Annotated in this window: 54 protein-coding genes, 1 tRNA gene and 1 pseudogene; 22 read left to right on the forward strand and 34 right to left on the reverse strand. The window is 65.2% G+C overall.

The genetic code is table 11. The annotated features are described in order from the left end of the window. Both V9K97_RS23930 and xseA read right to left on the reverse strand, forming a co-directional pair. A pseudogene (locus V9K97_RS23930) lies at window positions 1–182 on the reverse strand (superoxide dismutase [Fe]); the annotation flags it as partial. Window positions 183–232: 50 nt separating this feature from the next. Beyond that, on the reverse strand, window positions 233–1543 hold the full coding sequence (gene xseA, locus V9K97_RS23935) for an exodeoxyribonuclease VII large subunit (RefSeq protein WP_337321143.1): 1311 nt from the start codon (window positions 1541–1543) through the stop codon (window positions 233–235). 313 nt (window positions 1544–1856) lie between these two features. Between xseA and V9K97_RS23940 the strand changes: the two genes are divergently transcribed. From V9K97_RS23940 to adk, 6 genes are all read left to right on the forward strand, one after another. After that, window positions 1857–2489 carry a MotA/TolQ/ExbB proton channel family protein gene (locus V9K97_RS23940; RefSeq protein WP_126749848.1) on the forward strand — a complete coding sequence of 211 codons (633 nt, stop codon included), beginning with the start codon at window positions 1857–1859 and terminating at the stop codon, window positions 2487–2489. Window positions 2490–2541: 52 nt separating this feature from the next. Next, window positions 2542–2967 (forward strand): ExbD/TolR family protein, encoded by a 426-nt coding sequence (locus V9K97_RS23945; RefSeq protein WP_258508452.1) that lies wholly within the window; start codon window positions 2542–2544, stop codon window positions 2965–2967. Beyond that, complete coding sequence (gene lpxK, locus V9K97_RS23950; protein ID WP_337321145.1) at window positions 2968–3993, forward strand: tetraacyldisaccharide 4'-kinase; 1026 nt, start codon at window positions 2968–2970, stop codon at window positions 3991–3993. Continuing rightward, complete coding sequence (locus tag V9K97_RS23955; RefSeq protein WP_013541700.1) at window positions 3974–4156, forward strand: Trm112 family protein; 183 nt, start codon at window positions 3974–3976, stop codon at window positions 4154–4156. Before lpxK ends, V9K97_RS23955 begins: the two co-directional genes overlap by 20 nt. Further along, a complete protein-coding gene (kdsB, locus tag V9K97_RS23960; RefSeq protein WP_337321147.1) occupies window positions 4153–4923 on the forward strand; it encodes a 3-deoxy-manno-octulosonate cytidylyltransferase in 771 nt (256 codons plus the stop codon). Before V9K97_RS23955 ends, kdsB begins: the two co-directional genes overlap by 4 nt. 134 nt (window positions 4924–5057) lie before the next feature. Further along, on the forward strand, window positions 5058–5714 hold the full coding sequence (adk, locus tag V9K97_RS23965) for an adenylate kinase (RefSeq protein WP_126749844.1): 657 nt from the start codon (window positions 5058–5060) through the stop codon (window positions 5712–5714). Between the two features lie 63 nt (window positions 5715–5777). On the opposite strand, the gene V9K97_RS23970 is transcribed toward adk, so the two are convergent. Beyond that, complete coding sequence (locus tag V9K97_RS23970) at window positions 5778–6764, reverse strand: asparaginase (RefSeq protein WP_337321149.1); 987 nt, start codon at window positions 6762–6764, stop codon at window positions 5778–5780. Between the two features lie 73 nt (window positions 6765–6837). On the opposite strand from V9K97_RS23970, the gene lexA reads away from it, so the two are divergent. From lexA to V9K97_RS24015, 9 genes are all read left to right on the forward strand, one after another. Beyond that, window positions 6838–7512, forward strand: coding sequence for a transcriptional repressor LexA (gene lexA, locus V9K97_RS23975; protein ID WP_093023612.1), 675 nt, complete (start codon window positions 6838–6840; stop codon window positions 7510–7512). 137 nt (window positions 7513–7649) lie between these two features. Beyond that, window positions 7650–8024, forward strand: coding sequence for a hypothetical protein (locus V9K97_RS23980; protein ID WP_258506640.1), 375 nt, complete (start codon window positions 7650–7652; stop codon window positions 8022–8024). Between the two features lie 93 nt (window positions 8025–8117). Further along, a complete protein-coding gene (locus V9K97_RS23985) occupies window positions 8118–9125 on the forward strand; it encodes a D-2-hydroxyacid dehydrogenase family protein (RefSeq protein ID WP_126749840.1) in 1008 nt (335 codons plus the stop codon). A 60-nt stretch (window positions 9126–9185) separates the two neighbouring features. Then, window positions 9186–10343: an MFS transporter gene (locus tag V9K97_RS23990; RefSeq protein WP_337321151.1), complete on the forward strand. Its 1158-nt coding sequence runs from the start codon at window positions 9186–9188 to the stop codon at window positions 10341–10343. Between the two features lie 130 nt (window positions 10344–10473). Next, complete coding sequence (locus tag V9K97_RS23995) at window positions 10474–11994, forward strand: 3-hydroxyacyl-CoA dehydrogenase (RefSeq protein ID WP_337321153.1); 1521 nt, start codon at window positions 10474–10476, stop codon at window positions 11992–11994. A 31-nt stretch (window positions 11995–12025) separates the two neighbouring features. Further along, on the forward strand, window positions 12026–12805 hold the full coding sequence (locus V9K97_RS24000; RefSeq protein ID WP_126749837.1) for an oxepin-CoA hydrolase, alternative type: 780 nt from the start codon (window positions 12026–12028) through the stop codon (window positions 12803–12805). Between the two features lie 59 nt (window positions 12806–12864). After that, the gene (locus tag V9K97_RS24005; protein ID WP_126749836.1) at window positions 12865–13584 is read left to right on the forward strand and encodes a Crp/Fnr family transcriptional regulator; all 720 of its coding nucleotides are present in this window, start codon (window positions 12865–12867) and stop codon (window positions 13582–13584) included. Window positions 13585–13606: 22 nt separating this feature from the next. Continuing rightward, window positions 13607–14713 carry a phosphotransferase gene (locus tag V9K97_RS24010; protein WP_337297624.1) on the forward strand — a complete coding sequence of 369 codons (1107 nt, stop codon included), beginning with the start codon at window positions 13607–13609 and terminating at the stop codon, window positions 14711–14713. A 29-nt stretch (window positions 14714–14742) separates the two neighbouring features. Then, entirely contained in the window at window positions 14743–16014 is a 1272-nt protein-coding gene (locus V9K97_RS24015; protein ID WP_258506648.1) for an acyl-CoA dehydrogenase family protein, read from the forward strand. Between the two features lie 79 nt (window positions 16015–16093). On the opposite strand, the gene V9K97_RS24020 is transcribed toward V9K97_RS24015, so the two are convergent. From V9K97_RS24020 to V9K97_RS24040, 5 genes are all read right to left on the reverse strand, one after another. Continuing rightward, window positions 16094–16573, reverse strand: coding sequence for a GNAT family N-acetyltransferase (locus V9K97_RS24020; RefSeq protein ID WP_337321207.1), 480 nt, complete (start codon window positions 16571–16573; stop codon window positions 16094–16096). Window positions 16574–16578: 5 nt separating this feature from the next. Further along, window positions 16579–17916: a phosphoglucosamine mutase gene (gene glmM, locus V9K97_RS24025; RefSeq protein ID WP_337321156.1), complete on the reverse strand. Its 1338-nt coding sequence runs from the start codon at window positions 17914–17916 to the stop codon at window positions 16579–16581. Beyond that, window positions 17913–18812 carry a dihydropteroate synthase gene (gene folP / locus V9K97_RS24030; RefSeq protein ID WP_337321158.1) on the reverse strand — a complete coding sequence of 300 codons (900 nt, stop codon included), beginning with the start codon at window positions 18810–18812 and terminating at the stop codon, window positions 17913–17915. The genes glmM and folP overlap by 4 nt, the downstream gene beginning before the upstream one ends. Window positions 18813–18875: 63 nt before the next feature. After that, window positions 18876–20792, reverse strand: coding sequence for an ATP-dependent zinc metalloprotease FtsH (ftsH, locus tag V9K97_RS24035; protein WP_126749832.1), 1917 nt, complete (start codon window positions 20790–20792; stop codon window positions 18876–18878). Window positions 20793–20983: 191 nt separating this feature from the next. Then, window positions 20984–21652 (reverse strand): RlmE family RNA methyltransferase, encoded by a 669-nt coding sequence (locus V9K97_RS24040; RefSeq protein ID WP_157614149.1) that lies wholly within the window; start codon window positions 21650–21652, stop codon window positions 20984–20986. A gap of 90 nt (window positions 21653–21742) precedes the next feature. Between V9K97_RS24040 and V9K97_RS24045 the strand changes: the two genes are divergently transcribed. Together V9K97_RS24045 and V9K97_RS24050 are read left to right on the forward strand one after the other, a co-directional pair. Then, complete coding sequence (locus V9K97_RS24045; protein WP_258506656.1) at window positions 21743–22222, forward strand: YhbY family RNA-binding protein; 480 nt, start codon at window positions 21743–21745, stop codon at window positions 22220–22222. Between the two features lie 41 nt (window positions 22223–22263). Beyond that, window positions 22264–22983, forward strand: coding sequence for a glycosyltransferase (locus V9K97_RS24050; RefSeq protein ID WP_337321160.1), 720 nt, complete (start codon window positions 22264–22266; stop codon window positions 22981–22983). Window positions 22984–23020: 37 nt separating this feature from the next. Here V9K97_RS24050 and V9K97_RS24055 read toward each other — a convergent pair whose 3' ends face one another. The 22 genes from V9K97_RS24055 to rpsB all read right to left on the reverse strand — a co-directional run bounded on the left by V9K97_RS24055 (window position 23021) and on the right by rpsB (window position 45394). Further along, window positions 23021–23446 (reverse strand): DUF4149 domain-containing protein, encoded by a 426-nt coding sequence (locus V9K97_RS24055; RefSeq protein WP_337321162.1) that lies wholly within the window; start codon window positions 23444–23446, stop codon window positions 23021–23023. Window positions 23447–23456: 10 nt separating this feature from the next. Then, on the reverse strand, window positions 23457–23933 hold the full coding sequence (gene greA, locus V9K97_RS24060) for a transcription elongation factor GreA (protein WP_126749827.1): 477 nt from the start codon (window positions 23931–23933) through the stop codon (window positions 23457–23459). A 64-nt stretch (window positions 23934–23997) separates the two neighbouring features. Beyond that, window positions 23998–24867: a Kdo hydroxylase family protein gene (locus tag V9K97_RS24065; protein ID WP_337321164.1), complete on the reverse strand. Its 870-nt coding sequence runs from the start codon at window positions 24865–24867 to the stop codon at window positions 23998–24000. An 8-nt stretch (window positions 24868–24875) separates the two neighbouring features. Then, window positions 24876–28124 carry a carbamoyl-phosphate synthase large subunit gene (gene carB / locus V9K97_RS24070; RefSeq protein WP_337321166.1) on the reverse strand — a complete coding sequence of 1083 codons (3249 nt, stop codon included), beginning with the start codon at window positions 28122–28124 and terminating at the stop codon, window positions 24876–24878. Window position 28125: 1 nt separating this feature from the next. After that, window positions 28126–28683, reverse strand: coding sequence for an ORF6N domain-containing protein (locus V9K97_RS24075; protein WP_337321168.1), 558 nt, complete (start codon window positions 28681–28683; stop codon window positions 28126–28128). After that, window positions 28676–29875 carry a glutamine-hydrolyzing carbamoyl-phosphate synthase small subunit gene (gene carA / locus V9K97_RS24080; RefSeq protein WP_337321170.1) on the reverse strand — a complete coding sequence of 400 codons (1200 nt, stop codon included), beginning with the start codon at window positions 29873–29875 and terminating at the stop codon, window positions 28676–28678. The genes V9K97_RS24075 and carA overlap by 8 nt, the downstream gene beginning before the upstream one ends. Before the next feature lie 198 nt (window positions 29876–30073). Next, complete coding sequence (locus V9K97_RS24085; protein WP_337321172.1) at window positions 30074–30868, reverse strand: TrmH family RNA methyltransferase; 795 nt, start codon at window positions 30866–30868, stop codon at window positions 30074–30076. A gap of 12 nt (window positions 30869–30880) precedes the next feature. Then, the gene (rnhB, locus tag V9K97_RS24090; protein WP_337321174.1) at window positions 30881–31600 is read right to left on the reverse strand and encodes a ribonuclease HII; all 720 of its coding nucleotides are present in this window, start codon (window positions 31598–31600) and stop codon (window positions 30881–30883) included. Then, a complete protein-coding gene (lpxB, locus tag V9K97_RS24095; RefSeq protein WP_337321175.1) occupies window positions 31572–32720 on the reverse strand; it encodes a lipid-A-disaccharide synthase in 1149 nt (382 codons plus the stop codon). The genes rnhB and lpxB overlap by 29 nt, the downstream gene beginning before the upstream one ends. 12 nt (window positions 32721–32732) lie before the next feature. Further along, window positions 32733–33521, reverse strand: a complete 789-nt coding sequence (lpxA, locus tag V9K97_RS24100) for an acyl-ACP--UDP-N-acetylglucosamine O-acyltransferase (RefSeq protein ID WP_337321177.1) — start codon at window positions 33519–33521, stop codon at window positions 32733–32735. Between the two features lie 23 nt (window positions 33522–33544). Then, window positions 33545–33994, reverse strand: coding sequence for a 3-hydroxyacyl-ACP dehydratase FabZ (gene fabZ, locus V9K97_RS24105; protein WP_157614172.1), 450 nt, complete (start codon window positions 33992–33994; stop codon window positions 33545–33547). A 23-nt stretch (window positions 33995–34017) separates the two neighbouring features. Further along, window positions 34018–34995 carry a UDP-3-O-(3-hydroxymyristoyl)glucosamine N-acyltransferase gene (lpxD, locus tag V9K97_RS24110; RefSeq protein ID WP_337321179.1) on the reverse strand — a complete coding sequence of 326 codons (978 nt, stop codon included), beginning with the start codon at window positions 34993–34995 and terminating at the stop codon, window positions 34018–34020. 15 nt (window positions 34996–35010) lie between these two features. After that, entirely contained in the window at window positions 35011–35559 is a 549-nt protein-coding gene (locus tag V9K97_RS24115; RefSeq protein ID WP_126749816.1) for an OmpH family outer membrane protein, read from the reverse strand. After that, window positions 35560–37986 (reverse strand): outer membrane protein assembly factor BamA, encoded by a 2427-nt coding sequence (gene bamA, locus V9K97_RS24120; RefSeq protein ID WP_337321181.1) that lies wholly within the window; start codon window positions 37984–37986, stop codon window positions 35560–35562. Window positions 37987–38024: 38 nt separating this feature from the next. Next, window positions 38025–39395 carry an RIP metalloprotease RseP gene (rseP, locus tag V9K97_RS24125; RefSeq protein ID WP_337297637.1) on the reverse strand — a complete coding sequence of 457 codons (1371 nt, stop codon included), beginning with the start codon at window positions 39393–39395 and terminating at the stop codon, window positions 38025–38027. A gap of 24 nt (window positions 39396–39419) precedes the next feature. Beyond that, window positions 39420–40607, reverse strand: coding sequence for a 1-deoxy-D-xylulose-5-phosphate reductoisomerase (ispC, locus tag V9K97_RS24130; protein WP_337297638.1), 1188 nt, complete (start codon window positions 40605–40607; stop codon window positions 39420–39422). Continuing rightward, entirely contained in the window at window positions 40604–41449 is an 846-nt protein-coding gene (locus tag V9K97_RS24135; RefSeq protein ID WP_258506680.1) for a phosphatidate cytidylyltransferase, read from the reverse strand. Before V9K97_RS24135 ends, ispC begins: the two co-directional genes overlap by 4 nt. A gap of 29 nt (window positions 41450–41478) precedes the next feature. Then, the gene (uppS, locus tag V9K97_RS24140; protein ID WP_337297639.1) at window positions 41479–42222 is read right to left on the reverse strand and encodes a polyprenyl diphosphate synthase; all 744 of its coding nucleotides are present in this window, start codon (window positions 42220–42222) and stop codon (window positions 41479–41481) included. An 8-nt stretch (window positions 42223–42230) separates the two neighbouring features. After that, window positions 42231–42800: a ribosome recycling factor gene (gene frr, locus V9K97_RS24145; RefSeq protein WP_126749810.1), complete on the reverse strand. Its 570-nt coding sequence runs from the start codon at window positions 42798–42800 to the stop codon at window positions 42231–42233. An 11-nt stretch (window positions 42801–42811) separates the two neighbouring features. After that, entirely contained in the window at window positions 42812–43534 is a 723-nt protein-coding gene (gene pyrH, locus V9K97_RS24150; protein WP_012747709.1) for a UMP kinase, read from the reverse strand. Between the two features lie 102 nt (window positions 43535–43636). Next, a complete protein-coding gene (gene tsf / locus V9K97_RS24155; protein WP_337321183.1) occupies window positions 43637–44560 on the reverse strand; it encodes a translation elongation factor Ts in 924 nt (307 codons plus the stop codon). Between the two features lie 81 nt (window positions 44561–44641). Then, a complete protein-coding gene (gene rpsB, locus V9K97_RS24160) occupies window positions 44642–45394 on the reverse strand; it encodes a 30S ribosomal protein S2 (RefSeq protein WP_126749808.1) in 753 nt (250 codons plus the stop codon). Between the two features lie 221 nt (window positions 45395–45615). Between rpsB and V9K97_RS24165 the strand changes: the two genes are divergently transcribed. The 3 genes from V9K97_RS24165 to V9K97_RS24175 are packed head-to-tail and all read left to right on the forward strand — an operon-like array spanning window position 45616 to window position 49760. Further along, the gene (locus V9K97_RS24165; protein ID WP_337321185.1) at window positions 45616–46941 is read left to right on the forward strand and encodes an amidase; all 1326 of its coding nucleotides are present in this window, start codon (window positions 45616–45618) and stop codon (window positions 46939–46941) included. Between the two features lie 50 nt (window positions 46942–46991). Continuing rightward, on the forward strand, window positions 46992–48248 hold the full coding sequence (locus tag V9K97_RS24170) for a D-amino acid dehydrogenase (protein ID WP_337297642.1): 1257 nt from the start codon (window positions 46992–46994) through the stop codon (window positions 48246–48248). Window positions 48249–48296: 48 nt separating this feature from the next. Beyond that, a complete protein-coding gene (locus V9K97_RS24175) occupies window positions 48297–49760 on the forward strand; it encodes an NAD(P)H-hydrate dehydratase (RefSeq protein WP_337321187.1) in 1464 nt (487 codons plus the stop codon). 7 nt (window positions 49761–49767) lie between these two features. Here V9K97_RS24175 and V9K97_RS24180 read toward each other — a convergent pair whose 3' ends face one another. Further along, entirely contained in the window at window positions 49768–50532 is a 765-nt protein-coding gene (locus V9K97_RS24180; RefSeq protein ID WP_258506694.1) for an SDR family oxidoreductase, read from the reverse strand. Between the two features lie 61 nt (window positions 50533–50593). Further along, complete coding sequence (gene rnr, locus V9K97_RS24185) at window positions 50594–52861, reverse strand: ribonuclease R (protein WP_337321208.1); 2268 nt, start codon at window positions 52859–52861, stop codon at window positions 50594–50596. 80 nt (window positions 52862–52941) lie between these two features. On the opposite strand from rnr, the gene V9K97_RS24190 reads away from it, so the two are divergent. Continuing rightward, a tRNA-Leu gene (locus V9K97_RS24190) sits at window positions 52942–53026 on the forward strand. Window positions 53027–53575: 549 nt separating this feature from the next. After that, window positions 53576–53968, forward strand: coding sequence for a YkvA family protein (locus V9K97_RS24195; protein ID WP_337321188.1), 393 nt, complete (start codon window positions 53576–53578; stop codon window positions 53966–53968). 338 nt (window positions 53969–54306) lie between these two features. On the opposite strand, the gene rimO is transcribed toward V9K97_RS24195, so the two are convergent. Both rimO and phaR read right to left on the reverse strand, forming a co-directional pair. After that, entirely contained in the window at window positions 54307–55713 is a 1407-nt protein-coding gene (gene rimO, locus V9K97_RS24200) for a 30S ribosomal protein S12 methylthiotransferase RimO (RefSeq protein ID WP_157614200.1), read from the reverse strand. 41 nt (window positions 55714–55754) lie between these two features. Further along, entirely contained in the window at window positions 55755–56315 is a 561-nt protein-coding gene (gene phaR / locus V9K97_RS24205; protein ID WP_007837005.1) for a polyhydroxyalkanoate synthesis repressor PhaR, read from the reverse strand. Window positions 56316–56347 lie beyond the last annotated feature (32 nt).

Genomic DNA, 56347 nt, shown 5'->3' on the forward strand with positions numbered 1-56347 from the left:
CTGGACTTCTTGACGATCTCCTCGAGCGTCATCGACTCGAACTCGGTGCCCTTTTGCAGGTTGTTCAGGTTCACCACGTAGGCGTTGTGGTGCTTGCCGTAGTGGTACTCGAGGGTTTCCTTCGAGTACTCGGGTGCCAGCGCGTCAAGCGCATATGGCAGAGGTGGGAGCACATGTTCCATGGTTTTTTCTCGTGGGTTGGTTGCGGGGAATAAAGGATTCTAGAAAGGAATTACGTACCCGGCGTCGGACGTGGTCCCGTCTCGTCGGGCGTGACGGTCAGGTCGACCGACCCATCGGCAAGCCGCGCAACCACGGCGTCGCCCGCCTTCAGTTTCTTTGCGCTGACGATGGCGCGGCCGTCGGGGCTGGTGAGCCAGGCATAGCCGCGCTGCAGCACCAGGGCCGGGTCGAGCAGCCGAAGGCGCAAGGCCACGCGCTCGAGGCGCTCGCGCCGCTGCGCCAGCGCGCGCTCGAGCTTCAACGGGAAATCGGCCGAAATGGAACGTGGCGCATGGGCAAGACGCTCGGTTCTCGATCGCAATGCGTAGTGCAGCCGCTGGGAATGGTGCGCCAACCGAAGCTGCTGGCGGGCCACGAGTGACGAGGGCCGGCCGAGCCGCGCCGCCGCCTGGTCGAGCCGCTGGCCCAGCACGTCGAGTCGCGCACCCACCGCATCGCCGAGCCGCTCTTCCAGCAGGTCGATTGCACCGAGCCACGTCGCCTGCGGAGCACTGACGAGTTCCGCCGCCGCGGTGGGCGTGGGCGCGCGCAGATCGGCGCAAAAGTCGGCAATGGTGAAGTCGGTTTCATGCCCCACACCGCAGACCAGGGGCACGGGGCTCTGGACGATGGTGCGGGCCAGGGTTTCGTCATTGAAAGCCCAGAGATCCTCGATGGAGCCGCCGCCCCGCACCAGCAGGATCACGTCGACGGCCGGCTCCAAGGCGTAGAGCGATTGCAGCGCACGAACGAGCTCGGCCGGCGCGCCGGCTCCCTGCACCGCCGCGGGTGCCAAAACCACCGGAATATGCGGAACGCGGCGCCGCAGCGCCGTGACAACGTCGTGCAAGGCCGCCGCGCCGAGCGAGGTGACCAGGCCCACCGAGCGCGGCATGGTGGGCAGCGCCCGCTTCCGCGCGGCATCGAAAAGCCCTTCGGCTTCGAGCCGCGCCTTGCGCTGCAGGAACTGCTCGAACAGCGCGCCCTGCCCCGCGCGCTGCAGGCTTTCGACCACCAGCTGCAGATCGCCACGCGGTTCGTACACCGCCAGGCGCCCGCGCACCTCAACCTGGTCACCGTCCCGCGGCGAAAAATCGAGCAGGCCGGCCGCGCGCCGGAACATCGCGCAGCGCAGCTGGCCGGACGCGTCCTTGAGCGCGAAGTAACAATGTCCACTTGAGGCGCGCGAAAAACCCGAGATTTCGCCGCGCACCGCGACCGGGTTGAACCGCGCGTCGAGTGCATCGGCAACCGCGCGGCACAACGCCCCGACAGCCCAGATCCGCGGACCCGGTGTGGTATTCGGTTCACGCAAGTTCACAAATCGCACAAGTGGCCGGCAGCCACTCTTCCACAGTGAGCAGCCACCCACCGGCCGTGAGCCCCCGATACGAAACAGGCGCACGGTTTGTCGTGCAAGCCGTTGATTTCATTAAAAAAAGTGCTGCTCAAAATTCAATCGATCTAATGGGAGGCCCGTCCCATGCGGGTCCGGAGCTGTTGCGCATCGGGTTAGTCACAAAGTTATCCACAGAATCTGTGCGTCTTTGCTTACATGCAAACAAGCCGCGTGGCGATGGTGGGCTCGGTGGATAATCGCCGCGCATTTGCAGTCTACGGGCCGGAGGATTTTCTTGTTTTCCATCATAGTTGCCGCGGGCTGGCCGATTTGGCCATTGCTCGCTTGTTCGGTCATCGCGCTCGCGCTGGTTATAGAACGTTTCACAAGCCTGAAGACCGTGAAGGTGCTTCCGCCCAAACTGCTCGACGAGGCCATGACCGTCTCCCACGGCGCGGTTCCGGGCCCGGACGTGGTGACCAAGCTCGAACGCAATTCGATGCTCGGCCAAGTGCTGGCCGCCGGGCTACGGGCGCTCAACGCCAACCCGCGCTGCACCGAAGACGACCTGCGCGCAGCCATGGAAGCCTCGGGCCGTACCGTGGCGCACAAGCTGGAGCGCTACCTGCCCGCCCTGGCAACCATCGCGTCGGCGGCGCCGCTGCTCGGGCTCCTGGGCACGGTGATCGGCATGATCGAGATCTTCGGCTCGCAGTCGCCCGGAAGCGGCGCGGTGGGTTCCGGCAACCCGGCGCAGCTGGCGCACGGTATTTCGATTGCGCTCTACAACACGGCCTTCGGCCTGATCGTGGCCATTCCGACGCTGATCTTCTGGCGCTATTTCCGTAGCCGGGTCGACGAATACCTGTTGAACCTGGAACTCTCCGGCGAGCGCTTTGCGCGCCACCTGAACGCGCTGCGGAAATGATGGCTCCCCTGCCTGTCACTGCCATCGGAGACCTGGCATGAGCCGAGGCCGCATGCATTTCCGCCATGGGGCGCGCGACGAGCCCGAGATCAACCTGATCCCGTTCATCGACGTGCTGCTGGTGGTGCTCATCTTCCTGATGCTGTCGACCACCTACAGCAAGTTCACGGAGATGCAACTGCGCCTGCCGACGGCGGATGTCGATTCGCAGCGCGACTACCCCAAGGAAGTGATCGTCGCGGTGTCCGCGGACGGCCGCTACTCGATCAACAAGACGCCCGTTGCCGACCGCAACGTGGCAACTGTGGCCGCAGCCCTCGGTGCGGCAGCCACGGGCGGCAAGGACAGCGTGGTCATCATCAGCGCCGACGCCAGCAGCCCGCACCAGGCCGTGATCACGGTGATGGAAGCGGCGCGCCGCGCGGGCCTGGTGCAGATCACCTTCGCAGCCCAGTCGACGGCGCAAGCAGGACGCTGAGTGCCGCCCCACGGCCGCAGCAGCAGTACCGGCGCACCGGCCTCCCGGCTGCAGCGCGCCTGGCTGCAGCGCGGTGTGCTGGCCTGCCTGCTGTGGCCTCTGTCGCTTCTTTATGCGACGCTTTTTGCGGTGCGGGGCTGGTTCTACCGGCTCGGGTGGCTGAAGACCGAGCGCGTACCGGTGCCCGTGATCGTGGTCGGCAACGTCATCGCGGGCGGCGCCGGCAAGACGCCGGTCGTGATGGCCGTGGTTCGGCATCTGCAGGCTCGCGGTTTGCAGGTTGGTGTGATCTCGCGCGGCTACGGCCGCCGCACCGGCGACTGCCGTGAGGTGCTGCACGAAAGCGATCCGCAAGACGTCGGCGACGAGCCGGCGCTGATCCGCCATGCCACCGGCGCGCCCGTTTTCGTGGCGCGGCGCCGCGCCGAAGCCGCGCAGGCCCTGCTGGCCCGGCACCCGACGACGCAAGTCATCGTGAGCGACGACGGGCTGCAGCACCTGGCGCTTGGGCGCGACATCGAGATTTGCGTGTTCGACGACCGCGGAATCGGCAATGGCTGGCGGCTGCCCGCCGGCCCCTTGCGCGAGCCTTGGCCGCGCCGGTGCGACCTGGTGCTTCACAGCGGCGAGCGGCCGGCATTCGGCGGCGGCTACACCGCCACTCGCGCACTGGCGCAGGACGCCGTGGCGAGCGACGGCAAACGCGTGCCGCTGAGCACCCTCACCGGCAAGGCGGTGATCGCGCTCGCGGCCATTGCACGGCCCGAGGCGTTTTTCGAAATGCTGCGGGCGCGCGGCCTGACGCTGGCCGAGACGATTGCGCTGCCCGACCACTTCGATTTCGATGGCTGGCAAGCCCCTTCCGGCGCCGGACATCTGCTGCTCTGCACCGAAAAAGACGCGGTCAAGCTGTGGCGCAAAGCTCCCGGCGCGCTTGCCGTGCCGCTGCAGTTTGCACCCGCGCCGGAATTCTTCGCCGCGCTCGACGCAAAGCTATCATCGCTCGATGGATACCAAGCTGCTTGAACTGCTCGTCTGCCCCGTCACCAAGGGCCCGCTGACCTGGAACGCCGAAAAGCAGGAGCTCTGCTCGCGCAGCGCCCGCCTCGCCTATCCGGTGCGCGACGGAATTCCGGTGTTGCTCGAGAACGAGGCGCGCACGCTGTCCGACGAAGAGCTGGGGCTGTGAGCTTTACCGTTCTGGTGCCGGCGCGCCTGGCTTCGACCAGGCTACCCAACAAACCGCTGGCGGACATCGCCGGCCTGCCCATGGTGGTGCGCGTGGCACAGCGCGCGAGCCAATCGACCGCGCTGCGGGTGGTGGTTGCAGCGGACGACCTTTCCATCGTCTCGGCCTGCAAGCAACACGGCGTGGAGGCCATCCTCACGCGCCAAGACCATCCGAGCGGCACCGACCGCCTTGCCGAGGCCTGCGAACAACTCGTGCTCGACGGCGACGACATCGTCGTCAATGTGCAAGGCGACGAGCCGCTGATCGACCCTGCCCTGATCGACGCTGTTGCGTCCGCGCTCGCCCTTCGTCCGGAAGCCGCCATGAGTACCGCGGCCCATGAGATCGATTCGCTCGACGACTTCCTGAACCCGAACGTGGTGAAGGCGGTGCTCGATGCCCAAGGCAACGCGCTGTACTTCAGCCGCGCACCCGTTCCGTGGTGGCGCGACGGCGCCGTCAACCGCGTGCCGACGGCGCTGCCCAGTCCGGCTCCGCTGCGTCACATCGGCATCTACGGGTACCGCGCGGGTTTCGTGCGCCAATTCCCTTCTTTGCCGCCGGCTCCGGTCGAGGCGACCGAAGCGCTGGAGCAACTGCGTGCGCTCTGGCACGGGCATCGCATCGCGGTGCATGTCACGCATGCGGCTCCCGGGCCGGGCATCGACACCCCTGAAGACCTGGCCCGTGTGCGCGCACTGTTCGCAGCCAAGCCGACACCCTGAAGCGTGCGCCGCAGGGTGGCTGTAACGGAAATTCTTCACGCTCACGCATGCTATCCTCGACGCAATTCCGCCTTGCACGGCTCCCGGGCCGGCGCTTGGCGCGACACAAGATCTAAGAACCGTCCGAGGACACCATGAGACTAATTTTGCTGGGCGCGCCCGGGGCGGGCAAAGGCACGCAAGCGGCCTTCATTTGCCAGAAGTACGGCATTCCTCAAATTTCGACCGGCGACATGCTGCGCGCAGCCGTCAAGGCCGGTACACCGCTCGGCCAGCAAGCCAAGGCGGTCATGGAATCGGGTGGCCTGGTGAGCGACGACCTCATCATCAATCTCGTGAAGGAACGCATCGCGCAACCCGATTGCGCCGACGGCTTCCTGTTCGACGGCTTCCCGCGCACCATTCCGCAGGCGGACGCGATGAAGGCAGCGGGCGTCAAGCTCGACTACGTGCTCGAAATCGACGTGCCCTTCAGCGACATCATCGAACGCATGAGCGGCCGCCGCTCGCACCCCGCATCGGGCCGCATCTATCACGTGAAGTTCAATCCGCCGAAGGTCGAGGGCAAGGACGACATCACGGGCGAAGAACTGATCCAGCGCAAGGACGACGAGGAAGAAACCGTGCGCAAGCGGCTCGAGGTGTACAGCCAGCAGACGCGTCCGCTGGTCGACTACTACTCGGCCTGGGCCAAGGCCGATCCGGCCTCGGCGCCTAAATACCGCGCCATCAAGGGCGTCGGCACGGTCGAAGAGATCACCCAGCGCGCACTGGCTGCACTGAGCAACTGAAGTTCGGCGGCAGGCGGGCTGCCTTGGCAGCTTGCGCGCCTGCCGGCTTGTGCCCGCGGCCCCTCAGGCGGCTGTTCCGATCAGTTCCAGCATCAACGCGATCCGTGCCTTGACCGGCGTCAGGGCGCCAGCATCACGCAGCTTGTCATCAGGCCTCGGAAGAATGCGCCCGCTCGCGCAACGTGTGGCGCGCAGCACGGGGACGCCCGCATCCTGCGCGCGAAGCGCGGCAGCCTCCAGCGCATGGTGCACCGTGCCGTTGCCAGTTGCGGCCAGCACCAGCCCGCGCACCGGCTCGGCGACGACGCCCATCGCCCGCTCCTGAAGCAGCAAGTCGACGATGGCGCCGGTCGCACCGGCGTGGCTGGTGAGGATTTCGACCCTCGGCCATTGCATCGCCGCGCCTTCGCCGGCTTCGATAAGCTTCGAGCGCGCCGGCGACTCAGGCCAGTCCCGCACCCGCCGTACCGCCCCCTCCTCCACATAGCCCACCGGACCGGCATCGCCCGAAGCAAACGCATCCTGCCGATAGGTGTGCACCTTCTGCACATCGAAGGCACTGTGGATTGCGCCTGCGCAGACCACCGTCACACCTCGGGCGGCCGGCGTTGCTGCCACCGCGATGGCGTCGCGCACGTTCTGCGGGCCATCGGGCGATAGCGAACTGGCCGGGCGCATGGCGCAGGTCAGCACCACGGGCTTGCCGGGCGCAAGCACGGCCTGAAGAAAGAAGGCGGTTTCCTCGAGCGTGTCGGTACCGTGCGTGATCACCACGCCGGCCACATCGGCCTCGGCCAGCCAGAAAGCGCAACGCCGGGCGAGCTGCAGCCAGACGTCGGGTTCCATGTCCTTGCTGTCGAGTTGCGCCACCTGCTCGGCCGCAAGCGCCAGGCCTTCGGGCGCCTCGATGCCGCCGAGCAGGTCTGCCACGCCCACTTGCCCGGCGGTGTAGCCGATGTTGTCGCCACCGCTGGCGGCACGGCCCGCAATGGTGCCGCCCGTTCCCAGAACCACAATGCGCCGCAGGCTCGGCGAGAGCGAATTAACCATGGCTTGCCAACTTTTAAAAACTGGTTAAAAATACAGGTACTGGATATCTAGCCAGTGCCGCAAGGAACAACATATGCAGTTCGCCGTGAAGCTTACCGCCCGCCAGCAGCAAATCCTGGACTTGATCCAGAGCGCCATCGCACGCACCGGCGCTCCGCCCACGCGGGCAGAAATCGCCAATGAGCTGGGCTTCAAGTCGGCCAACGCGGCCGAAGAGCACCTGCAGGCGCTGGCCCGCAAGGGCGTGATCGAACTCGTCAGCGGCACCTCCCGCGGCATCCGGCTCAAGGGCGATGCGCTGCGTTCGCTCAACGAGTCGCGCAACAACCAGTTCTCGCTTTCGCTGCCCGGCATGGCGCAGCTGGCACTGCCTCTCATCGGCCGTGTGGCGGCGGGTTCGCCCATCCTCGCGCAAGAACACGTCGACCAGACCTACTACGTCGAGAACACGTTGTTCCAGCGCCAGCCCGACTACCTGCTGAAGGTGCGCGGCATGTCCATGCGGGACGCCGGCATCATGGACGGCGACCTGCTGGCGGTGCAAGCCACCAAGGAAGCCCGCAACGGCCAGATCGTGGTGGCCCGTCTCGGCGACGAAGTCACGGTCAAGCGCCTCAAGCGCAACAAGCAGGTCATCGAGCTGCACGCCGAAAACCCCGACTACCCGACCATCGTGGTCCAGCCCGGCGAGCCGTTCGAAATCGAAGGCCTGGCGGTCGGCCTCATTCGCAACACCATGCTGATGTAGGCCCTGCGGCCTGCCGAAAGCAGCACCCATCCGGTCGCAACAGGTGGCGGGCGTATGGCGCTAAGTCGCCATCACCCTGTTGCGCCCGATCAAAGAAATCCTGCCTGTGTTCAACCTCAGACTTTTTTGGAGTTCACATGGGAATCGCCCTCCTCGCCATCGTTGATTTGTGGATGCCGCTGCAATCGCTCGCAAGCCGGCTGCTGCCGGCCCGTCGCCCGCGCCGCCACGACAGCAGCAGTGCTTCCGCAGGCTTGCGCTACGTCGCGGTCCGGCCGTCATGCACGGCCCGGACCCATGGTCCAGCCGCCTCGGCTGATGCGTCCCCCGCACCCGCACGGCCCCTGCGCGTCATTCGCGTGGTGGACGGCCTGCAAGGCGAAAAGCGCAGTACCAACCGCATGGTGATTTCCGGTCGCATGGCCGACGTTTGCGCCGAACTCGACCGCCTGGCGGCACTCGAGGCCATGGAAGCCGTGAGCACCGCGCCCGCCTCCACACGCCTGCATTGAGGCCATGCCCCCCCCCGGTGACCATTGCCCGGGGCGGGTATCCAAACGTTCACACGCGCGTCATGCCAATGCTGCGAGGCACAATGGCACGCCATGAACATTGTGATCCTCGACGATTACCAGGACGCCGTGCGCAAGCTGCGCTGCGCCACCAAGCTGGACGCGTACGCGGCCAAGGTCTACACCAACACGGTCAAGGGCATTGGTCAACTGTCAATCCGCCTGAAGGACGCCGACGTGATCGTGCTGATCCGCGAGCGCACCCATATCTCGCGCCAGCTGATCGAAAAGCTGCCCAAGCTCAAGCTCATTTCGCAGACGGGGCGCGTGGGCAACCATATCGACGTCACAGCGTGTACCGAACGGGGTGTGGCTGTGGCCGAGGGCACCGGCTCTCCCCAGGCGCCCGCCGAACTCACCTGGGCGCTGATCATGGCGGCCATGCGGCGCTTGCCGCAGTACATCAGCAACCTCAAGCACGGCGCGTGGCAGCAATCGGGGCTCAAGTCGGCCTCGATGCCACCCAATTTCGGCCTGGGCTCGGTGCTCAAGGGCAAAACGCTCTGCATCTGGGGCTACGGCCGCATCGGCCAGTTGGTGGCGCGCTACGGGCAGGCCTTCGGCATGCAGGTCGTCATCTGGGGCCGCGAGGCAAGCTGCGCCAAGGCCAGGTCCGACGGCTTCCAGGTGGCGCAGAACCGGCACGAGTTCTTTGCCGCGGCCGATGTGCTGTCGGTGCACCTGCGGCTGAACGAAGAAACCATGGGCCTGGTCACGCTCGAAGACCTTTCGCGCATGAAGCCGACGGCGCTCTTCGTCAACACATCGCGCGCGGAACTGGTCGAACCCGATGCCCTGCTGGCGGCGCTCAACCGCGGCCGTCCGGGGCTGGCGGCGGTCGACGTGTTCGAGAGCGAGCCGCCGCTGCAGGGGCACGCGCTCCTGCGCCTCGAGAATTGCATCTGCACACCGCATATCGGCTACGTAGAGCAAGACAGCTACGAGAGCTATTTCGGGCAGGCTTTCGACAACGTGGTGAGCTTCATCAAGGGCAACCCCACCAACATCGTGAATCCGGGCGCGCTGCAGGTTCGCCGGTGATTTCATGAGCCGCCGGGCCGCCCCAAGGCGAGTACCGCAGCCGAAGGCGAAGGTCCTTCAGTGAACCGGCCTGCGCCCCGGGGCGCGCTCTGGGCGCTGCTGGCCGGCAATTTCGTGATCGGCACGGGCGTGATGGTGGTGCCCGGCACACTCAATGAAATCAGCACGTCGCTGGCGGTTACCGTGGCTACCGCGGGCCAGCTGATCACGGTTGCCGCGGTGGTGATGTGCCTTGGCGCACCGTTGCTGGCGGCCGTGGTCGCGGGCTGGGACCGGCGCCAGCTGCTGGCCCTCACCCTTGTCTGGTATGCCGCCGGGCACATCGTTGCGGCGTTGATGCCGAGCTTTGGCGCCCTGCTGCCGGTGCGCATGCTCACCGTAGTAGCTCCGGCCATCTTCACGCCGCAGGCCGCGGCCTGCGCGGGCATGCTGGTGCCGCCGGAACAGCGCGGGCGGGCCGTGACCTTCGTCTTCCTCGGCTGGTCGATGGCCTCGGTGCTGGGCCTGCCGCTCGGCGCGCTGATTGGCGGCCACCTGGGCTGGCGCATGGCTTTCACGGCGGTCGCAGTGCTCAGCATCGTGAGCGCGGTGTCGATCTGGCTGACGCTTCCGCGCGGCATCCGCCCCGCGGCGCTCACGGCAGCCGCGTGGTCACGCGTGCTACGCAGCCCGGTGCTGATGGGCATCGTTTCGGTCACGGCGCTGCAGGGCGCCGGGCAGTTCGTCCTGTTCAGCTATTTCGGCCCCATCCTCAAGCAGGACTTCGGTGCCGACCCCACCACGCTGAGCCTGATGTGGGCCCTGTTCGGCGTTTTCGGGCTGCTGGGCAACATGCTGGTGAGCCGCTTCATCGACCGGGTGGGTGCGGGCCGCATGGTGCTGCTGACGAGTTCGCTCATCGCACTCAGTCTCTTTCTCTGGCCGTGGGCCGGCACGCTTCCCTGGCTGGCCGCCGTTCTCGTGCCGTGGGGCCTGGGGTGCTTTGCCACCAACTCGGCGCAGCAGGCGCGCCTGGTGGGCCTGGCGCCTGCTCTTGCCCCGGGCTCGGTGGCCCTCAACAGCTCGGGCATCTACATCGGCCAGGCCGTGGGCGCCGGGCTGGGCGGATGGCTGCTCGCCAATGATGCGGTGGCATGGATGAACTGGGTCGGCCTCGCGCTGCTGCTGCTGGCCATCGGCCTGAGCGTGGCCATCGATCGCAGCCGCCGCACAGCCTGACAGCGCAGCCCCGCGTAAAACCCGGGAAGCCGCCGCGCCCGGTGGCTGCAAAATCGAAAGCTGTGCAAGCTCCGCGCCCCCGCCTGCAATCAGGCCCGGATACACCTCAACCAGCGAAAATCTTCTTCCAATGACAGTGAACTACACCCGGATCGGCGTCGTCGGCGCCGGCGCCATGGGCCGAGGCATCGCCCAGATCGCCGCGCAAGCGGGCAGCGAAGTGCTGCTGCTCGACAGTTTTGCAGGCGCCGCGGAGCGCGGGCGCGAAGCCCTCGCCGCGCAATGGAACAAGCTGCACGAAAAGGGCAAGATCGATGCCACGGCGCGCGATGCGCAGATCGCCCGCGTCAAGGCGGTCGATTCCGTGGCAGCCCTGGCCGCATGCGACCTCGTGATCGAAGCGGTGGTCGAAGACATCGAGGTCAAGCGCTCGCTGTTCCGTGAGCTCGAATCGGTTGTTGCACCTACGGCCACGCTCGTGACCAACACCTCGTCGCTTTCGGTCACGGCCATTGCGGCCGGGCTCAAGCACCCGGAGCGCGTGGCGGGCTTTCACTTCTTCAACCCGGTGCCGCTGATGAAGGTGGTCGAGGTGGTGGCGGGCTTCAAGACCTCCGCCGAGGTCTGCAAGCAGCTGGCCGGCTATGCGGTGCAGATGGGCCACAGCGCTGTGCAGGCGCAAGACACCCCCGGTTTCATCGTCAATCACGCCGGCCGCGGCTACGGCACCGAGGCGCTGCGCATCGTGGGCGAAGGCGTGGCCGACTTCGCCACCATCGACCGCATCCTGAAGGACCAGGCCGGTTTCCGCCTCGGCCCGTTCGAGCTGATGGACCTGACGGCGCTCGACGTGTCGCATCCGGTGATGGAGTCGATCTATCGCCAGTACTACGAAGAGCCCCGCTTCCGCCCCAGCGTGATCACGGCCCAGCGCCTTGCGGCGGGCGTGCTCGGCCGCAAGACCAATGAAGGTTTCTACAACTACAACGACGGCGTGATGCAGCAGCCTGCCGAAGCCGCGCCTCCCACCGTGGCAGCGCTGCCTTCGGTGTGGGTTTCGCCGCGTGCCGCGCGCCGCGCCGAGCTGCTGCGGCTGGTGAATACGCTGGGCGCCCAGATCGACAGCGGTGCCACCGCCGCGCCCACTTCGCTCATCCTGGTGGCGCCGCTGGGCTTCGACGTGACCACAGTGGCCGCGGTCGAGCGCCTGGACGCGACGCGCACCGTCGGCATCGACATGCTGATCGACGATGCCGCCACCAAGCGCCGCGTGCTCGCCACCAACCCGGCCACGCGGCGCGACATCCGCGATGCGGCGCACGCCCTTTTTGCGCGCGACGGCAAGGCCGTGAGCGTGATCCGCGACAGCGGCGGCTTCGTCACGCAGCGCGTGATCGGCACCATCGTGAACATCGCCTCCGACATGTGCCAGCAGCGCGTGTGCTCGCCGGCCGATCTTGAAACGGCCGTACAGCTGGGCCTTGGCTATCCGCGTGGCCCGCTGGCCATGGGCAACCTGTACGGCCCGACCAACATGCTCGAGGTGCTGTTCAACCTGCAGACCGTCTACGGCGATCCGCGCTATCGCCCGAGCCCCTGGCTGCGCCGCCGCGGTGCGCTTGGCCTGAGCCTGCTGCACGAAGAAGAATAAACGGACGCCAAGTCAAGAAAGCACGACACCGATGACCGCCGAACTCAAGAGCACCAGCGAAGGACGCACCATGGTGCTGACCATCGCCAACCCGACCCAGCGCAACGCGCTGGGCCCAGAGATCTACGCCGCAGGCATCGAGGCACTCAACGGCGCCGAAAGCAGCGACGAGATCCGCAGCGTCGTCATCGTGGGCGAAGGCGCGTGGTTCTGCGCGGGCGGCTCGCTGCAGCGGCTGTCCGACAACCGCCAGCGCGACCCTTCGGTGCAAGCTGAAAGCATCGAGGGCCTGCACAACTGGATCGACTCCATCCGCACCTTTCCAAAGCCGATCATTGCGGCGGTCGAAGGTGCGGCGGCCGGCGCGGGCTTTTCGCTGGCGCTGGCCTGCGACTTCGTGGTGGCTGCACGTGATGCGATTTTTGCGGCGTCGTACAGCAACGTGGCACTGTCGCCCGACGGCGGCCTGAGCTGGCACCTGGGCCAGGCATTGCCGCGCCAGCTGGCCAGCGAATGGCTGATGGCCGGCGAGCGCATCGGCGCGCCGCGGCTGCATGCGCTGGGGCTGGTCAACGAACTGAGCGAAAACGGCCAGGCGCTCGCAAGCGCGCTGGCGCTTGCGGCCAAGCTCAATGCCCGCGCACCGAACTCGCTGGCCAGCATCAAGGAGCTGCTCAGCGAGGCGCGCGGCGCCACCTTTGCGTCGCAGCTCTCGCAGGAGCGCGACCACTTCGTTCGCAACCTTCACCATCCGAATGCCGGCATCGGCATTGCCGCTTTTCTCGAGAAGAAGCCGCCGCAGTACGAATAGCGGCACGACGTCACTCCCGTGACACCCTTCAGCCTTTCAGTCGCCGACAGGACAGACCAATGGACGACCCCATTCTTACCATCGAAGAACGTGAAGCGATCAATAGTGGTCGCTGGTTTTCTTCTCTCTCTCCATCGCTACGGCACGACATTCTTCGATGTGCTTTTGTCAAACGCTACAAGGACGGCGACCTGATCGCCGCCCGCGGCGATCCGCCCGATCACTGGATTGCCTGCGCCAAGGGCGCGGTGCGCGTGAGCTCGACGGCCGTGTCGGGCAAGCAGGTGACGCTGACCTACGTGGAGCCAGGCATCTGGTTCGGCGACGTGGCGATGTTCGACGGGGACCGGCGCACGCACGATGCCTATGCGCATGGCGACACCACGGTGCTCTGCGTAGCGCGGGCCGATTTCCAGAAGATCCTGGCCACGCACGTGGAGCTGTACGAAGCGCTGATGCGGCTGCAGGCGCGCCGCATCCGCACGCTGTTCGGGCTGGTGGAAGACCTCAACACCCTGCCTTTGCGCGCACGGCTGGCCAAGCAGCTTATTCACCTGGTGCGCAGCTACGGCGTGCCCAACCTGGAAGACGGCAGCCAGACGCGCATCGGCCTGCAGCTGGCGCAGGAAGAACTCGCGCAGCTGCTCGGCGCCTCGCGCCAGCGGGTCAACCAGGAGCTCAAGACCATGGAGCGCGAGGGCACCATCCGGATCGAGCCGGGCGGGCTGGTCGTGCTGGATCGCGCGGCCCTGATGCGTGTCTCCGAAGCTGAGACCTGAGAAAACCAAAAAAGACTGAGACATGAGCCAGGACTTCTCGAACTTCATCGGCACCCGCGCCGTTTCGCAGCAGCATGCATTCGACATCGAAGCGCTTGCAGCCTGGCTCACGAAGAACCTCGACGGCTTCAAGGGCCCGCTCACCGTCGAAATGTTCAAGGGCGGGCAATCGAACCCCACCTACAAGCTGGTGACGCCCACGCAGAGCTACGTGATGCGCGCCAAGCCCGGCCCCGTTGCCAAGCTGTTGCCCTCGGCCCATGCGGTCGAGCGCGAGTTCAAGGTCATGAGTGGTCTTGCCGGCACCGATGTGCCCGTGCCGCGCATGCACTGCCTGTGCGAGGACGAATCCATCATCGGCCGTGCCTTCTACGTGATGGAGTTCATGCAGGGCCGCGTGCTCTGGGACCAGTCGCTGCCCGGCTTCACCAACACCGAGCGCGCGGCCTACTACGACGAGATGAACCGCGTCATCGCGGCGCTGCACACCGTGAAGTTTGCCGAGCGCGGCCTCGCCGACTACGGCAAACCGGGCAACTATTTCGAGCGCCAGATCGGCCGCTGGAGCAAGCAATACAAGGCCTCGACCGATGGCGCCGGCGAACTGTCGCAGCCGATCGACGCCATGGAACGCCTGATCGACTGGCTACCCGCCCACATGCCGGCCAGCGCACGCGACGAGAGCAAGGTCTCGATCGTGCATGGCGACTACCGTCTCGACAACGTGATGTTCCACGCCACGGAGCCGCGAATCATCGCGGTGCTCGACTGGGAGCTCTCCACGCTGGGCCACCCGCTGGCGGACTTCAGCTACCACTGCATGTCCTGGCACATGCCTCCCACCACCGGCCGCGGCATCGGCGGCGTGGATGTCAAGGCGCTGGGCATTCCCACCGAAAGCGAATACATCCGCCGCTACTGCGAGCGCACGCGCATCAGCACGCCTGAGGCGCTGGCGCCCGACTGGAACTTCTACCAGGCCTACAACCTGTTCCGCATGGCCGCGATCCTGCAAGGCATTGCCAAGCGGGTCGAGGCCGGTACCGCGTCGAGCGAGCAAGCCGTGGCCTCCGCCCGCGGCGCGCGACCGATGGCCGAGATGGCCTGGCAGTTTGCCCAAAAGGCGTAACCAGCCCCAAAACCCCACCAGGAGACAGCATGGATTTCGAATATTCGGCCAAGACCAAGGAATTGCAGAAACGCGTCACCGCGTTCATGGACGAGCACATCTACCCGGCCGAAGCCGAGTACGCCGCCGAGCTGGCCGCCAACACGGCCGCGGGCAAGCGCTGGACCGCGCTCAAGACCGTCGAGAAGATCAAGGCCAAGGCCAAGGCCCAGGGACTGTGGAACCTGTTCCTGCCGGTCGACAGCGCCTCCGCCTCGGGCTATGAAGGCGCGGGCCTCACCAACCAGGAATACGCACCCCTGGCCGAGATCATGGGCCGCGTGCAATGGGCGTCCGAGGCTTTCAACTGCTCGGCGCCGGACACCGGCAACATGGAAACCATTGCCCGCTACGGCTCGGAGGCCATCAAGGCACGCTGGCTCAAGCCGCTGCTCGAAGGCGAGATCCGCTCGGCCTTCGCCATGACCGAACCTGACGTGGCCTCCAGCGATGCCACCAACATCTCGACCCGCATCGAGCGCCAGGGCGACGAGTACGTGATCAACGGCCACAAGTGGTGGATTTCAGGCGCCGCCGACCCACGCTGCGCCGTCTTCATCACCATGGGCAAGAGCGACCCCGATGCGCCACGGCATTCACAGCAGAGCATGGTGATCGTGCCGGCCGATGCCAAGGGCATTCGCATCGTGCGCCCCCTCAACGTCATGGGCTACGACGATGCGCCGCACGGCCACGTCGAGATGTACTTCGAGAACGTGCGCGTGCCGGTCGACAACATCCTGCTGGGCGAAGGCCGCGGCTTTGAAATTGCCCAAGGCCGCCTTGGCCCCGGACGCATTCATCACTGCATGCGCCTGATCGGCCTGGCAGAGCGTGCGCTCGAGCTGATGTGCAAGCGCGCTTCTTCGCGCGTGGCGTTCGGCAAGACGGTCGCTTCGCAGACCGTGACACAAGAGCGCATTGCCGAGGCACGCTGCAAGATCGACATGGCGCGCCTGCTCACGCTCAAGGCCGCCTGGCTGATGGACGTGGCCGGCAACAAGGTTGCGAAGAACGAGATCGCGATGATCAAGGTGGTGGCGCCGAGCATGGCCTGCCAGGTGATCGACTGGGCCATGCAGGTGCATGGCGGCGGCGGCATGTGCGATGATTTTCCGCTGGCCTACGCCTACGCCGGCGCGCGCACGCTGCGCTTTGCGGACGGCCCGGACGAAGTGCACCGCAATGCAATTGCAAAGTGGGAGCTGGGCAAGTACGCGCCCGGCAAGACCGAAGCCGAGGCACCCGTCACGCGCTTCTGATCTGCATTTACCCCTCTCCCTCCGGGAGAGGGTTGGGGTGAGGGCCGACGGCGACCAGTTCGCCTCGGCCTTTTCTTTTTCAGAGCTTCTTCTGCAAAAACACCGCGTGCCCGAACGCCGGATCGAGCTGATAGCCGCTGAATCCTTCACGCTCGTAGCTCCGCAGCGCCGATGCATTGCCAGACAGCACTTCCAGCGTGAGCTTGCAGGCACCGCGCGCACGGGCCTCCTGCTCCACCCGTTCGAACATGCGTTGCGCAACCCGCCGGCCGCGATGGCTGGGCAGCACGACGACGTCGTGCACATTGACCAGCGGCTTGCACGCAAAGGTCGAAAAACCTTCGATGCAGTTGATGAGCCCCACGGGCTGCGTAGCGTCGTAAGCCAGCACGCTGAAGGCCTGCGGCCGCGCTGCCAACGCAGCGGGCAAGCCGGCGCGCACCTTGGCCTCGAGCGGCGTGCCGCCGCCGGCAGGGTCCTGCGCATAAGCATCGAGCAAATCGACCAGCGCGGCCGAATGCGCGGGATTGCCGTAGTCCACCAGCACGACTTCGATCATCGCCGTCACTGTGCGGGCTCGAGCGTCGCGGCAAGGCGTTTGGCGCAAGACTCCGCCTGCTTCGCGTCACGTGCCTCGACCATCACGCGCACCAGCGGCTCGGTGCCGCTCGCACGGATCAGCACGCGCCCGCCGTCGCCAAGTTCGGCCTCGATACGCTGCGTTTCGCTGGCCAGCGCCTTGTTGCTCTTCCAGTCCTGCCCCGGCGTGAGGCGAACGTTGATGAGGGTCTGCGGAAACAGCGTGATGTCCGCCAGCAGTTGCGCCACCGTCTTGCCGCTGCGCACGCAGGCTTGCAGCACCTGAAGCGCGCTCACAATGCCGTCGCCGGTGGTGTGGCGGTCGAGCACCAGCAAGTGGCCGGAGCCTTCGCCGCCGAGCAGCCAGCCGCGCTCGTCGAGCTCTTCGAGCACGTACCGGTCGCCCACCTTGGCGCGCACGAATTCGATGCCCTGGTTGCGCAGCGCGACCTCGACGGCCTTGTTGGTCATGAAGGTGCCGACCACGCCGACGGGCTTTTCTCCGCGCGCAATGCGCTCGGCCACCATGAGGTAGAGCAGTTCGTCGCCGTTGAAAAGGCGTCCGCTCGCGTCGACAAGTTGCAGCCGGTCGGCGTCGCCGTCGAGCGCAATGCCGTAGTCGGCCTTTTGTGACGTCACAGCCTCCACCAAGGCGGCCGGGTGGGTCGCGCCGAAGCCCTTGTTGATGTTGAGCCCGTCCGGCGCGCAGCCGATGCTGGTGACCTCGGCCCCCAGCTCATGGAACACATTCGGCGCCACCTGGTAGGCTGCGCCATGCGCCGCATCGATCACGAGCTTCATGTCGCGCAGCGTCAGGTCGTTGGCGAAGGTGCTCTTGCAGAACTCAATGTAGCGGCCGGGCGCGTCGTTGAGGCGGCGCGCCTTGCCGAGTTCTGCCGAGGTTGCCCACACGGGCGCCTCTTCGAGCGCGGCCTCCACCGCGAGCTCCCATTCGTCGTCGAGCTTGCTGCCGTGGGCGTTGAAAAACTTGATGCCGTTGTCGGGGTAGGCGTTGTGGCTCGCGCTGATCACCACGCCCAGGCTCGCGCGCTGCGCGCGCGTGAGGTAGGCCACGCCCGGCGTGGGCAGCGGGCCCAGCAACACCACGTCGACACCGGCAGAGTTGAAGCCCGATTCCAGCGCCGATTCGAGCATGTAGCCCGAAATGCGGGTGTCCTTGCCAATCAGCACTGTCGGGCGCGACTGGCTCTTCTTGAGCACGCGGCCCACTGCATGCGCAAGGCGCAAGACGAAATCAGGAGTGATAGGCGACTGGCCGACCGTGCCGCGGATGCCGTCGGTGCCAAAGTATTTACGGGTCATGAGGTTTGTTCTTGTTGTCGATTGTTTGAAGCTGGTGCACCCGCCTGCGGCTCTTCGGCCTTCATGGCCCGCCACACGGCGAGTGCGGCCACGGTGTCGCGCACGTCATGCACCCGCACGATGGCCGCGCCGCGGTCCACCGCGAGCATTGCCGCCGTCACGCTGGGCACCAGGCGCTCGGCCGCGGCCGGAATGCCGCTGACGGTGCCGATCGAAGATTTGCGCGACCAGCCCAGCAGCAGCGGATAACCGGCCTCGAGCAATTCACGCTGGCGTGCCAGCAGGGCAAAATTTTGCGCCACCGTCTTGCCGAAACCAATACCGGGGTCCAAGGTGATTCGCGACGGATCGACGTTCAGCAAACGAAGTTGCGCCACTTGCTCGGCCCAGAACGCCAGCACCTGGGAGAGCACGTCGCCCTGCATGGGCGCGGTCTGCATGGTCTGCGGATCCCGGTGCATGTGCATCAGGCAAACGCCGCACGAAGGATGCGCCGCCACGGCTTCGCGTGCACCGGGCCGGCGCAGCGCCCAGACGTCGTTGACGATGTCGGTGCCCAGGTCGAGCACCGCGCGCATGACTTCAGGCTTGTAGGTGTCCACGGACACCGGCACGCCCAGCCTGACCGCCTCGCGCACCACCGGCAGCACGCGCGCCAGTTCGGCATCGAGCGGCACGGCCGGGCTGCCGGGCCGGGTCGACTCGCCACCAATGTCGAGGATGTCGGCGCCCTCTTTCAGCAACTGTTCGCAATGCTGCAGCGCGGCAGAGGTGGAGGCATGCGCCCCGCCGTCGGAAAACGAATCGGGGGTGACGTTGACGATGCCCATCACGCGCGGCTGCGCGAGATCGATGGCGAATCGTGCGGTCTGCCAGGTCGACGAAGCTGCCGTCATGGGGCACCTTCGCTATGAAAAACGGGGCCAAGGGCCCCGTTGTTGTGTGAAGCCGGATGCACTTCAGGCAGCTGTCGGTGCCGGATCCGGATTGACAGCCGGCGTACCGCCGCTGCCGCCGCTGCCCGAGGGCGGAATGCGCGGCGTCCAGTCCTTGGGCGGACGCGGTGCTCGGCCGGCCATGATGTCGTCGAGCTGTTCGCTGTCGATGGTTTCCCACTCGAGCAGGGCCTTGGCCATGGCGTGCATCTTGTCGCTGTTTTCCTCGATGAGGCGGCGCGCCAGGGCGTACTGCTCGTCGATGATGCGGCGGACTTCGGCATCGACCTTTTCCATGGTCTGCTCGCTCATGTTCGTGGTCTTGGTGACCGAGCGGCCCAGGAACACTTCGCCTTCGTTCTCGGCATAGACCATCGGGCCGAGCGCATCGGTCATTCCGTAGCGCGTGACCATGTCGCGGGCAATGGAGGTCGCGCGCTCGAAGTCGTTGCTGGCGCCGGTGGTCATCTGGTGCATGAACACTTCTTCGGCGATTCGGCCGCCGAACAGCATGCTGATCTGGTTCAGCATGTATTCGCGGTCATAGCTGTAGCGGTCTTGCGCCGGCAGGCTCATGGTCACGCCAAGGGCGCGGCCACGCGGAATGATGGTGACCTTGTGGACAGGGTCGCACTTGGGCAGCAGCTTGCCGATGAGGGCGTGGCCGGACTCGTGGTACGCCGTGTTGCGGCGCTCTTCCTCGGGCATGACCATGCTCTTGCGCTCGGGGCCCATGAAGATCTTGTCCTTGGCCTTCTCGAAGTCCTGCATTTCGACGACGCGCGCATTGCGGCGCGCAGCCATCAGGGCAGCTTCGTTGCACAGGTTGGCCAGGTCGGCGCCGGACATGCCGGGCGTACCGCGCGCGATCACGCTCGGGTTCACGTCCTGGCCGAGCGGCACCTTGCGCATGTGCACGCCGAGGATCTGCTCGCGGCCGCGGATGTCGGGCAGCGTCACGTACACCTGACGGTCGAAACGGCCGGGGCGCAGCAGCGCGGCGTCAAGAATGTCGGGGCGGTTGGTTGCAGCCACCACGATCACGCCGAGATTGGTTTCGAAACCGTCCATCTCGACCAGCATCTGGTTCAGGGTTTGTTCGCGCTCGTCGTTACCGCCACCCAGGCCGGCGCCGCGCTGGCGGCCCACCGCATCGATTTCGTCGATGAAGATGATGCAAGGAGCGTTCTTCTTGGCGTTCTCGAACATGTCGCGCACACGGGCCGCGCCCACGCCGACGAACATTTCAACGAAGTCGGAGCCCGAGATCGAGAAGAACGGCACCTTGGCTTCGCCGGCGATCGACTTGGCGAGCAAGGTCTTGCCGGTACCCGGAGGGCCGACCAGCAGCAGGCCGCGCGGAATGCGGCCGCCGAGCTTCTGGAAGCGCTGCGGGTCTTTCAGGAAGTCGACCACTTCACGGACTTCTTCCTTGGCCTCGTCGCAGCCTGCGACGTCGGCAAAAGTGACCGTGTTGTTGTTCTCGTCCATCATGCGGGCCTTGCTCTTGCCGAAGCTGAACGCCCCGCCCTTGCCGCCACCCTGCATCTGGCGCATGAAATAGATCCAGACGCCGATCAGGAGCAGCATCGGGCCCCAACTCACCAGGAGCGTCATGAGGAGCGAGCCCTCTTCGCGCGGCTTGACGTCGAACTTGACGTTGTGGTCGATCAGGTCGCCCACCAGGCCGCGGTCGAGCACCGTGGCCGTCGTGCGGATCTTGCGATCGTCGTTGGTGACGGCGATGATTTCTCCGCCGCCCGCGCCTTCAGGAATGACGGCGCTCTTGATCTGGTTGTTTCGGACCTGATCCAGGAATTCCGAATAACTCACCGTCCCCGAGCCGACGCCGCCGCGGGTGTCGAACTGCTTGAATACAGTGAACAACACCATGGCAATGACGAGCCATACGGCAACTTTGGAAAACCACTGATTGTTCAAACGAAGCTCCAGTCGAAAGCGCGTGACAAGATTGTGAAAAGAACGCGCTGTGGGTACGCAATTGCGCCCCATTTTAGGCTTTTCAAGCTACGAAAAGCCGGCATTTCCCTAATGCAGCCATAGCCTCCGAAGGGTTTGCCCCCCATTGACACCCCTTGGCGGCCCGTTCAAGGGGTTGCAGCGTCAAGGTATCAAAGCGTTTCCTGAGCCTTCAGACCCATGCCGACCAAAAAGGTTTCGGACGATTTGTCGCGCGAGGCCTTGGGTTTGAAGGGCTTCACGGTGCGAAAATTCGCCTTGAACAGCTTTACCAGCTCGTCGTAGCCGCTGCCATGGAAGAGCTTGGCCACCAGCGCCCCTTCGGGCTTCAGGTGGTGCTGGGCGAAGTCGATTGCAAGCTCGATCAGGTGCGCAACCCGGGCGGCGTCGGCCGAGTGAATGCCCGAGAGGTTGGGCGCCATGTCCGAAACCACCAGGTCGGCCTTGCGGCCCGCCAGCACACCCAGCACCTGCTCCAGCAGCTCCGCCTCGCGGAAATCGCCTTGCAGGAAGGTCACGCCCTCGATGGGCTCCATCGGCAGGATGTCCAGTGCAATGATCGTGCCGTTCAATTCCCCGGCTGCGGCGCCGTCCGGCGACATGCGCCGCCGCAGGTACTGGCTCCAGGCGCCGGGCGTGGAACCCAGGTCGACCACCAGTTGGCCCGGTTTGACCAACCCCAGCGACTCGTCGATTTCCTTGAGCTTGTAGGCGGCGCGTGCGCGGTACCCCTCCCGCGTGGCCAGCTTCACGTACGGATCGTTGATGTGGTCGTGCAGCCACGCCTTGTTGACTTTTTTGCTTTTTGCCTTGGTGCTCATGGGTGGCCTCTCGTGCTTCGCGCTGCGGTATTCGCCTTGGAAGCGGCCCGGCGTTTCGAGAGGTTGCTTTCTACCCTCGATAATACGGGGATGCCCGCCATTCAACTTACCCCTGCCGAGCGCAAGGTGCACCGCGCCGAAGCTCACCACCTGGATCCGATCGTCATGGTCGGTGGAGACGGGCTGACCCCTGCCGTTAAAAAAGAGGCCGATGCGGCGCTCAAGGCCCACGGCCTGATCAAGATCCGCGTCTTTTCCGACGACCGCCTGGCGCGCGACGCCATGCTGCAGGAACTCGCCGATGAACTCGACGCGGCGCCCATCCAGCACATCGGCAAGCTGCTGGTGTTGTGGCGCCCCAAGCCCGAGAAGGAGCGCGTGGTCGACGAAGACCGCATGCCCGGCCCGCGCGACATCAAGGTGCTGAAGTACAGCAAGCGCGGCGGCCAGCGCCCCGAAATCAAGACCCTGCGCGTGCTCGGCAACCAGCGGCTCACCCCCGGCGGCACCATCAAGCGCGCCAAGGCGAAGCGGCCGCTTTCGGCCAAGAAGCGTAACCAGGCAGACTGAACTTGGTGCCAGCGCAAGGCGCCCAGCGCCATATCCTCTGCATGAAGTGGGGCACGAAATACGGCCCCGAATACGTCAACCGCCTCTACGCCATGGTGCGCCGCAACCTGAGCGGCGACTTCAAGTTCGTGTGCCTGACGGAAGACGGCACCGGCATTCGCCCCGAAGTGACGTGCCTGCCGATTCCTCCACTCAACCTGCAGCTGGCGCCGGGCCAGCGCGACGGCGCATGGAAGAAGCTCACCACCTTCGAAAAAGACCTGCACGGCCTGCGCGGCACCGCCCTCTTCCTGGACGTGGACGTGGTGATCGTCGGCAGCCTCGATGCATTCTTCGAGCACCCCGGCGAGTTCCTGATCATTCATGACTACGCACGCCCCTGGCGGCGCCAGCGGATCACCGGAAACTCATCGGTCTACCGCTTTGAGCTGGGTGCCCATGCCGACGTGCTGGCGTACTTTCGCGACAACATGGACAAGGTGCAGGCCGAGTACCGCAACGAGCAGACCTACCTGTCCGCCATGATGCACAAGCAGGGCAAGCTGGGCTATTGGCCCGCGGCCTGGTGCCCGAGCTTCAAGTACCACGGCATACCCACGTGGCCGACCAACTACTGGGAAGAGCCCTTCGTGCCCGAAGGCGCGCGCATCATGGTGTTCCACGGCGAATGCAATCCGCCGGATGCGCTGGCGGGTCGCCGCAACCGGGCTTTCCGCTACATCCGGCGGGCGAACTGGATCGCGAAGTTCTGGAAGGAATGAGCTGAACGGACAGGGGCGGCAGCGCCGCCGCTGGTCCTCAGCTTGCCGCGGGCGCCTTGGCAGCGCCCATGCGCCACAGCAGTGCACCCGCGCACAGCCACTGAACCAGGTACATGCCGCTTCCCACGGCGTGCCAGAGCTTCAGGTTGTCGCGCGCAAGAATCCGGGGTGCTACGGCATACTGCTGGAGCAGTGCCAGCAGCAAGGCACCCAGTATAAGGAAGATGGCGGCCATCGACGCGTTGTCGATGCGGTCGTCCATCTTGGTTCTGAAATGAACCAGCAGCAGCAGGCCGCAGCCGATGGCGATCCAGCTCTGCGCCTCGAACAATTGCCCTGCGAAATTGCCCGCCACGGCGGGGTTGCCGAGCCGTGCGAAAAGCATCGGCACGACCAGAAAGCCGATCGTCGTGAGGCTGCCCCACCAGAAGGCGGCGAGCAACAGCGCAAGGCGGTCTTTCATCGGGCGTGAATCAGATGTAGCGAACCGCCACGATCTCGTAGCGCTTGAGGCCGCCCGGGGCCTGCACCTCGGCGACGTCGCCCTCTTCCTTGCCGATGAGCGCACGCGCGATCGGGCTGGAGATATTGATGAGTCCGAGCTTCAGGTCGGCTTCGTCCTCGCCGACGATCTGGTACTTGACCGCTTCGCCGGTTTCTTCTTCCTCGAGTTCCACCGTGGAGCCGAACACCACCTTGCCGCCGGCGTCGAGTTCGGCCGGATCGATGATCTGCGCGGCCGACAGCTTGCCTTCGACTTCCTGGATGCGGCCTTCGATGAAGCCCTGGCGGTCCTTGGCGACCTCGTACTCGGCGTTTTCGCTCAGGTCGCCCTGCGCGCGGGCTTCGGAAATCGCGTTGATGACCCAGGGGCGGTCCACGGTCTTGAGCTGATGCAGCTCGGCGCGCAGCTTTTCGGCACCGCGCTTGGTAATTGGGATGGTGGCCATGTTTGGTTCTCCATAAAGCGAAACCGCCGAACGCTGCCGTTCGGCGGTCGATTGGGGGAAAGGATCAGACGAGTGTGCGTCCGGTCAGCCGGCTCAGGATGGCGAGCGGGCTCGAATCCGGATTGTATTGCTTCGACGCAGCCAGATGAAGGGTCTGCTCAAGCATGTACTGGCCCGCCATGACGGCGTGCGAGGTCTGGTCCGAGAAGCAAACCCACACCGAACCCGGCGGAAACTCGGCCTTCTCCTGCGGCGAATTTTCCTGGTAGGCCATGTCCGATTTCATGCCGTCGTGCAGCTGCAGCATCAGGTGGTCGTACTCGCTGCGGAACGACTTGGTCACATGCAGCGACTGCAGCAACTTCGCTTGCCAGCGCACATAGGGCTTGGCGCGCGGCAAAAAGCGCCTGGCGATGTCCTCGAAAGGTTCGCCCACGCGCCACACGCGCGGCGCGCCTTCAGGGTTCACGTTGGTGAACACCCGAAGGATGCGCTCGCCATAGTTGGGCCGCGAGGGAAATGCATCGACATGCAGGCGGCGGTCGTCGGCGCGCCACGATTGCACGCGCGTCTCGACCTGTGCCGGCCGGTAGCTGGTCGGCGCCAGCCGCAGGGCTGGCGTGTAGTGCGGCAGCAGGCCGTGGATGAGTTGCTGCGCCTGCGCGCGAAACCGCCTCACCATTGCCGTTGCCTTGCGCTGCACGTCCTCGTCGCCGACAGCGCCCTTGAGCTTGCCGTTGGCGTCGAGGCTGATGTTGCGCACATCCGGCGACAGCAGGCTCGGCGTGAGCAGGCTGCGCTCTTCGGGCAGCAGCTCGAAGCCCAGGCGCGGAAAGTACAGCACCTTGCCCGCTTCCAGTTCGGCGATCCACGCTTCGTTGGGCGTGGCCGCGTTCCAGTCCGCGAGGTCGAGTTCGACGAGCTGCGTTTCCATGGCCACGCTCAGGCGGCTGCCAGCTGCGCGTGCATCTCCTGCACCGAGATCACACCGAGCTCGTCCATGAAGCCCATGCCTTCGACCGCGGCTTCGGCACCAAAGATGGTGGTGAAGGTGGTCACGCGCGCGAGCAGCGCCGAGGTGCGGATCTGCCGCGAGTCGTTGATCGCGTTGCGGCGCTCTTCCACCGTGTTGATGACCAAGGCGATCTCGTTGTTCTTGATCATGTCCACGATGTGCGGGCGGCCTTCGGTCACCTTGTTCACCGTTGCGCATTCGATGCCCGCAGCACCGATGGCGGCGGCCGTGCCCTTGGTGGCGATGATCTCGAAGCCCAGCTTGACCAGGCCGCGCGCCACTTCCACCGCGCGCGCCTTGTCGTTGTTCTTCACCGAGATGAAGACCTTGCCCGACTTCGGCAGGTGCGTGCCCGCGCCCAGCTGCGACTTCACGAAGGCTTCGCCGAAGGTCTTGCCCACGCCCATCACTTCGCCGGTCGACTTCATCTCGGGGCCGAGGATGGTGTCGACGCCCGGGAACTTGACGAACGGGAACACGGCCTCCTTCACGCTGAAGTAAGGCGGCGTCACTTCCTTGGTCACACCCTGCGACTTGAGCGACTGGCCGGCCATGCAGCGTGCCGCCACCTTGGCGAGCTGGATGCCCGTGGCCTTGCTCACGTAAGGCACGGTGCGCGAAGCACGCGGGTTCACTTCGAGCACGTAGATGACGTCCTTGCCGTCCTTCTGCTGGATGGCGAACTGCACGTTCATCAGGCCCACCACGTTGAGCGCGGCGGCCATGGCGGCGCTCTGGCGCTTCAGCTCTGCAATGGTCTCGGCGCTCAGGCTGTAGGGTGGCAGCGAGCAGGCGGAGTCGCCCGAGTGCACGCCGGCTTGCTCGATGTGCTCCATCACGCCGCCGATCAGGGTCTGGCCCTCGGCATCGCGCAAGCAGTCGACGTCGCACTCGACAGCATCGTTCAGGAAGCGGTCGAGCAGCACCGGCGAGTCGTTGCTCACCTTGACCGCTTCGCGCATGTAGCGCTCGAGGTCGCGCTGCTCGTGCACGATTTCCATCGCGCGGCCGCCGAGCACATAGCTCGGGCGCACCACCAGCGGGTAGCCGAGGGCCGCGGCCTTCTCGAGCGCCTCGGGTTCGGTGCGCGCGGTGGCGTTCGGCGGTTGCAGCAGCTTGAGCTCATGCAGCAGCTTCTGGAAGCGCTCGCGGTCTTCGGCCGCGTCGATCATGTCGGGCGAGGTGCCGATGATCGGCACCCCGTTTGCCTCGAGGTCCAGCGCGAGCTTGAGCGGCGTCTGGCCGCCGTACTGCACGATCACGCCGAGCGGCTTTTCCTTGTCGACGATCTCGAGCACATCTTCGAGCGTGAGCGGCTCGAAGTACAGGCGGTCGCTCGTGTCGTAGTCGGTCGACACGGTCTCGGGGTTGCAGTTGACCATGATGGTCTCGTAGCCGTCCTCGCGCATGGCGAGCGCGGCATGCACGCAGCAGTAGTCGAACTCGATGCCCTGGCCGATGCGGTTGGGACCGCCGCCGAGCACCATGATCTTCTTCTTGTCGGTCGGGTCGGCTTCGCACTCGTCCTCGTAGGTCGAGTACATGTAGGCCGTGTTGGTCGCGAACTCGGCCGCGCAGGTGTCCACGCGCTTGTAGACCGGGCGCACGCCCAGCGCGCGGCGCTTCTCGCGAATGGCGGTGTCGGTGGTCTTGAGCTGCTTGGCCAGGCGGCGGTCGGAAAAGCCCTTCTTCTTGAGCGCGAGCAGCGTGTCCTTGTCGATGTCGTCGAGCGACTTGGTTTCGAGCTCGAGTTCGATCTTCACGATCTCTTCGATCTGCACCAGGAACCACGGGTCGATCTTGGTCAGCGCGAACACTTCGTCCACGCTCAGGCCCATGGCGAAGGCATCGCCCACGTACCAGATGCGCTCGGGACCGGGCTCGCCCAGTTCCTTCTCGAGCACTTCACGGTCCTGCGTCTTCTCGTTGAGGCCGTCCACGCCCACTTCGAGGCCGCGCAGGGCCTTCTGGAACGATTCCTGGAAGGTGCGGCCCATGGCCATCACTTCACCCACGGACTTCATCTGCGTGGTCAGGCGCGAATCGGCCTGCGGGAATTTCTCGAACGCAAAGCGCGGGATCTTGGTGACCACGTAGTCGATCGACGGTTCGAACGACGCGGGCGTGGCGCCGCCCGTGATCTCGTTGCGCAGTTCGTCGAGCGTGTAGCCCACGGCCAGCTTGGCCGCGACCTTGGCAATCGGGAAGCCCGTGGCCTTGGAGGCCAGCGCTGACGAACGCGAGACGCGCGGATTCATCTCGATGACGACCATGCGGCCGTCCTTCGGGTTGATGGAGAACTGCACGTTCGAGCCGCCAGTGTCCACGCCGATCTCGCGCAGCACGGCCAGCGAGGCGTTGCGCAGGATCTGGTATTCCTTGTCGGAGAGCGTCTGAGCGGGGGCCACGGTGATCGAGTCGCCGGTGTGCACGCCCATCGGGTCGAGGTTTTCAATCGAGCAGACGATGATGCAGTTGTCGGCCTTGTCGCGCACGACTTCCATCTCGTACTCTTTCCAGCCGAGCAGCGATTCTTCGATCAAGAGCTCGTTGGTCGGCGAGGCTTCGATGCCGCGCTTGCAGATGGTCTCGAACTCTTCCGGGTTGTAGGCAATGCCGCCGCCGGTGCCGCCGAGCGTGAAGCTCGGGCGGATCACGGTCGGAAAGCCGACCGACTTCTGCACCGCCCAGGCCTCTTCCATCGAATGGGCGATGCCGGAGCGCGCCGAGCCGAGTCCGATCTTGGTCATCGCGTCCTTGAACTTCAGGCGGTCCTCGGCCTTGTCGATGGCTTCGGGCGTGGCGCCGATGAGTTCGACCGGCTTGTTGGTGGCCGCGCCCGTGTACTTGTCGAGCACGCCGTTGCGCCAGAGGTCGAGCGCGCAGTTGAGCGCGGTCTGGCCGCCCATGGTCGGCAGGATGGCGTCGGGGCGCTCCTTGGCGATGATCTTCTCGACCGTCTGCCAGGTGATCGGCTCGATGTAGGTCACGTCGGCCGTGGCCGGGTCGGTCATGATCGTCGCGGGGTTGCTGTTGATCAGGATGACCTTGTAGCCCTCTTCGCGCAGAGCCTTGCAAGCCTGCACGCCGGAGTAGTCGAACTCGCAGGCCTGGCCGATGATGATCGGGCCGGCGCCGATGATGAGAATGGATTTGAGGTCTGAGCGCTTGGGCATCTTATTTGTCCTTGGTGAAACCGATGCCGCGGCCGCTGTAGGCGCCCGGCTTCGGTTCATCCATCAGTTGATGGATCGCGTTGAATACATCGCGAAAGTTCTGGTCGTATCGCTGTTCCAGCGCGTTCAGCTTGCGCTTGAGATCGGCGTGCTCCGACAGCATGCTGCGCAGCTTGACGAAGGTACGCATGATCTCGATGTTGACGGCCACGGCGCGTTCGCTGCGCAGCACGCTCGACAACATGGCCACGCCCTGTTCGGTGAGCGCCACGCTGCGGTAGCGCGCGCCGCCGGAACCCGGCTTCTCGGTTTTTGAGATCACAAGTTGTGATCTCAAATTCTCGAGGTCGTGGTTCTCCAGGGTGAAGGCAAAGTCCGCGGGAAAACGATCGAGGTTGCGGCGCATGGCCTGCAACAACACCCGGGTCTCGACGCCGTAGAGCGCGGCAAGGTCCTGCGCCAGCATGACCTTGAGGCCGCGCAGCACATAGATCTTGCCCTCGGCATCGCGCAATGCGGCGATGACCGAGACGTCGAGCACCGCGGGTGCATCAGCCACGTGCCTGCTCTCCACGTGCCTGCTCCATGAGCGCGGTGAAGCGGTCGAACAGGTAGCCGATGTCGTGCGGGCCGGGCGAGGCCTCCGGGTGGCCCTGGAAGCAGAACGCCGGCTTGTCGGTGCGCGCAAGGCCCTGCAGCGTGTTGTCGAACAGGCTGATGTGGGTGGCGCGCAGGTTGGCCGGCAGCGACTTCTCGTCGACCGCGAAGCCATGGTTCTGGCTGGTGATGCTCACGCGGCCGTTGTCCAGGTCTTTCACCGGATGGTTCGCGCCGTGGTGGCCGAACTTCATCTTGAAGGTCTTCGCACCCGAGGCCAGCGCCATGATCTGGTGCCCCAGGCAGATGCCGAAGGTCGGAATGCCGGTCTCGATGAGTTCCTTGACCGCGCTGATGGCGTAATCGCAAGGCTCCGGGTCTCCCGGGCCGTTGGCCAGGAAGATGCCGTCGGGTTTGAGCTTGAGCACATCGGCGGCGGGCGTTTGCGCCGGCACCACGGTGATGCGGGCGCCGCGCTGCGCGATCATGCGCAGGATGTTCTTCTTGACGCCGTAATCGAACGCCACCACGTGGAACTTGGGCGTGATCTGCACGCCGTAGCCCGGCTTGCCGTTCGAGTTCACGAGCTTCCACTCAGTTTCGGTCCACTCGTAGGTCTGCTTCACCGACACGACCTTGGCCAGGTCGAGCCCGGCCATGTTGGGCGCGCCCTTGGCGGCGGCAATGGCCTTGTCGATCAGCGCCTGCGTCACGGCTTCGCCCGCGGCGAGGCCCAGGATGCAGCCGTTCTGCGCGCCATGGGTGCGCAGGTGGCGGGTCAGCTTGCGGGTGTCGATGTTCGCGATGGCCACCGTCTTGCCGGCCACGAGGTATTCGTTCAGCGTCGCGGTCTTGCGGAAATTGGATGCGACGAGCGGCAGGTCTTTGATGATCAGGCCAGCGGCATGGATCTTGTCGGCTTCGATGTCTTCCCCATTGACGCCGTAGTTGCCGATATGCGGATACGTGAGCGTCACGATCTGCTGGCAATAACTCGGGTCGGTGAGGATTTCCTGGTAACCGGTCATGGAGGTGTTGAACACCACTTCACCGGTCGTGGAGCCGGCGGCTCCGATCGAATTGCCTTGAAAGACCGTGCCGTCTGCGAGCGCCAGGATGGCGGGCGGGAAACTTCCCTTGAGAGACAAAAGCACTGGGTTCTCCGGATGGTTACGGTCGCCCGGAGCCCCAGGCGCGTTGCCTGCGGACTGCTGCTTAAGGGGAAGATGGCGTTGTAGGCGGCCGGGCGACGCTATTGCGAGTAAGCCCCCGATTGTAGCCCGGCGGCGTCACCCTCCTGACTTGAAAGGCCGGAAAACATACGAGGCCGACGCCTTTATGGCGTCCGGGAATCAGGAATTCACCCGCGCAAGGCCGGCCGCGCCGCTCGCGTGCAGGCAGATGGCGGCCGCGGCAGCCACGTTCAGCGATTCCTCGCCGCCGGGCTGCGCAATGCGGATGTGGTGCGTTGCCCGGGCTTCCAGCGCCGCGGAAACGCCCTGCCCCTCGTGCCCCATGAGCCAGGCGCAGGGATGCGGCAGCCTGGCCTCGTGCAGCCATTCGCCCCGGTGCGAGCTGGTGGCCACCAGCGGCACCTTCAACTCGTCGAGCGCATCGGCCTCCACGCCTTCGATCAACCGCAGGCCGAAATGGGCGCCCATGCCTGCCCGCAGCACCTTGGGCGCCCACAACGCGGCCGTGCCCTTGAGCGCAATCACCTGCCTGAACCCGAAAGCCGCCGCGCTGCGCAGGATGGAACCGGCATTGCCGGCGTCCTGGAGGCGGTCGAGCACGACGCTGGGCGCGCCGGGCAGCAGCGCCGGCCGCTCAGGCAGATCGAGCACGAAACCCATGGGCGCGGGCGACTCCAGTCCGCTGGCCCCGCGCAAGAGATCGTCGTCGACCACTACGGTTTTTATAGCAACACTCGCCCATTCGGCAGGACACTGCGGCCAGAACGATTCTGAAAAAACGGCGATGGCGGGCTTGATGCCCCTGGCGAGCGCCGCGCGGCAGAGGTGATCGCCCTCCAGCCACACGCGGCCGAGCTTGCGGTAGGCACCGGGGTCCTGGGCCAGCTTGCGCAAGTCCTTGAGCAGCGGGTTGTCGCGCGAGCTGATGTGGCTCGCGCCCGATGGAGTGGTCATGCGTCGGGAATCTCAGGGCGCCGTGCGCAGGTCGAGATGCACGGTCTCGACCGTTGAGGCGGCCACCGCGAGCGGCATGGAGGCTTCGGCCGGCACGGCAACCTCGCCGGCTGCACGTGCCAGGGCCGCGGCCACCGGGCTGAACGAGCGGCGGTGGTGAACGCAGGCGCCATGGCGCAGCAGCGCCTCCAGATGCTCCGGCGTGCCGTAGCCCTTGTGGCCGGCAAAACCATAGTGGGGAAATTCGACGTGCAGTTGCTCGCACAGGCGGTCGCGGTGGACCTTGGCGAGGATGGAGGCAGCCGAGATCGCCTTGACCCGCGCGTCGCCCTTCACGATGGCCTCGGCCAGCACATCGAGTGTGGGCAATCGGTTGCCGTCGACCAGCACTTTCGCAGGCTTGAGGCGCAGCCCCTCCACCGCGCGGCGCATCGCGAGCATCGTGGCCTGCAGGATGTTGTGGGTGTCGATTTCCTCGACCGTGGCCTGCGCCACCGAGCAGCACAGCGCTTTTGCAAGAATCTGGTCGTGCAGGCGCTCGCGCTGCAGGGCCGTGAGCGTCTTGGAGTCGGCCAGGCCGCGGATCGGACGCTGGTCGTCCAGGATGACGGCCGCGGCCACCACCGGGCCGGCCAGCGGTCCGCGGCCCGCTTCGTCCACGCCCGCAACAAGGCCCGGCGCGTCCCACACCAGGGCCGCCTGCTCAGCCTTCAAGAACTTTCTGGATCGCATCGGCGCAAAGTGTCGGCGTATCGCGCTGCAGTTGCACGTGCAGCTCTGAAAATTTTTGTTGCAGCGCCCGCGTCTTTTCGGGCGCGTCGAACCACTCGAGCGTGGCGTGGGCCAGCGCCTCCGGCGTGGCTGCCTCCTGCAACAGCTCGGGCACCACGAACTCACGCGCCAGGATGTTGGGCAAACCGACCCAGGGCTGGAGCTGTTTGCGCTGCATCAGGCGCCACGAGAGCGCGTTCATGTTGTACGCGATGACCATCGGCCGTTTGAACAGCGCCGCCTCGAGCGTGGCGGTGCCGCTGGCGATCAGGGTCACGTCGCAGGCAGCCAGCGCGGCATGCGACTGGCCGTCGAGCAGCTTCACCCGGCCTGCGGCGCCGCTGGCCTGCAGCAAGGCCTCGACCTCCACGCGCAGCCCCGGCAGGATGGGGGCGACAAACTGCAATGCCGGCCTTGCCTTGAGCATTTGCGCCGCAGCGGCGAAGAATCGCGCGGCCAGATAGCGCACCTCCGAACGGCGGCTGCCGGGCAGCAAGGCGACGACCTCCGCATCCGGCGCCAAACCCAGCGCTGCACGAGCGGCGACCCGGTCGGGCGTCATCGGAATCACGTTGGCCAGCGGATGGCCGACATAGCTGCCCTGCACCCCGTTTTCCGCCAGCAGCGCGGGCTCGAACGGAAAGATGCACAGCACATGGTCGGCTGCGGCGCGGATTTTTTCGATGCGTTCTGCGCGCCAGGCCCAAATGGAGGGACAGACGAAGTGCACCGTCTTCATGCCGCGGCTGCGCAATCCGGCCTCGAGATCAAGGTTGAAATCGGGTGCGTCCACGCCAATGAAGAGTTCGGGCCACTCCCGCAGCAGCCGTGCCTTGAGCTGCCGACGGATGCCGGCAATTTCGGCATAGTGGCGCAGCACCTCGATATAGCCGCGCACCGCGAGTTTTTCTTGCGGCCACCAGCTTTGGAAACCGTGCGCGAGCATTCGGGGGCCGCCGATGCCGGCGGTCTGGAGCGATGGCCAACGCGCCTGCAGGCCGTCCAGGAGCAGGCCGGCCAGCAGGTCGCCGGACGCCTCTCCCGCGACCAGCGCGAACCTTCGCTGTTCGTCCTTGCCCATGCGACTGCTACTTCAGCGCGCGATGCCGCGCGTCGAATTGGAGAGAAAACGCTCCATCAGCGCCACGTCCTCGGCCGCTTCAGGGGTTTCGGCCGCCAATGCGTTGATGCCGGCGCGCGCTTCTTCGAGCGTCTTGCCCTGACGGTACAGCAGGCGATGCATCTGCTTCACCGCCGCAAGGCGGGGTGCCGAAAAATCGCGCCGGCGCAGACCCACGACGTTGAAGCCGCGCACAGCCAGCGGGTTGCCGTCGACCAGCATGAAGGGAGGCACGTCCTGCGACACGGCACTGGCAAAGCCCACCATGGCGTGCGCGCCGATCGAAACGAACTGGTGAATGCCCGTCAGCCCGCCGATCGTGACCCAGTCGGCCAGATGCACGTGGCCGGCCAATGTGGTGTTGTTGGCCAAGGTGGTGTGGTCATCGACACGGCAGTCGTGCGCGATGTGCGTGTACGCCATGATCCAGTTGTCGTTGCCCACGCGCGTGATGCCGCCCGCCCCCGGCACGCCAAGGTTGAAGGTGCAGAACTCGCGAATGACATTGCGGTCGCCAATGACCAGCTCGGTCGGCTCGCCGGCGTATTTCTTGTCCTGCGGCACGGCGCCCAGCGAAGAAAACTGGAAGATCCGGTTGTCGCGGCCGATGGTGGTGCGGCCCTCGATCACGCAATGCGCGCCGATGGTCGTCCCGGCGCCAACCCGCACATGAGGGCCGATGATGGTGTACGGCCCGACCGAAACCGAGGCGTCGAGTTCTGCCTTCGGATCGATGAGCGCTGTCGGATGAACCTGCGTCATGCCTTGTTGTAACCGCCGCAAGATCAGTTGATCTGGCGCATGGCGCACATCAGCGTCGCCTCGCAGGCGAGCTCGGCGCCCACCAGGGCACGGCCCTTGAACTTGGAGATGCCGGCTTTCATGCGCTCGATTTCGACTTCGAGCGTGAGCTGGTCGCCCGGCTCCACGGGGCGCTTGAAGCGCGCACCGTCGATGGCGGCAAAGTAGTAGACCGTGTTGTCGTCGGGCACGATGTCCAGCGAATGGAACGACAGCAGCGCCGCCGCCTGTGCCATGGCTTCGAGCATCAGCACGCCCGGCATGACCGGACGGTGAGGAAAGTGGCCGTTGAAGAACGGCTCGTTCATCGTCACGTTCTTGAGCGCCGTGATGCGCTTGCCCTTTTCCATGTCCAGCACGCGATCCACCAGCAGGAACGGGTAACGGTGGGGCAGCAGCTTGAGGATTTGATGGATATCGAGCGTCGTCGTCATGATTTTCTGTTCCTGCGTCGTCTTCATTTATTCTGGGGGGCCTTCTCCAGCGCCTTCAGTCGTTCGCGCAGGCTGTGCAACTGCTTGAGTGTTGCAGCATTTTTTTCCCAGCTCGCATTGTCGTCGATGGGGAACATGCCGGTGTACTGCCCGGCCTTGTGGATCGAGCGTGTGACCACCGTGGCCGCCGAAACGTGCACGCCATCTGCAACAGTCAGGTGGCCCAGCACGATGGCACCGCCGCCGAAGGTGCAGTGCGCGCCGATGGTGGCGCTACCCGCCACGCCGACGCAGCCCGCCATGGCGGTGTGCTTGCCCACGCGCACGTTGTGGCCGATCTGGATGAGGTTGTCGAGCTTGACGCCGTCTTCGATGACGGTGTCGTCGAGCGCGCCGCGGTCGATGCAGGTGTTGGCACCGATCTCGACGTCGTTGCCGATGCGCACCGCGCCCAGCTGCTCGATCTTGACCCACTCTCCCTTGTGCGGTGCGAGGCCGAAGCCGTCGGCGCCGATCACCACGCCGGGATGCAGCAGGCAGCGGTCGCCGACCAGGCAGTCTTCGCTGACGGTCACGCGCGACTTCAGGACCGTGCCGGCTCCGATGCGTGCGCCCCGCTCCACCACGCACAAGGCACCGATGCGCGCGGTGGCGTCCACATGGGCTTCAGGATGAATGACGGCGGAGGGATGGATGCGGTCGGCCTCGGGGCGCGCATGGTGCGCCTTCCAGAGTTGGGTGAGCCGCGCAAAGTAGAGATACGGATCGGCCGCGACGATGAACGCTCCGCGCGCCGCTGCCGCCTCGCGCATGGCCGGCGAAACGATCACGCAGGCGGCCTTGGATGCCGCCAGCTCCTGCTGGTATTTGGGATGGCTCAGGAAACTGAGCGCATCAGGCTGGGCGTTCTGAAGCGGAGCTAGCCGCTCGATGGAAAGCGCAGCGTCCCCGTGGAGCTCGCCCCCGAGGGCGTCAACAATGGCTCCGAGCAGCAATGCCACGCCGTTTTTGCGGCGTTATTTGCCGCCCGCAGGCGCGGAAGAAGTGGTCGAGGCGTTCAGCGCCTTGATCACCTTGTCCGTGATGTCGTGCTTCGGATTGATGTAGATCGCCTCCTGCAGGATGGCGTCGTACTTTTCAGCCTCGGCCACCTGCTTCACCACGCGGTTGGCACGCTCGTAGACCTGCTGGAGCTCTTCGTTCTTGCGCGCATTGAGGTCTTCCTGGAACTCGCGGCGGCGGCGCTGGAAATCACGGTCCTGGTCGACCAGCGCGCGCTGGCGTGCCGTACGCTGGCTTTCCGACAAGGTAGGCGCCTCGCGCTCGAACCTTTCGGAAGCCGACTTCAAAGCCTCGCCTTGCGTCGTGAGGTCTTTCTCGCGCTTGAGGAACTCGGACTCGAGCTTGGCTTGCGCAGCCTTGGCAGGCTGGGCTTCGCGCAGCACGCGGTCCGGATTCACGAATCCGATGCGAAAAGTCTCCTGCGCCTGGGCAGCAGGCGCGGCAACCAGCGCAAAAACGGGGATCAACAACGCGCCAGCTGCGGCGCGGATCAAATGCGTCATTTAGAAAGAAGTTCCGATCTGGAATTGCAAGCGCTGAATTCTATCCTTCGGGATCGTGACGAAGCCGGTCGCCGGATCCACCACTTCCTTCTGGGACCTGATGGGGAAGGCGTAGGCCAGGCGCAGCGGCCCGAGCGGCGAAATCCAGCTGACGCCGAGGCCGACGGAGGCGCGCAGCTTCTTCTGGGCCTTGTACTGGGCGTCGGTCAGGCCTTCGGCCCGCGAGCCGAACACATTGCCGACGTCGAAGAAGCCGTACAGGCGCAGAGTGCGGTCGTTGCCGGCGCCGGGGAACGGCGTGCTGAGCTCGGCATTGAAGATCGCCTTCTTGGTGCCGCCCAGGGCGGCGCCTTCGGTCTGGCCAAGCAGCGGCGCGTCGCGCGGGCCCAGCGAGTTCTGCTCGAAACCGCGGATCGAACCCAGGCCACCGGCATAGAAGTTCTTGAAGATCGGGAAGGTCTTGCCGCCGAACGCCTTGCCGTAGCCGACTTCGCCGTTGATCGCGAAGGTGTACTGCTTGCTGATGGGGAAGAACTGCTGGTACTGGTAGCTCGTCTTGAGGTACTTCATGTCCCCACCGACGCCCAGCTCGACGTTGGCGCGCTGCAGGCGGCCGCTCGTCGGAACGAGTGCGCTGTCGCGGTTGTCGCGGCCCCAGCCGATGGTCAGCGGCACGCCCCACACGCTGTCCTGGTCGCATCGCGAGACGAACAACCCGCTGGCGTCGGTCTTGCACTGGAAGTAGTCGCGGTACGACTTGGGCGTAAGGAAGGCGAACGAGCTCTGCGCGTCGAAGGCGTAGCGCTCGAGGCCGACCCCGAAGAAGACGGTGTCGACTTCGCTGAACGGCACGCCAAAGCGGATCGAAGCGCCCTGGTTGACCAGCTTGTAGTCGCCGTCGACCGAGTAGTTGTACGGCCGCGTGGTGGTGTGATAGACGCTCACCGTGCGCGAGATGCCGTCCTGCGTGAAGTACGGGTCGGTGGTGGTCAGCGAAAGCGTGCGGTTGTACTTGCTGGTGTTGACCTGCAAGCCCAGGAAGTTGCCCGAACCGAACACGTTCTCCTGCGAGATACCGAAGGTGAGAGCCACCTTCTCGGCGCTGGAGTAGCCGGCGCCGAGCTGCAGGCTACCCGTGGGCTTTTCCGCCACGTTCACGACCAGGTCGACCTGGTCGGGCGAACCCGGGATTTCCTGGGTTTCGACGTTCACTTCGGTGAAGAAGCCGAGGCGGTCCACGCGGTCGCGCGAGATCTTGATCTTGTCGCCGTCGTACCACGAAGCTTCGAACTGGCGGAACTCGCGCCGGATCACCTCGTCACGCGTCTTGGCGTTGCCGCCCACGGCCACGCGGCGCACATAGACGCGGCGCGACGGTTCAGCTTGCAGCGTCAGCGTCACGCGGTTGTTGACGCGATCGATTTCAGGACGGGCCTGCACGCGCGCAAACGCGTAGCCGAAGGTGCCGAAATAGTCGGTGAAGGCCTTGGTGGTTTCGGTGACCTGCTCGCCGTTGTACGGCTCGCCGGGCTTGATGGTCACGAGCGACTTGAACTCTTCGTCGCGGCCGAGATAGTTGCCGTCGAGCTTGACGCCGGAAACCACGAACTTTTCGCCTTCGGTGATGTTCACCGTCACCGTCAGGTCCTGCCGGTCGGGCGAAATGGCCACCTGGGTCGAATCGATGCGGAACTCGAGGTAGCCGCGGGTGATGTAGTACGAGCGGAGCGTTTCCAGGTCGGCGTTCAGCTTGGTGCGCGAGTACTGGTTCGACTTGGTGTACCAGCTCATGAAGCCGCCGCTGTCCTGGTCGAACAGGCTCAGCAGCGTCGATTCGCTGAAGGCCTTGTTGCCGACCACGCGCACTTCGCGGATGCGGGCCGAATCGCCCTCGGTCACGGTGAACGTAAGGTTGACGCGGTTGCGCTCGATGGGCGTGACCGTGGTCACGACCTGCGCGTTGTAGAGGCTACGGCTCACATATTGGCGCTTGAGCTCCTGCTCGGCACGGTCGGCCAGGGCCTTGTCGTAGGGCCGGCCGTCGGTCAGGCCGACTTCGCGCAGCGCCTTCTGGAGCGCGGCCTTGTCGAATTCCTTGGTGCCGACGAAATCGACGTCAGCGATGGTGGGCCGCTCTTCGACGATCACCACCAGCACGTTGCCGTTGACGTCGATGCGCACGTCCTTGAACAAACCCAGGTCGAACAGCGCGCGGATGGCGGCCGATCCGCGTTCGTCGCTGTAGGTATCGCCCACACGCAGCGGCAGCGACGCGAAGATCGTGCCGGGCTCCACGCGTTGCAAGCCTTCGACGCGAATGTCGCGCACCGTGAAAGGCTCGACGGCCCAGGCTGCGGTGGCCGCCAGGGCGCTGGCCACTACCGCGGCAACGCTACGCAGGCGAAAGCGACTGAAGTTTGTGTTCATCTGTGAATTGGGCCGGCGCGGAAAGGGCCGGCAGAAAGTTAACCAAAGAGCCGCGTGACGTCGTTGAAAAGTGCGACCGACATCATGACCAGCAGCAAAGCGACACCGCCGCGCTGAAGCCGTTCCATCCAAGCGTCAGAGACGCTCTTGCCGGTCAGGCCCTCCCAAAGATAATACATCAGGTGTCCCCCATCGAGGACCGGCAGCGGCATGAGATTGAGCACACCCAGGCTCACGCTGATCAGCGCAAGGAACACCAGGTACTGGGTCAGCCCGAGGCTTGCGGACTTGCCCGCATAGTCGGCGATCGTGAGCGGCCCGCTCAAGTTCTTGAGCGAAGCTTCGCCGATGACCATCTTGCCCATCATGCGGACGGTGAGCGCCGAGACCTCCCAGGTGCGCACAATGCCGCGCCAGACACCATCGACGGGGCCCTGCCGGACCGTGACCATTTCGGGCGGCGCGCCCACGTAGGCGCCGATCCGGCCGACCTTCACGCCCGCCTCTTCACGCAGCTCCGGCCTGACTTCGAGCTCGACCAGCTGGCCGCCGCGCTGCACCTGCCAGGTTTGAACGCGCGGCTGATCGCCGTCGATCGAAGTCCGGATCAACTCGCGCAATTGCTGACCATCGACGATGGGCGTGTTGCCGATGGCCCGGACCAGATCGCCGTTACGCAGGCCGGCGCGTTCTGCGGCGCTGCCCGCCATGACCTCACCGATCTCGGGACGCGTGAGCGGAGCGAGCACGCCGATCTTGCGGAACATCTGCGGGTCGGCGTCTTTGGCCTGCATGCGGCTCAGCGGCAGCACGATCTGGCGTTCGGGCCGGCCGCCCTCGCCTGCGATTTCAAGCGTCAGGTCCTGGCCGTCGAGGGCGCCGCGCGTCATGCGCCAGCGAAGGTCTTCGAACGACTGCACCGGCTCCAGGTCGCCGTCGAAGCCGGCGCGCGTGATGTGCTCACCGCCGCGCAAGCCTGCGGCTTCCGCGAGCGAGGCCGCAACGGGGCGGGCCAGCTTGGCGACGGGCTCATCCACGCCGATCCAGTTGACGGCTGTATAGAGCACCACCGCGAGCAGCAGGTTGGCGATGGGCCCGGCGGCGACGATGGCCGCGCGCGCGCGCAGCGGCTGGGTGTTGAAGGCGCGGTGCCGTTCTTCGGGTGCTACCGGCCCTTCGCGCTCATCGAGCATCTTGACGTAGCCGCCAAGGGGGAATGCGCCGATGACGAATTCGGTCGACTGGCCGGGATGCTGGCGCTTGGGCTGCCAACGGTACAGCGTCTTGCCGAAGCCGACCGAGAACCGCAGCACCTTGACGCCGCAAGCGACGGCGACGCGATAGTGGCCGTATTCGTGCACGGCAATCAGCACGCCGATGGCAACCACAAAGGCTATGACAGTGAGCATCCGAGTCCTCGGTTGTCCGGCGTATCAGGCCGCAAAGCGCAGCGCCGCGGCATTGGCGGCCGCACGGGCACTGGCATCGAGCGCCAGCAGGTCCGCCAGCGATGCGGGCTTGGAGGGAGAAATGGCTTCCAAAGTTTCCATGTTGACCGCATGAATGCGATCGAAGCGAAGCCGCCGGTCAAGAAAGGCCTCGACTGCGACTTCGTTGGCTGCATTGAGCACCGCCGTGGTCCCGGGGGCCGCGCGAAGCGCGTGCCAGGCCAAGCCCAAGCCGGGGAAGAGCGCTGCATCGGGCGCATCGAAGCTCAGCGCCGCCATCTGGCGGAAGTCCAGGCGCCCCGCCCCACTTTCGATGCGCTCTGGCCAGGCCAGGCCGACGGCAATAGGCACGCGCATGTCGGGCGTGCCGAGCTGCGCGATGACCGACGCATCGGTGAACTGGACCATCGAATGCACCACGCTCTGCGGATGGATGACCACCTCGATCTGTTCAGGCAGCACGCCGAACAGGTGGCGGGCCTCGATCACCTCGAGCGCCTTGTTCATCATGGTCGCGGAATCGACCGAAATCTTGCGCCCCATGACCCAGTTCGGATGCGCACAGGCCTGCTCAGGCGTTACCGTGCCCAGGGTGCCGGGCGCGCGCGTGCGGAACGGGCCGCCCGAAGCGGTCAGGATGATCTTGTCGATGCGCCGCGACCAGGTGGACGGATCTTCAGGCAGCGACTGGAAGATGGCCGAGTGCTCGCTGTCGATCGGCAGCAGCGTGGCGCCGCCCTCGTGCACGGTGCGCATGAAAAGCTCGCCGCCGACCACCAGCGCCTCTTTATTGGCCAGAAGAAGCCGCTTGCCGGCGCGCGCGGCAGCCAAGCACGGCCCAAGGCCCGCAGCGCCCACGATGGCGGCCATGACGGCATCGACCTCTTCGTGAGATGCTATTTTTTCTATAGCATCAGGACCGCTCAGGACTCTCGTCGGGAGATTGTTCCGTTCGAGCTTTTCCGCCAGCAGCGCCGCATGCGACGCACTGGCCATGACCGCGAAACGGGGCGAAAACCGCGCGCATTGCGCCAGCAACTCGTCGACCTTGGTCGCTGCGGAGAGTGCAAAAACCTCGAAGCGCTCGGGGTGCCGAGAGATGACGTCGAGCGTGCTGACCCCGACCGAGCCGGTCGAGCCCAGCACCGTGATGCGTTGTTTGGGTGTGTTCACAAGGAAGCCAGCATCATTGCGATGGGAAGCGCCGGCAAGAGGGCATCCACGCGGTCGAGCACGCCGCCGTGGCCCGGCAGCAGGCGGCTGCTGTCCTTGGCGCCGGCACTGCGCTTGATCAGCGATTCGACCAGGTCGCCGACCACGCTCATCGCGGCCAGGAACACCACGCCCACGAGCAGCAGCCACCAGCCGCGCTCATGCAGCCGGGTGTAGAGGCTTGCCACGGTTGCGCCGGCCGCCCTGTCGGCCCAGACCCACGCAAAGGCCAGCACCACCACGCCCGCCATGCCGCCCCACACGCCTTCCCAGCTCTTGCCGGGGCTGATGGCGGGTGCGAGCTTGCCGCGGGTGAACTTGAGGCCGAAGGCGCGTCCCGCGAAATACGCGAAGACGTCGGCCACCCAGACCAGCACAAGAATGGAAAGCAGAAAGTTGATGCCGACCATGCGCGCCTGCACGGCCGCGAGCCACGCCACCCAGAGCGCCAGCAACCCGCCAACCAGCCGCAGGCCGCGCGGAATCCGGGGCCAGCCCGGCACTGCGACGCGCAGCAGCGCGGCACCACCGAGCACCCAGGCCGCGCTGGCCAGCAGCCACATGAGCATGAGTGGCCGCTCGAGCAATCCGAGCCACCACGACAACGCGCAAAGCGCCACCGTTTCCAGGCCAAGGAACACCGACAGTTGCTGCCCGTATCCGTTGAGGCGGCCCCATTCCCAGGCTGCGGCACCGATCAGCACCAGCATGACGCAGGCAAAAGGAACGTGCGACGGATAGAAGAGCGCCGGCAGCAAGATCGCCAGCAGGACGATGGCCGTGAGGATGCGTTGTTTGAGCATGCGGCGGTATTTCGGGCCGTTGAAGGCCGTCAGGCCAACTGGCGATCTGAGGTGGAATCGCTGCCGGCCGTGACCTGCGCGGAAGTCTTGCCGAAACGGCGCTCGCGAACCTGGAATGCGGCAATTCCCGCATCCAGCTCGGCTTCGTCGAACTCCGGCCACAGCTTGTTGCTGAAGAAAAGCTCCGCATAGGCGCTTTGCCACAGCAGGAAGTTCGACAGCCGCTGCTCGCCGCCGGTGCGAATGAGCAGGTCGGGGTCGGGCACATGGGCCAGGGCCATGGCGCGATCGAGGTTGGCTTCGGTAAGCGGCTCGCCCTGCTCCGCCAGCTTGGCGGCCGCGCGTGCAATGTCCCACCGGCCACCGTAGTTGAAGCAGACGTTGAGGACGAGCTTGGTGTTCTGCGCGGTCGCCTCTTCGGCATCGACCAGGCCTTGCACCATTTTCTTGGAGAGCCCGGCCCGTTCGCCGACGAAGTGCAGCCGCACGCCGTCGCGGCTCAACTTTGGCACCTCGCGCGCGAGCGCGCCGACCATGATTTCCATGAGCCCCGAAACCTCTTCAGGCGGCCGGTTCCAGTTTTCGGACGAGAACGCGAACACCGTGAGAACGCCCACGCCGCGGTCGACACAGGCCCTGACGCATCGGCGCAGCGACTCGACGCCCTGCTTGTGGCCTGCCACGCGAGGCAGGAATCGCCGCGTGGCCCAGCGTCCGTTGCCATCCATGACGATGGCAATGTGGTGGGGAATCTGCGGCAAAGACGAGGCCATGCGCAGCCTCAAACGGCCATGATCTCCGCTTCCTTGGCCGCGACCAGCCGGTCGATTTCCGCGATGTGGCGGTCGGTGACCTTCTGGATCTCGGCCTCGGCGCGCTTCTGGTCGTCCTCGGAGGCAAGCTTTTCCTTGACCAGCTTCTTGACCGCTTCGTTAGCGTCACGGCGCAGGTTGCGCGTGGCGATCTTGGCGCTTTCGCCTTCGTTGCGGACCAGCTTGGTCATTTCCTTGCGGCGCTCTTCGCTCATTGCGGGAAGCGGCACGCGGATCAGGTCGCCCATCGACGCCGGGTTCAGGCCCAGGTCGCTTTCGCGGATGGCCTTTTCGATCTTGGCGCCCATGCCCTTTTCCCAGGGCTGGACACTGATGGTGCGCGAGTCGAGCACCGACACGTTGGCCACCTGGCTCAGGGGAACCTGCGAGCCGTAGTACTCCACATGGATGGAGTCGAGCAGCGCGGAGTTGGCGCGGCCGGTACGGATCTTGGTGAGGTTGTTCTGGAACGCAGCCAGCGACTGGTTCATCTTCGCATCGGTCGTGCTGCGAATTTCTGCAATGGTAGGGGTCGTCATCTCAATACTCCTCAGGCATGCACCAGCGTGCCTTCGTCCTCGCCCATGACGACGCGCTTGAGTGCGCCGTTCTTGAAGATCGAGAACACCTTGATCGGCAGCTTCTGGTCGCGGCACAGCGCAAAGGCCGTGGCGTCCATGATGCCGAGATTTTGCGCGATTGCCTCGTCGAAGGTGAGCGTGGAATAGCGCGTTGCATCCGGATGGGTCTTGGGGTCGGCGGAGTAGACCCCGTCGACCTTGGTCGCCTTGAGCACCAGCTCGGCGCCGATTTCCGCACCGCGCAGTGCGGCGGCCGTGTCGGTGGTGAAGAACGGATTGCCGGTACCCGCGGCAAACACCACGACCTTGCCCTCTTCGAGATACTGCAGCGCCTTGGGCCGCACGTAGGGCTCGACCACCTGCTCGATGGCAATGGCGGACATCACGCGCGCCACAAGCCCTTGTTTGTTCATGGCATCGGCCAGCGCCAGCGAGTTCATCACCGTGGCCAGCATGCCCATGTAGTCGGCCGTGGCGCGGTCCATTCCGACCGAGCCTCCCGCGACACCGCGGAAGATGTTGCCGCCGCCAATGACGACGGCGACTTCCACGCCCATGTTCACCACTTCGGCCACCTCTTCGACCATGCGGACGATGGTCGCACGGTTAATACCAAAGGCATCGTCTCCCATTAACGCCTCACCCGACAGCTTCAACAAGATTCGCTTGTGGGCTGGACGGGGATCAGACATGGGCAATTTCCTTACTTGGGTTGGCGGGGGCGAGTGTAGAACGAGGCGGTGAAAAAGCGGCGGCACACGCACGTGCACCGTCGCTTTGGGGCGTAACAGTTTTTACGCGGCGGCCTTGGCGGCAGCAACTTGCGCCGCCACTTCGGCTGCGAAGTCGTCGACCTTCTTTTCGATGCCTTCGCCAACCACGTAAAGGGTGAAGCCCATGATGGTGGTGTTGGCGGCCTTGAGCATCTGCTCGACGGTCTGCTTGTCGTTCTTCACGAACGGCTGGTTGTGCAGCGAGACTTCCTTCAGGTACTTCTGCACGCCGCCTTCGATGCGCTTGGCAACGATGTCGTCCGGCTGCGGCTTCTTGCCTTCGGCTTCGGCCGTCTTGCGGTCTTCATCGGCCTTGCCCTTGGCAACGGCGCGCTCTTTCTCGATCAGGTCGGCAGGCACGTCGGCGGCCGAAATAGCGACCGGCTTCATGGCGGCAATGTGCATTGCCACGTCCTTGGCCGACGTTTCGTCGCCTTCGAACTCGACCATCACGCCGATGCGCGTGCCGTGCAGGTACGAAGCCAGCTTGCCGTTGCCGGCAAAGTGCTTGAAGCGGCGGAAGCTCATGTTCTCGCCGATCTTGCCGATCAGGCCCTTGCGCACGTCTTCGAGCGTGGGACCGAAGCCGTCCTGCTCATAGGGCAGCGCGCCGAGCGCAGCGATGTCGGCGGGGTTGTTCTTGGCGACCAGCATCGCCGCAGCGTTGGCCATGGCCAGGAAGCTGTCGTTCTTGGTGACGAAGTCGGTTTCGCAGTTGATTTCGATCATGCCGCCGGCCGAGCCTTCGACAAACGCCGTGACCACGCCTTCGGCGGTGATGCGGCCCGAAGCCTTGCCAGCCTTGTTGCCGAGCTTGATGCGCAGCAGCTCTTCGGCCTTTTCCATGTTGCCGTCGGCCTCGGTCAGGGCCTTCTTGCATTCCATCATGGGCGCGTCGGTCTTTGCGCGCAGTTCGCCGACCATGCTTGCGGTGATTGCAGCCATTGTTCTATCTCCGTGTCCAAAAAATCAGATTAAAAAAAAGGGGCACCAAAGCCCCTTCTTCAGGCGCGTGAGAGCACTCGATCAGGCCGAGGCGCCCTCTTCGACTTCGACGAATTCGTCGCTGCCTTCGGCGATGGCCTTGACCACGTCACCGGTGGCGCTGTTGCGGCCTTCGATGATCGCATCGGCGATGCCGCGGGCGTACAGCGTGACGGCCTTCGACGAGTCGTCGTTGCCGGGAATGACGTAGTCGATGCCTTCGGGCGAGTGGTTGGAGTCCACCACGCCGATCAGCGGAATGCCGAGCTTCTTGGCTTCTGCCACGGCGATCTTGTGGAAGCCCACGTCGATCACGAAGATGGCGTCGGGCAGCGCGGTCATGTCCTGGATGCCGCCGATGTCCTTTTCGAGCTTCTCGATTTCACGGGTGAACGTGAGTTGCTCTTTCTTGCTCAGGCTTTCAAGACCAGCTTCTTGCTGGGCCTTCATGTCCTTCAGGCGCTTGATCGAGGTCTTGACCGTCTTGAAGTTGGTCAGCATGCCGCCGAGCCAGCGGGTATCGACGAAAGGCACGCCGGCGCGGCGGGCTTCGGCAGCCACGATTTCACGGGCCTGGCGCTTGGTGCCGACCATGAGGATGGTGCCGCGGTTGGCGGTGAGCTGCTTGGCGTACTTCATCGCGTCCTGGAACATCGGGAGCGACTTTTCCAGGTTGATGATGTGGATCTTGTTGCGATGGCCGAAGATGAACGGAGCCATCTTGGGGTTCCAGAAGCGGGTTTGGTGACCGAAGTGGACACCGGCTTCCAGCATTTCGCGCATGGTGGTCGACATTGAAATTACTCCAAAGGTTGGGTCTAAAATCCAGCCCGTTTTGCGCCTCCTTCGAATGGAGTCACAACACCTTGATTGGGCCGGTTTGCGAATGTGTCTGGCTGGGTGCGGCGAGAGCCGTCGCATGATCAGCGAAACCCAACGAGTATAGCACGGCCCGTCCTGTCCTTTCTCCCTTCCACCCCCCGGAACCGAGCCGTCCGCGCCCTCGCAGCCCACCCATGAACGACCTTCACGCCGCCCGTTTGAACCTTCTGGCGGGCGGCAGCGATGCACGCACCGAAATGGAGCGCGCCATCGAGATTTCCGAATCCCCGGCGTGCAACCACGTTTTCACCCGCACGCTGTTCGACGAAGCGCGCCGGCAAGCCGACCGGCCGGCGCTGCAAAGCAGGCTCTCCGGGCTTGCATTCACCGCCAAGGACCTGTTCGACATCGAAGGACAGCCCACTCCCGCGGGCTCCGTGGTGCTTTCGCGCGCCCCGGCCGCCAAGGCGGATGCCGTGGCCGTGGCGCGGCTGCGCGCCGCGGGCGGCGTGCTGACCGGCCGCACCAACATGACCGAGTTCGCTTTCTCGGGCGTGGGCGTCAACCCGCATCACGGCACCCCGGCCAATGTGAGCGACTCGGCCACGCCGCGCATTCCGGGAGGCTCTTCTTCCGGCGCCGCCATTTCGGTTGCCACCGGCGCGGCGTTCATCGGGCTGGGTTCCGACACCGGCGGGTCGATCCGCATTCCCGCGGCGCTGAACGGCATCGTGGGCTTCAAGAGCACCGCCCGACTCGTTCCGGCCGGCGGCGCCCTGCCGCTGTCGACCACCCTGGACACCGTTTGCGCCATGACGCGATCGGTGCGGGATGCCGTCACCGCGCACGAGATCCTCGCGGCGCGCCGCGTGACTGCCGGCGCAGCCGCTCTGGGCGCATACCGGCTGGCCGTGGTGAAGAACGTGTTTTTCGACGACATCGAGCCCGCCGTGGCCCGCGCCTTCGAAGGCGCGCTGCGGGCACTGCGCGCCGCCGGCGCCCAGATCGAAGAAATCGAGCTGCCGGAATTGGCGCAGCTGCAGGCCATCAACGCCACCGGCGGCTTTTCGGCGGCCGAGTCTTACGCCTGGCACCGGCTGTTGCTGGAACGCAGCGGCGCCGGCTACGACCCGCGCGTTGCCCAGCGCATCCTCAAGGGCGCCGGCATGAAGGCGCACGAATACATCGACCTCCTGAATGCCCGGCACGCGTGGATTGCCCGCGTCGAAGCGGCGCTCGCGCCCTACGACGCCGTGCTGTCGCCGACCGTGCCGATCACCGCGCCTCCCATCGCGAGCGTGGCGCCGGGCGCCGAGCACGACGACGAGTTCTTTCGCGTCAACGCACTGCTGCTGCGCAATCCGTCGATCGTCAATATGCTCGACGGCTGCGCCATTTCGCTGCCCTGCCATGCCGCCGGCGAGTTGCCCGTCGGCCTGATGCTGTGGCACGCCGCACTGCACGACGACGCCGTTCTCGCGATTGCCTTACAAACGGAACACGCACTGCGAAGACAATAGCTGCACGCCTACCGATGGGCGTCAGCCATCTCTTCTTACTCAAGCATTCAATGAAAATCGCGATCGTGGGCGCCGGCATCATCGGCGTCACCACCGCCTGGGAACTGGCTTCGGACGGCCATGAAGTGTCTGTGTTCGAGCGCCGCGGCGCAGCGGCCGAGGAAGCCAGTTTTGCCAATGCGGGCGTGGTCGCACCGGGTTATGTAACGCCCTGGGCCGCACCGGGCATGCGCGCCAAGGTGCTGCGTTCGCTGCTTTCCTCCCACGGCGCCATCAAGCTGCGCTGGCCGCTGAATTCACGCGATATCGGTTGGATGTCGCGCTGGCAGAAGGCCTGCAAGCTCGAAACCTACCTGGCCAACCGCGCCCGCATGCAGCGGCTGGCGTTCTACAGCCGCACCCGCCTGCACGAGGTGACCGAGGCGCGCGAACTCAGCTACGAGCGCAGCGACGGCTACCTTGTGCTGCTGCGCTCCAAGCGCGAGAAAAAGTTGGTGCAGCCCGGCCTCGACGTGTTGCGAGCGGCGGGCAGTGTCTTTCGCGAAGTCGACGCCGACGAGGCCCGGCGCATCGAACCCGCGCTCAGCACCGACACCGCGCTTGCAGGCGCCATTTACCTGCCCGAGGACGAAGTGGCCAACTGCCGCCAGTTCGCGCTGCTGCTCAAGTGGGAGGCCGAGGCACTCGGCGCCCAGTTCCATTTCAACTGCGACATCGCGCCGCTGAGCCGCGCCGACCCCACTTCCGTTTCGCTCGCAAGCGGTTCCCCACCGCTGCGGTTCGATGCCGTGGTGGTGTGCGCCGGGCTGGCCTCGGCTGCGCTCGTGCGGCCGCTCGGGCTTCGGATTCCGCTCGCACCGATCTACGGCCACTCCATCAGCGCGCCGATTCGCGAATCGCTCAACGCGCCGCGCAGCGCGGTGATGGACGAGCGCTACAAGGTCGCGATTTCGCGGCTGGGCCAGCGCGTGCGCGTGGCCGGGAGCGCCGAAATCGGCGGCTCGCTGAGCACGATGAACCCGTCCGCGGTTCAAACGCTCTACAAGGTGCTGCACGACTGGTTCCCTGGCGCGGTCACGCTGCAGTCGGGCGTGCAGCAATGGAAAGGCGCGCGGCCGATGCTGCCCGACGGCCCCCCGGTACTCGGCGCCAGCGGCGTGCCGGGCGTCTGGCTCAACCTGGGCCACGGCTCGAGCGGCTGGGCGCTGTCGTGCGGCAGTGCGCGGGTGGTGGCCGACCTGATCGGAGGCCGCGATGCCGGAGTCGACCTTGAGGGCCTGGGCGTCGAGCGGCTCCATCTTTCCTAAAGCTTCCACAGTACTCCTGCCTGGGCACATGGGCGGCAAAATGGCCTGATGCAACGCATCACGTCCGACACCGTCGCCGACCTTTTCGATATTGCGGCAACGCGGCGCATCGAGCAGGCCGCCGCAGCCGCCCTGCCCGCCCACACGCTGATGCAGCGCGCCGGCCTTGCCGTGGCGCGGCTGGCCATGGCGGTCGCGCCGCATGCACGCACCGTATGGATCGCCTGCGGGCCGGGAAACAATGGCGGCGACGGTTTTGAAGCGGCCGCGCAGCTGCAGCACCGGGGCTTTTTGCCGATCGTCACGTTCGCCGGTGATGAAAGTCGTCTGCCGCCAGACGCGAAGGCATCGCTGCAGCGGGCCAGGGATGCTGGCGTGATCTTCTCGCCGAAGCCGCCCGCCGCCTATGGATTGGCCATCGATGCGCTGCTCGGCATTGGCGCCACCCGCCCCGTCGAGAATGCCATGGCCGAATGGCTGCGGCAGATGCATGCGACGACGCAACCGGTACTGAGTGTCGACGTGCCGTCCGGGTTGAACGCGAACACCGGCGTTTCGAGCATCGCCACTCATTCGGGTGCCGCATCGTCCCGCTTCTGCATCACCTTTCTGACCCTGAAGCCAGGCCTTTTCACCGCGCAAGGCCGCGATGCCGCCGGCACGGTCTGGTTCGACGACCTGGGTTGCGGCGGCGGCATCGCTGAACAGCCCGCCGCGCGCCTTGCGGGCCGGCCGACGGCCCCGTCACGCAGCCACGCATCGCACAAAGGGAGCTATGGCGATGTTGCGGTAATCGGCGGCGCACCCGGCATGGCCGGCGCCGCGCTGCTGGCCGGATCTGCTGCGTTGCATGCGGGCGCCGGTCGCGTGTTCGTGGGGCTGCTCGACCCGAGTGCGGCTCCTGTCGACCTTGCACAGCCCGAGCTGATGCTGCGAGACGCCGATGCGCTCGATCTTTCAGGCATGACAGCGGTCTGCGGGTGCGGCGGAGGCGCCGATGTGCGCGCGGTGCTGCCACGCGTGCTGGCGACAGCGGCTGCACTGGTGCTCGATGCCGATGCATTGAACGCCATAGCGGGCGACAGCGCATTGCAGGCGCAACTGGCATCACGCAGCCGACGCGGAAAGCCGACCGTCATCACACCGCATCCGCTCGAAGCCGCGCGCCTGCTGGATTGCACGGCCGCCGACATTCAAGCCGATCGGCTGGCAGCAGCCGGCGAACTGGCATCGCGCTATGGCGCAGTTGCCGTACTCAAAGGCTCGGGAACGGTCATCGCCGACAACAGCGGCGCGCCGCCCGTGATCAACCCGACCGGCAATGCCGCGCTCGCAACCGCCGGCACGGGCGACGTGCTGGCCGGGATGATCGGCGCCGCGATGGCGTCAAAACAGTCGCCATTCGAGGCTGCGCAAAGCGCCGTCTGGCGCCATGGCCACATTGCCGACACCTGGCCGGCCGATGCAACCCCGCTCACGGCCGGGGCACTGGCGCGCCAGGCACCCGGCTGACGAGCTTCTAGCCGCGCCCGACGAAGGGCATCTTCGTCGCCATCACGGTGTGGAACAGCACGTTGGCTTCCAGCGGCAGGTTTGCCATGTAGAGCACCGACTGCCCGACGATCTTGACGTCCATCAGCGGCTCGATCGCCAGTTCGCCGTTGGCTTGCGGCACGCCCTTGGCCATGCGCGCTGCCAGTTCGGTCATGGCATTGCCCACATCGATCTGGCCGACTGCGATGTCGTACTTGCGCCCGTCGAGCGACGCGGTCTTGGTGAGGCCCTCGACCGCATGCTTGGTCGCCGTGTAGGCCGGCGAATTCGGCCGAGGGGCCGTTGCCGAAATGGAGCCGTTGTTGATGATGCGGCCACCGCGCGGGGTCTGCGCCTTCATCGTGCGGAACGCCTGCTGGATGCAGAAGAACATGCCGTTCAGGTTGATGTCGACCACACCGCGCCATTGCTCCGGCGTCCAGTCTTCGAACGGACCCGGCGGGTTGCCCACGCCGGCATTGTTGAACAGCAGATCGACGCGGCCGAAGCGTTCGACCACCGCGGCGAACAATGCCTGCACCGATTCGGCATTGGCCACATCGGTGGGCACTGCAAAGGCGCGTGCGCCGGCGCCGGACTCTTCCGCCACCTGCTCCAGCGGCTCGGGGCGGCGCCCGGCCAGCGCCACGCTCCAGCCGTCGGCCAGCAATGCGAGCGCCGCGGCGCGTCCGATGCCCGAGCCGGCACCGGTGACGATTGCGATGCGGCCCTTGTTGTTTTCCACGCTCATGCTCAGTGTCTCCTTCTCAGCTTGTCTGTATTGCTTGTGTATGGGTGCGATGCGTTGTGCGTCATGTGCGACGCGGTGGCTTGCGGCCCTTCATCTTGTTTGCGGCCTTCTTCACCGCCGACTTGAAGGCCTGCATTGCCGATTGGGGCCCGGGAGCCGCAGTCACCGCGCGATCGGCGCGCTGCTCGGGGGCCGCCTCGGCCTTGTGGCGCGAGCTGCGCTTGGCTGACGCCTTGACCGGCACGCCGGCCGAGTTCACGCCCTTGTCCTTCATGGCACGCGACGTGAGCTCTTCGCCCTCGCGCACCAGGCGGAAGTCGATCTTGCGCCCGTCCAGGTCGACGCGGCTCACCTGCACCCGCACGCGGGTGCCGATGGCATAGCGAATGCCGGTGCGCTCGCCGCGCAGTTCCTGGCGCATTTCATCGAACTTGAAATACTCGCCGCCGAGTTCGGTGATATGCACCAGTCCCTCGACATACATGGCGTCCAGCGTCACGAAGATGCCGAAGGTGGTGGCCGCGGTGACCACGCCGCCGTATTCCTCGCCCAGGTGCTCGCGCATGTACTTGCACTTGAGCCATGCCTCGACGTCGCGGCTGGCTTCGTCGGCACGGCGCTCGTTGGCGCTGCAATGCAGGCCGGCCGCTTCCCAGGCCAGCACTTCCTTGGTGGGCGCGACCGTGGCCTTCTGCGGCTTGGTGGTCGGCGCCTTGACGCGCGAAGCCAACCGCTTGGCGAGCTTGGCATGCGCCTCTCCCGGCGTCGGCAGCATCGGCAGCTGATAGCGTGTCTTGCCGAGAATCGCCTTGATCACGCGGTGCACCAGCAGGTCCGGATAGCGCCGGATCGGGCTCGTGAAGTGCGTGTAGGCCTCGTACGCCAGGCCGAAGTGGCCGCTGTTGATGGGCGTATAGATCGCCTGCTGCATCGAGCGAAGCAGCATGGTGTGGATCTGCTGCGCGTCGGGCCGCTCCTTGGTGGCCTCGGCAATCGCCTGGAATTCGCCGGGCCGCGGGTCGTCGGTAATGCTCAACCCCACACCCATCGCCTTCAGATAGCCGCGCAGGATCTCCTTCTTCTCGGGCGTCGGGCCTTCGTGCACGCGGAACAGGCCCGGGTGCTTGCCTTCGGCGATGAAGTCGGCGCTGCACACGTTGGCCGCGAGCATGGCTTCTTCGATGAGGCGGTGCGCCTCGTTGCGCGTGCGCGGCACGATCTTCTCGATGCGGCCCGCGTCGTCGCAGATGATCTGCGTCTCGGTGGTTTCGAAGTCGACCGCGCCGCGCTTGCCGCGCTGCTTGAGCAGGGCCTTGTAGACGTCGGCCAGGTTCAGCAGGTCCTTCACGCGGTCCTTGCGCTTGGCCGCCTCGGGGCCGCGCGTATTGCCAAGGATGGCGGCCACTTCGGTATAGGTGAAGCGCGCATGGCTGAACATCACCGCCGGGTAGAACTGATAGGCGTAAATCTCGCCGTCGGCAGCCACGAGCATGTCGCACACCATGCACAGGCGCTCGACCTCGGGGTTCAGCGAACACAAGCCGTTCGAAAGCTTTTCCGGCAGCATCGGAATAACGCGGCGCGGAAAGTAGACACTGGTCGCGCGGTCGTAGGCGTCGATGTCGATCGCCGATCCGGTCTGCACATAGGCGCTGACGTCCGCAATGGCCACCAGCAGGCGCCATCCCTTGCCTCGGCCAACCTTCGCGGGTTCGCAGTACACGGCGTCGTCGAAGTCGCGTGCATCTTCGCCGTCGATGGTGACCAGCGGCACGTCGGTCAGGTCGATGCGACCCTTCTTGTCGGCGGGGCGAACCTTCTCCGGCAACGCCTTGGCCTCGGCCAGGCATTCCGCGGAAAACTCGTGCGGGACGCCGTATTTGCGCACGGCAATTTCGATCTCCATGCCCGGGTCGTCGATCTCGCCGAGCACTTCCTTCACGCGGCCCACGGGCTGGCCGAACAGCGCCGGCGGCTCGGTGAGCTGCACCACCACGACCTGCCCCACCTTCGCGGGACCGGTTGCGCCCTTGGGAATCAGTACGTCCTGTCCGTAGCGCTTGTCTTCGGGCGCCACAAGCCAGATGCCGCCTTCATGCAACAGGCGGCCGATGATCGGCTGCTCGGGACGCTCGACGATTTCGACCACCCGCCCCTCGGGACGACCGCGCCGGTCTTGCCGCACCACGCGCGCCTTGACGCGGTCTTTGTGCAGCACTGCACGCATCTCGTTCGGGGGCAGATAGATGTCGGCTTCGCCGTCGTCGCGCTGCACGAAACCGTGTCCATCGCGATGTCCCTGAACAGTTCCTTCAAATTCATCCAGCAGACCGCTGGAGTGGCCATTATTTTTGATATGATTCTCTCTTTCCTGAAATTCAAAACATAACTGCTTCGGCAGCTATGTGGGCCCAGATGGCGGAATTGGTAGACGCACTAGTTTCAGGTACTAGCGAGTAACATCGTGGAGGTTCGAGTCCTCTTCTGGGCACCACCCCTACCAAGCTGAAACCCCTGTGAATCTGTGATTTACAGGGGTTTTTTCTTTTCCCTGGGAACATGATCGAGGGATGTTCTCCCTCACGAAAGCCGGTCACGGCCAAGGCAGGCCAGACCGACGGCAATCCGCCGCATTCGCGCACGCCATCGCAGTCCCGAAGCGGGAGTTTTTGCGAAACGGTTTTCGACGACACGGATTCGGACAAGTGGAACGGGCTTCGTCTCATGAAGTGATGCAGCAACCTGCTCACTGAGGAGCGGCTTTTCGCCATTCTGACGCAGTACATCGACGAATGATCGCGCACAGTCTCATGAAGCGCGGCAACCGAGTCAATACACCGCGTTGCCAGTAAAGGTGAACCGCAAACCCAACCTGATGAGCGCGGCGTTCAACTCGCTGCGATCACAAGATGGATCTGCGGAGTTGCGACAGGCCTTGTAGCCCGCCTTGCACCTTACCACGCCAAGGTTGCGACCGATCCGCCCAACCAACTGTTCCGCACGGTCCGCCATACTCGGGCCGGCCGACGGCCTCTTCTCGTCCATGTCCATTTTTCAAAACATCCGTCAATGGGCCTCGCGGATCAAGCGCGACGCCGTCACGCTTTGGTTTGCCTACCGGCATCCCGGCACGCCCTGGTTCGCAAAGGCCCTTGCCGCCTTTGTGGTCGCGTATGCGCTGAGCCCGATCGATCTGATTCCAGATTTCATTCCGGTACTTGGCTATCTGGACGACGCCTTGCTGTTGCCTGGCCTGATCTGGCTGAACATCCGGCTCATTCCCGCGGGCGTTCTCGAGGAATGCCGCGTCCGCGCGGACGCGTGGATGAAAGAGCAAGGCGCGAAGCCCCGGAGCATTGCCGGCGCGGTTCTCGTCCTTGCGATCTGGATCGCCGTCGGGGTTGCCTTATGGGCCTGGTTCAACACGCTGAACTAGCCGTATTACGGTACAGGCGACTCTCAGCCCTCAAAAAGTGTGGCGAAAGTCACACTTTTCCATCAATATGCTTCTAAAGGTAACTTGAAAACGCACAAAAGGTTACGTTTGGTTTGAAAATATGGGCATCAAACCTACTGGAAACCCATCGTGATCGCAGCATTCACCTTGTTAATCGGCATGTTCCTCGGCGCGTTGTTCATGAGCCTTCTGGTCATTTCGCGCTCGGATGACTGACAACCGCCGGGCCGTGGCCGCCCCGCCCAAGCCAATCGAAAAGCCCGCTTCCGCGGGCTTTTCTTTTTGAGTCTTGACTATGCAAATCAGGACAGAACGGCTCAGATCGGCAAAGCGATCAGATCGTGGCCTTCGGCACCCACGATGCGGGCCTTGGTGAACTCACCCACCTTGAGCGTCTTGCTGATCTTTTCGGGTGGCAGCAGGCGCACGGTCCCGTCGATCTCGGGCGCGTCGGCGTAGGTGCGGCCAACGCCGCCCTTGCGGCCCATGCCGGGCGCTGAATCCACCAGCACCTGCATCGTTGCGCCGATGCGCTGTTGCAGCTTGGCGATCGACACGGCTTCAGCCACTTCCATGAAGCGGGCACGGCGTGCTTCGCGCTCGGCCGCCGGCAGCATGCCGGGAATGTCATTGGCCGTCGCGCCTTCTACCGGACTGTAGGCAAAGCAGCCTGCCCGGTCGATCTGCGCTTCGCGAATAAAGTCGAGCAGGTGCTCGAACTCCTGCTCGGTTTCGCCGGGAAAGCCCGCGATGAAGGTGCTGCGGATCACGAGTTCAGGGCAAACCTCGCGCCAACGCGCAAGGCGCTCCAGGTTCTTTTCGCCGCTGGCGGGCCGCTTCATGCGCTTGAGCACATCGGGGTGGCTGTGCTGCAGCGGCACGTCGAGGTAAGGCAGCACCTGCCCGCTCGCCATCAACGGAATGATTTCGTCCACGCTTGGGTACGGGTACACATAGTGCAGGCGGACCCAAGCGCCGTACGGCTCGGCAATTTCTCCCAGCGTGCGCACCAGTTCGAGCATGCGGGTCTTGACCGGCTTGCCGTCCCAGAATCCGGTTCGGTACTTCACGTCCACGCCGTAGGCCGAGGTGTCCTGGCTGATCACCAAGAGCTCCTTCACGCCTCCTTCGAACAAGGCCTTGGCCTCGCCGAGCACGTCGCCCACCGGCCGCGACACCAGGTCGCCCCGCATCGAGGGAATGATGCAGAAGGTGCAGCGGTGATTGCAGCCTTCGCTGATCTTCAGGTATGCGTAGTGGCGCGGCGTGAGCTTGAGCCCGGCAATGCCGAAGGTGTTGGGAACAAGATCGACGAACGGGTCGTGCGGCTTCGGCAGGTTGGCATGCACCGCGTCCATCACCTCTTGCGTCGCGTGCGGACCGGTCACGGCCAGCACGCTCGGGTGCATTTGCCGAACCAGGTTGCCGCCCTGGTCGCCCGTCTTGGCGCCCAGACACCCCGTGACGATGACGCGGCCGTTTTCCGCCAAGGCCTCGCCGATGGTGTCCAGGCTCTCCTTCACCGCATCGTCGATGAAGCCGCAGGTGTTGACGATCACCAGGTCGGCGCCTTCGAAGGTCTTGGCCGTCTGGTAGCCCTCAGCGCTGAGCTGGGTCAGGATCAATTCGGAATCGGTAAGGGCCTTGGGGCAGCCCAAGCTCACAAAACCGACCTTGGGGGCAGCCGGCGTGGCGGTACGTTCGGGGGAGGCAACTTCGCTCATATATGCCTCTATTGTCCCAGCTATCGGCCGGGACCGGGATTTCAGGGGCGTTTGATGCCGAATGCGCCCAGAACCTGCTCGGTATTTTTCTGCATCTGTTCCTGCATTTGCAGGAACACGTTCTTGGACTGCTCGACGTAATTGCCCATCAGCCCCTGGAGCATCGGCGACTGCATGGTCATGAAGCGCGACCACATTTCGGGCGTCAGGCCTTCTGCCTTTTCGGCGAGCTGGGCCTGCACTTCGGTCATGGCCTGGATGTTCTTCTCGAGGTACGGCCCCATGTAGCCCTGCATGGCTTGCCCGTAGAAACGGATGATGTTGGCCAGCACCTGCTCGGTGAACATGGGCGCGCCGCCCGCTTCTTCTTCGAGAATGATCTGCAGCAGGATGCTGCGAGTGAGGTCGTCTCCGGTCTTGGCATCGCGCACCACGAACTGGGCATTCTGTATGACCAGCTGCTTCACCTCGGTGAGCGTGATGTACGTGGATGTCTCGGTGTCGTAGAGCCTTCTGTTGGGGTACTTCTTGATTACACGTTGCACCGGCTTGACCCCGGACTTCTTGCTCTGCACTGCGGACTCCTTCACATGGACGCCCATGTCATCCGATCAATTCTAGGTAGCGGTTTTGC

Source organism: Variovorax sp. CCNWLW186 (assembly GCF_037203865.1).
Taxonomy (GTDB): Bacteria; Pseudomonadota; Gammaproteobacteria; order Burkholderiales; family Burkholderiaceae_C; genus Variovorax.

What these genes read in the sequence shown, in the direction of transcription:
- V9K97_RS23980 (WP_258506640.1), top strand. Translation starts at nt 7,650, where the DNA reads ATGGGAATCGCCCTCCTCGCCATCGTTGATTTGTGGATGCCGCTGCAA.
- V9K97_RS24165 (WP_337321185.1), top strand. Translation starts at nt 45,616, where the DNA reads ATGAACGACCTTCACGCCGCCCGTTTGAACCTTCTGGCGGGCGGCAGC.
- folP (WP_337321158.1), bottom strand. Translation starts at nt 18,812, where the DNA reads ATGACGGCAGCTTCGTCGACCTGGCAGACCGCACGATTCGCCATCGAT.
- bamA (WP_337321181.1), bottom strand. Translation starts at nt 37,986, where the DNA reads ATGAACACAAACTTCAGTCGCTTTCGCCTGCGTAGCGTTGCCGCGGTA.
- tsf (WP_337321183.1), bottom strand. Translation starts at nt 44,560, where the DNA reads ATGGCTGCAATCACCGCAAGCATGGTCGGCGAACTGCGCGCAAAGACC.
- phaR (WP_007837005.1), bottom strand. Translation starts at nt 56,315, where the DNA reads ATGGGCGTCCATGTGAAGGAGTCCGCAGTGCAGAGCAAGAAGTCCGGG.
- V9K97_RS23985 (WP_126749840.1), top strand. Translation starts at nt 8,118, where the DNA reads ATGAACATTGTGATCCTCGACGATTACCAGGACGCCGTGCGCAAGCTG.
- V9K97_RS24195 (WP_337321188.1), top strand. Translation starts at nt 53,576, where the DNA reads ATGTCCATTTTTCAAAACATCCGTCAATGGGCCTCGCGGATCAAGCGC.
- V9K97_RS24045 (WP_258506656.1), top strand. Translation starts at nt 21,743, where the DNA reads ATGCCCGCCATTCAACTTACCCCTGCCGAGCGCAAGGTGCACCGCGCC.
- V9K97_RS23955 (WP_013541700.1), top strand. Translation starts at nt 3,974, where the DNA reads ATGGATACCAAGCTGCTTGAACTGCTCGTCTGCCCCGTCACCAAGGGC.
- carB (WP_337321166.1), bottom strand. Translation starts at nt 28,124, where the DNA reads ATGCCCAAGCGCTCAGACCTCAAATCCATTCTCATCATCGGCGCCGGC.
- rpsB (WP_126749808.1), bottom strand. Translation starts at nt 45,394, where the DNA reads ATGTCGACCACCATGCGCGAAATGCTGGAAGCCGGTGTCCACTTCGGT.
- V9K97_RS24115 (WP_126749816.1), bottom strand. Translation starts at nt 35,559, where the DNA reads ATGACGCATTTGATCCGCGCCGCAGCTGGCGCGTTGTTGATCCCCGTT.
- V9K97_RS24010 (WP_337297624.1), top strand. Translation starts at nt 13,607, where the DNA reads ATGAGCCAGGACTTCTCGAACTTCATCGGCACCCGCGCCGTTTCGCAG.
- V9K97_RS24135 (WP_258506680.1), bottom strand. Translation starts at nt 41,449, where the DNA reads ATGCTCAAACAACGCATCCTCACGGCCATCGTCCTGCTGGCGATCTTG.
- glmM (WP_337321156.1), bottom strand. Translation starts at nt 17,916, where the DNA reads ATGACCCGTAAATACTTTGGCACCGACGGCATCCGCGGCACGGTCGGC.
- V9K97_RS23945 (WP_258508452.1), top strand. Translation starts at nt 2,542, where the DNA reads ATGCATTTCCGCCATGGGGCGCGCGACGAGCCCGAGATCAACCTGATC.
- greA (WP_126749827.1), bottom strand. Translation starts at nt 23,933, where the DNA reads ATGGCCACCATCCCAATTACCAAGCGCGGTGCCGAAAAGCTGCGCGCC.
- rseP (WP_337297637.1), bottom strand. Translation starts at nt 39,395, where the DNA reads ATGCTCACTGTCATAGCCTTTGTGGTTGCCATCGGCGTGCTGATTGCC.
- V9K97_RS24015 (WP_258506648.1), top strand. Translation starts at nt 14,743, where the DNA reads ATGGATTTCGAATATTCGGCCAAGACCAAGGAATTGCAGAAACGCGTC.
- V9K97_RS24040 (WP_157614149.1), bottom strand. Translation starts at nt 21,652, where the DNA reads ATGAGCACCAAGGCAAAAAGCAAAAAAGTCAACAAGGCGTGGCTGCAC.
- fabZ (WP_157614172.1), bottom strand. Translation starts at nt 33,994, where the DNA reads ATGACGACGACGCTCGATATCCATCAAATCCTCAAGCTGCTGCCCCAC.
- lpxA (WP_337321177.1), bottom strand. Translation starts at nt 33,521, where the DNA reads ATGACGCAGGTTCATCCGACAGCGCTCATCGATCCGAAGGCAGAACTC.
- pyrH (WP_012747709.1), bottom strand. Translation starts at nt 43,534, where the DNA reads ATGTCTGATCCCCGTCCAGCCCACAAGCGAATCTTGTTGAAGCTGTCG.
- V9K97_RS24020 (WP_337321207.1), bottom strand. Translation starts at nt 16,573, where the DNA reads ATGATCGAAGTCGTGCTGGTGGACTACGGCAATCCCGCGCATTCGGCC.
- adk (WP_126749844.1), top strand. Translation starts at nt 5,058, where the DNA reads ATGAGACTAATTTTGCTGGGCGCGCCCGGGGCGGGCAAAGGCACGCAA.
- rnhB (WP_337321174.1), bottom strand. Translation starts at nt 31,600, where the DNA reads ATGCGATCCAGAAAGTTCTTGAAGGCTGAGCAGGCGGCCCTGGTGTGG.
- V9K97_RS24055 (WP_337321162.1), bottom strand. Translation starts at nt 23,446, where the DNA reads ATGAAAGACCGCCTTGCGCTGTTGCTCGCCGCCTTCTGGTGGGGCAGC.
- V9K97_RS23995 (WP_337321153.1), top strand. Translation starts at nt 10,474, where the DNA reads ATGACAGTGAACTACACCCGGATCGGCGTCGTCGGCGCCGGCGCCATG.
- uppS (WP_337297639.1), bottom strand. Translation starts at nt 42,222, where the DNA reads ATGGCCTCGTCTTTGCCGCAGATTCCCCACCACATTGCCATCGTCATG.
- V9K97_RS24175 (WP_337321187.1), top strand. Translation starts at nt 48,297, where the DNA reads ATGCAACGCATCACGTCCGACACCGTCGCCGACCTTTTCGATATTGCG.
- rimO (WP_157614200.1), bottom strand. Translation starts at nt 55,713, where the DNA reads ATGAGCGAAGTTGCCTCCCCCGAACGTACCGCCACGCCGGCTGCCCCC.
- lexA (WP_093023612.1), top strand. Translation starts at nt 6,838, where the DNA reads ATGCAGTTCGCCGTGAAGCTTACCGCCCGCCAGCAGCAAATCCTGGAC.
- frr (WP_126749810.1), bottom strand. Translation starts at nt 42,800, where the DNA reads ATGACGACCCCTACCATTGCAGAAATTCGCAGCACGACCGATGCGAAG.
- V9K97_RS24000 (WP_126749837.1), top strand. Translation starts at nt 12,026, where the DNA reads ATGACCGCCGAACTCAAGAGCACCAGCGAAGGACGCACCATGGTGCTG.
- V9K97_RS24180 (WP_258506694.1), bottom strand. Translation starts at nt 50,532, where the DNA reads ATGAGCGTGGAAAACAACAAGGGCCGCATCGCAATCGTCACCGGTGCC.
- V9K97_RS23970 (WP_337321149.1), bottom strand. Translation starts at nt 6,764, where the DNA reads ATGGTTAATTCGCTCTCGCCGAGCCTGCGGCGCATTGTGGTTCTGGGA.
- V9K97_RS24050 (WP_337321160.1), top strand. Translation starts at nt 22,264, where the DNA reads ATGAAGTGGGGCACGAAATACGGCCCCGAATACGTCAACCGCCTCTAC.
- lpxB (WP_337321175.1), bottom strand. Translation starts at nt 32,720, where the DNA reads ATGGGCAAGGACGAACAGCGAAGGTTCGCGCTGGTCGCGGGAGAGGCG.
- V9K97_RS24065 (WP_337321164.1), bottom strand. Translation starts at nt 24,867, where the DNA reads ATGGAAACGCAGCTCGTCGAACTCGACCTCGCGGACTGGAACGCGGCC.
- V9K97_RS24170 (WP_337297642.1), top strand. Translation starts at nt 46,992, where the DNA reads ATGAAAATCGCGATCGTGGGCGCCGGCATCATCGGCGTCACCACCGCC.
- V9K97_RS24085 (WP_337321172.1), bottom strand. Translation starts at nt 30,868, where the DNA reads ATGACCACTCCATCGGGCGCGAGCCACATCAGCTCGCGCGACAACCCG.
- V9K97_RS24005 (WP_126749836.1), top strand. Translation starts at nt 12,865, where the DNA reads ATGGACGACCCCATTCTTACCATCGAAGAACGTGAAGCGATCAATAGT.